Consider the following 52,160-nt stretch of genomic DNA (forward strand, 5'->3'; position numbering starts at 1 on the left):
CCCCCCCCCCCCCCCCCCCCCCCCCCCGCCGCCGCGCCCGGCGCCGGTTCCCGCCGGCCACGGCGCGGCCGTGCTGGTCGAGGCCCCGCGCCGCCTCTATGCCGACGCCGCCGAGGGCGTTGCGCCGCAGGGCGGCTGGCTGGTGCTGGCCGACATGCCGCCCGAGCTCGACGGCCGCCACGGCGAGCCCTTCGCGGGCGATGCCGGCCGGCTGCTCGACAACATGCTGCGCGCGCTCAAGCTGCACGAGGGCGGCGTGCCGGTGCACCTGATGCGCCTGCACCGCGGCGTGGCCTCGGGCCAGCCCGGCGGCCCGCGCCCGCTCGACGAAGCCTTCGCCGAACACGCCGCGGCGCTCGCGCCCCGGCTGGTGCTGGCCATGGGGCCGCTGGCCGCGCAGGGCCTGATGCAAAGCGGCGAGCCGCTGGGCAAGCTGCGCGGGCGGGTCGGCCAGGCGGCGCAGCTCGAGGGCGTGCCGGTGGTCGCCACCTACCACCCGGCCTACCTGCTGCGCAATCCGGTCGACAAGGGCCGCGCCTGGGCCGACCTGTGCCTGGCGGCCGCGCAGCAGCCCGAGGCGGGCTGAACCTGGGCGAGGCCGGGCCGGGGGCCGTCGGGGGCCCCCTTTAAAATCGCCCCCATGACTTTCCTCGACAAGCTTGCCGCCGCGCAGCAAACAAACGGTTCGTTGCTCTGCGTGGGGCTCGATCCGGAGCCGGCGAAGTTCCCGGGGCAGTTCAAGGGCGACGCGCGCCGCATCTACGACTTCTGCGCCCGCATCGTCGACGCCACGGCCGACCTCGCCATCGCCTTCAAGCCGCAGATCGCCTACTTCGCGGCCCATCGCGCCGAGGACCAGCTCGAGCAGCTCATGGAGCACATGCGCCGCAACGCGCCCCAGGTGCCGACCATCCTCGACGCCAAGCGCGGCGACATCGGCTCCACGGCCGAGCAGTACGCCATCGAGGCCTTCGAGCGCTACGGCGCCGACGCGGTCACGCTCTCGCCCTTCATGGGCTTCGACTCGGTCGAGCCCTACCTGCGCCACCACGGCAAGGGCGCCTTCCTGCTGTGCCGCACCAGCAACCCCGGCGGGTCCGACCTGCAGGGCCAGCGGCTGGCGAGCGTCGAGGGCCAGCCCTTCCTCTACGAGCACGTGGCGCGGCTGGCGCAGGGGCCGTGGAACCTCAACGGCCAGCTCGGCCTCGTGGTCGGTGCCACCTACCCGGCCGAGATCGAGCGCGTGCGCGCGCTGGCGCCGACCGTGCCGCTGCTGATCCCGGGCGTCGGCGCCCAGGGCGGCGACGCGGTCGCCACGGTGCGTGCCGGCTGGCGCGCCGACGCGCCGATCGTCGTGAACTCCTCGCGCGCGATCATCTATGCCTCGTCGGGCGACGATTTCGCCGAGGCCGCGCGCGCCGCGGCGCGGACCACGCGCGACACGCTCGAAGCCGCCAAGGCCTGACCCGGGCGGCCCGGGCTCAGGCCCGCCGCAGCCGCGTGAACAGCTCGAACTCCCAGTTGCGCATCCCCAGCAGCAGCGTGTAGCCCTCGCGGTCCTTGGGCGACAGCTTCTGGTCGGTCTGGTGCTGCTGCGCGAAGTCCTGCGCCACGCGCTGCAGGCGCTCGAGGAAGGCCGGCGCCAGCGAACGGCTGATCGAGCCGTGCACCAGCAGCAGGCCCTCGGCCGGGCCGTCGAAGCCGCCGCGGTAGTAGTCGAGCACCACGTTCTCGCGGAAGAACTCCATCACCGGCCCGTGCGGGCGCCAGCGGAAGGTCTTGGCGAGCTTCAGGCGATACCGGTTCAGCGGCCGCAGCTCGATGATCCCGATCCGGTCGAGCTGGGCCAGGAAGCCGATGCACTCGGCCTCGCTGATCCGGTAGGCCGTCACGATCTGCTCCAGCGTCCACTGGCTCAGCACGCTGATCGCCACCAGCAGCAGCTTCTTGTCCTTGACCACGGCCTTCTCCTGCTCGTGCGTCAGTTCCTTGAGCAGCGGCTGGGCGTCGGCCACGCGCCGCGCCAGCTCGGCGAAATCGATCTTCAGCGCGCGGCAGATGGCGTCCACGCGCGACAGCGGCATGTCGCTCTTGGCCAGCATCCGCTTGACGCTGGACTCGGCCATGTCGAGCGAACGCGCCAGGTCGGCGTAGGTCATGCGGGCGCTCTTGAGTTCGTTCTTGAGGGCTTGGACGAGATCGACGGTGGTGCTCATGAAGGTGGCAAGGTTCCGGTTGGGTATCGGTTGGAGATACCGGTGGGTGTGAAATAGTGCCTCGTATCGATTCTCGATGCCTGGGGAGAGGCTGGCAACTAAATTCCGCCCGCCAACCGATCGGCCATCCCGCCATCACCCAACTTCGAGAACAGACATGCTCCTCCACTCCCTGACACGCCGCGAACGTGGCCTGGCCTTCTTCCTGGGCCTGCTGCTCCTGATCGGCATCGTCGGCCCGGTGTTGCCGGCCGCCGAGGTCGCGATCGCCCTGGTCTTCGCCGACACCCGCGCCTGGCACGGCCTGCCCAACGCCATGGACGTGCTGAGCAACCTGCCCTTCCTGCTCATGGGCTGCTGGGGCCTGTACTGGCTCAACCGCATCGACCGCGCGCACCACGAGGCGCTGTCCGGCTTCCCGCTCGCGCCGCCGGCCAGCGATCCGCCCGACAACACGCTCGATTGCGCCTGGCTGTTCTTCGCCGGCCTGATCGCCACCGCCGCCGGCTCGGCCTTCTATCACCTGGCACCCGACGCGCCGCGGCTGGCCGCCGACCGCGCCGGCATGGCGGTCGCCTTCGCCGGCCTGATCGGGATGGCGGTCTGCGAGCGCGTGAGCCAGCGCGCCGGCTGGCCGGCCGCCTGGTTCGTGCTCACCACCGGGCTGCTGTCGGCCGAGATCGCGCAGGAGACCGGCAACGTGCTGCCCTGGGCGCTGGTGCAGTTCGGCGGCATGGCGCTGGTGCTCACGCTGGCGCTGTCGCGGCCGATCTCCGGCGCCGTCGGCCTGCGCCTGGGCTGGGTGATCGCGGCCTACGTGCTGGCCAAGGCCTTCGAGCTGGCCGACCAGCCGATCTACGAGGCCACGCAGGGCGTGATCTCGGGCCACACGCTCAAGCACCTGTGCGCCGCCCTGGCCGCGCTGCCGGTGCTCACCGCGCTCCAGCGGCTCGACCGCGGCTGGCGCGCCGCGGCCCTGCGGCACAATCCCGGCGCGGCCGCCCTGACGGCCTGACGACAGCCCCCGGCCCCGCGAGCGTTCCCCGCCGGGGGCCGCGCGGAGCCGCCAAGAGGAGAAGCTTCCGAATGACAACGCCCGCCGCTGCCGCGCCCTCGTCCCCCGCCGACTCGCACGAGGCGAACGCGCACGCCAACCAGTTCGCGCTGCTCGGCCAGCGGCGCTTCGCGCCCTTCTTCTGGACCCAGTTCGCGGGCGCGGCGAACGACAACCTGTTCAAGTTCGCCTTCACCGTGATGGTGACCTACCAGCTGCAGCTGAGCTGGATGCAGCCCTCGATGGCGGGGCTGATGATCGGCGCGCTGTTCATCCTGCCGTTCCTGCTGTTCTCGGCCACCGCGGGCCAGCTCACCGACAAGTTCGACAAGACGAAGATGATCCGCTTCGTCAAGAACCTCGAGATCGCGATCATGCTGATCGCGGCCTGGGGCTTCGTGCGCGCCGACGCGGTCATCCTGCTGGGCTGCGTGTTCCTCATGGGCCTGCACTCCACCCTGTTCGGCCCGGTCAAGTTCGCCTACCTGCCGCAGGTGCTCGACGCGCGCGAGCTCACGGGCGGCAACGGCATGGTCGAGATGGGCACCTTCGTCGCGATCCTGCTGGGCCAGGTGGCCGGCGGCCTGCTGGTGGCGGTGCCGCAGATCGGCCACCTGAGCGTGGCGATCGCCTGCGTGGCGGTGGCCCTGATCGGGCGCGCCGTGGCCCAGGCGATCCCGCCGGCGCCGGCCACCGACCCGAGCCTGGTCGTCAACTGGAACCCGGTCAGCGAGACCTGGCGCAACCTCAAGCTGGCGCACGAGAACATCGTGGTGTTCCGCTCGCTGCTCGGCATCTCGTGGATGTGGTTCTTCGGCGCCGTGTTCCTGAGCCAGTTCCCGAGCTTCGCCAAGGAGGTGCTGCACGGCAACGAGCAGGTCGCCTCGCTGCTGCTGGTGGTGTTCTCGATCGGCATCGGCGTCGGTTCGCTGCTGTGCGAGACGCTGAGCCGGCGCCAGGTCGAGATCGGGCTGGTGCCGCTGGGCGCCATCGGCATGAGCGTGTTCGCGATCGACCTGTACTTCGCCGCGCGCGGCCTGCCCGCGGTGCCCGAGATGGGGCTCGGCGCCTTCCTGCGCCAGAGCGCGCACTGGCGCGTGATGGCCGACCTGGCGCTGCTGTCGCTGTTCGCGGGCCTCTACAGCGTGCCGATGTACGCGCTGATCCAGCTGCGCAGCCAGCCCACGCACCGCGCGCGCATCATCGCGGCCAACAACATCCTCAACGCCCTCTTCATGATCGGCAGCTCGGTCATCGCCGGCGCGCTGCTGGGCGCGGGCTTCACCATCCCGCAGATCTTCCTGTTCACGGGCATCGCCAACGCGGTGGTGGCCTTCTACATCTTCATGCTGGTGCCCGAGTACCTGCTGCGCTTCGTGGCCTGGGTGCTGTCGCGCTTCGTCTACCGCTTCGACATCAAGGGCGACGAGCACATCCCCGTCGAGGGGCCGGCCGTGCTGGTGTGCAACCACGTGAGCTTCATCGACGCGGTGCTGCTGATGGCCGCGAGCCCGCGGCCGATCCGCTTCATCATGGACCACCGCATCTTCAAGGTGCCGGTGCTCGGCTGGCTGTTCAAGCTCGCCAAGGCGATCCCGATCGCGCCGCAGAAGGAGGACCCGGCGGCCTACGAGGCGGCCTTCGCCAAGGCGCTCGGCGTGCTGCGCGAGGGCGACCTGCTGGCGATCTTCCCCGAGGGCGCGATCACGCGCGACGGCGCGCTGCAGCCCTTCAAGGGCGGCGTGATGAAGATCGTGGACAGCGCGCGCGCCGAGGGCCTGGAGCCGCCCGTGATCCCGATGGCGCTGACCAACCTCTGGGGCTCGTTCTTCAGCCGCATCGAGCTGCGCGGCGGTGAACCGGTGGCGATGGTCAAGCCCTTCCGCCGCGGCTTCTTCAGCCGCGTGGGCCTCAACGTCGGCGCCGCGGTGGCGCCGGCCGAGGTGCGGCCCGAGCTGCTGCAGCAGCGCGTGGGCGGGCTGCTCCATCCCTGAGGCCGGGGCTGCACCCACGGACCAGGCCGCCTTCGGGCGGCCTTTTCTTTGGGGGGCGGGATCCCCCGAAAAGTATCCGTTAGAGATACCGCCGGAGCCGAAACGCTGAACCGGTCGAATCATTCGAGTCCCGTGGCGCGGGGGCGGACCATCATCCGCCCACCTTCACTACGCCGCGAGGCACTCATGCAAACTCATATAGCCAACACCATCACCAACGCTCCGGTCCAGCGCGACACGCGGGCCTGGCAGTTCCAGGTCTGGGCGTCCTTCGCGATCGCCGTCTTCCTCTGCGCGACCGGCCTGAGCTGGCTGCCGGGCGAGGCACTGGACCGGGCCTTCATGGTGATGGGCTATGTGTTCTGCCTGAGCACCGCCTTCGTGCTGTCGAAGTTCGTGCGCGACAACCAGCATGCCGCCGGCCGCGACCTGCCGATGTGGAAGCTGGTCGTCTGGGGCAGCTTCTTCGTCGCGATGCTGCTGACCGGCTGGGGCCTGCTGCGCATGGAGGTCAACGACACCTACAAGGCCTTCCTCGGCGTGAGCTGGCTGTTCCTGATCAGCTCGGCCTTCACGCTGGCCAAGACCCTGCGCGACCGCCACGAGGCCGACCTCGCCGAAGCCCGCCTGCAAGGCCGCCACGCCGCCCGCGTCGAAGCCGCCCAGACCCCGGCCGCCGCCGAATGACCGCCCGCACCCCCCACGCAAGGAGCCCGATCATGAACACCGCTTTCGCCCGCAAGTCCCTGGCCACCGTCCTCGTGGCCGCCTGCACCGCCTTCGCCGCGCTCGCGGCGCCCGTGGCCCGCGCCCAGAGCGATGCCTCCGTCGCGCTGTCGATGCTGCCCGTGGCCTCGGTGCTGGTCGGCGCCTCCGCGGTCGGTGCCGCCGGCGCCTCGGCCGCCAAGGCCAGCGAAGTGCCGGCCGCGCTCTCGGTCGGCGGCTCGATCCTGACCGTGGTCGCCGTCGAGGCCTCGGCCGACGGCACGGTCTACGTGCTCGAACGCGCCGCCGACGGCGCGCGCGCCAGCGTCAAGGTGGCGGGCCGCGTGGCGCAGGGCGCCTCGACCGCGGTCGGCACCGCCATCGTCGTCAGCGTGATCGGCACCGGCGTCGTGCTCTCGGCCGCGGGCGAGGTGCTGGCCTTCGTGCCCAACGCCATCGGCCGTGCACTGCTGGCCAACGAGAGGCTGTCGTGAAACGCGCCGCCCTCCTGGCGGCGGTCGCGTTCGCCGTGGCCGCCGCGACGACGCAGGCGCAGGCCGGCCGCTCGTGCGAGCAGGTCAAGCCCGGCGCCGCGCTGATCGCCAAGGGCATGGAACTGGCCGAGCGCACCTCGCAGCAGCTCGATGCCAGCGGCGCGCGCGTCGTCGTGCTGGCGCGCGCCGGCCAGGACCTCAGCAAGTACGGCCTGCGCTACTCGCACTTCGGCCTGGCCTACAAGACCGATGCCGGCCCATGGCGCGTGGTGCACAAGCTCAACCAGTGCGGCACCGCGGTGGCGGCCGTCTACCGCCAGGGGCTCGGCGAGTTCTTCCTCGACGACCTCTGGCGCTACGAGGCCGCCTGGGTCGTGCCCACGCCGCAGGTGCAGGCACAGCTGCTGGCCGCGCTCAAGGAGCCGACGCCGCGCCTGGTGCGGCTGCATGCCGCGCCGTACAGCATCGTCAGCTACGCCTGGGGCCAGAAGTACCAGCAGTCGAACCAGTGGGCGCTCGAGACGCTGGCCGCCGCGATGGAGCCCGCCACCATCGTCAACCGCTTGCAGGCGCAGGCCTGGCTGCAGTTCAAGGGCTACGAGCCCACCACCTTGAAGCTCGGCCCGCTGACCCGCCTGGGCGGGCGCATCGGCTCGGCCAACATCGCCTTCGACGACCATCCCAACGACAAGCGCTTCTCGGACCGCATCGAGACCGTGACCGTCGATTCGGTGTTCGAATGGCTGCAGCGCGCGGGCCTGGGCGCGGCGCCGGTGACGTTCAAGCTGTGAAGTCCATGCCGGCCCCGAAGAGAAGCCAGCCCGCCGAACGCGCGCTGCCTGGCGACGTCGGGATCTCGCGGCGCGGGCTGCTCGCCGGCGCGATGGCCGGGGCGGGCTTGCTGCTCGTCGCACCGGTTCGGATTCACGCCGCGGTGCCGCAGTTCGTCGAGAACGTGACGCGGCTCTACCCCGTGGAAGTGGGCCGCATCGTCGCGCCGCGTTCGCACGAAGAGGTGAGCCGTGCGGTGCGCGACTGGCCCGGGGCCATCGCGGTCGGCGGTGGGCGCTATTCGATGGGTGGACAGGTGGCGATCCCCCACGGATTGCACATCGACATGCGCCAGATGAACCGGCTGGTGTGGCTGCGCCCCGAGGCGAAGACGGTGCGCGTCGAGGCGGGCATGCGCTGGCGCGACCTGCAGGACCACATCGACGGCCACCAGCTTTCCGTGCGCACGATGCAGAGTTTCGCCAACTTCACCATCGGCGGTGCCGTGTCGGTCAATGCGCACGGGCGGTACGTGGGGCACGGGCCGGTCGGTCATTCGGTGCGCGCGCTGCAGATCGTGCTCGCCGATGGACGGGTGGTGGAAGCCAGTCCGCAGGAGCATCCCGCGCTCTTCCGCGCAGCCATCGGCGGCTATGGAGCCATTGGCGTGATCACCGAGGTGGAGCTCGACCTGGACGACAACCGGCGCCTCGAGAAACGCATGGCGAGGATGCCCTTGCAGGACTACCCCGCCTGGTTCGAGCGCGAGGTCCGGCCCGCGGAGAAGGCCTGCGTGCTTCACAACGCCGACCTGCTTCCGCCCGGTTTCGACGAGGCCTGGACCACCAACTGGTGCCTCTCCGATCAGCCACTGACGACACAAGAGCGCCTGATACCGCGCGACCGGGACTATCCACTCGAGCGCACCCTGCTGCTGGCGGTCAGCGAACTGCCGAACGGCGCCGAATTGCAGCGCAAGTACGTTCGGCCTGCGCTCTTCGGCCAGCCGGAGGTGACCTGGCGCAATCGCGAGGCAAGCCTGGACCTGCACATGCTGGAACCCGGCGATCGGAATGCGTCGACCTACGTGCTGCAGGAGTACTTCATACCGATCGCGCGCGGCCTCGCCTTCGCCGCGGAGATGGCACGGGTCATCCGCGCGCACGGCGCGAAGGTGCTCAACGTGTCGATCAGGCATTCGCCGCGCGACGAGGTCTCGATGCTGCCGTGGGCTCGGGAGGAGGTGTTTTCCTTCGTCGTGTACTACAAACAGGGCACGGATGCCGCCGCGATGGAGCGCGTGGGCCGCTGGACCCGGGACATGATCGACGCGGCGCTGGCGCAAGGCGGCACCTACTACCTGCCTTATCAGTTGCATGCCTCCGCGACGCAGTTCGCGCAGGCCTACCCGCAGGTGGAAAGCTTCCGTGCGGTGAAGCACATGGCCGACCCGCAGGGGCGCCTGGGCAACTCGCTCTGGCAGCGCTACCTTTGATTCCCCAGCCTGTCAGCGAACAATGGACATGAATTGGACACCCGAGGAAGAAACGACATGAGCAAATCCCTGCGCCTCTCCGAAAAATGGTTCCGCCGCGGCCTCTGGCTGGTGGCGCTGGTGTTCGCGGGCTTCCTGATCGGGCTGGGCAGCACCATCGTGGGCGACCTGCCGCAGGTCGAGCGCGTGCGCACCATCGAGGACTTCATCGACCACCGCGCGGCCGATCCGCTGCGCGCCACCGTCAAGGCCTCGGAGGCGGCCGAGCTGCAGGCCTCGCGCGACCTCGACCAGATCCGGCTGCAGCTGCAGGCCGCGCAGCAGGCCGGCGCCAATGCACGCGAGACCTTCGGCAACTGGATCGCCACGCGCCGCGCCACCGCGCAGCCCGACCAGGACCCCGAGCTGATCGCGCGCACCAAGGCGCTCGATGCCATCAAGCAGAAGGAGGAGGCGGTGCAGCGCCAGGTCAACGCGCAGCAGCAGGTCATGCTCGATGCGCGCCAGGCCGAGCAGCGCGCGCGCACCACGCTGGCCGAGCTGGAGCGCGACGCGCAGCTCAAGCTCGACGCCGAGTACCGCCGCATCGAGCTGCGCGTGTTCGCCTACCGGCTCGCGCTCACGCTGCCGCTGCTGGTGGTCGCGGGCTGGCTGTTCGTGAAGAAGCGCAAGAGCACCTGGTGGCCCTTCGTCTGGGGCTTCATCCTGTTCGCGCTGTTCGCCTTCTTCGTCGAGCTCGTGCCCTACCTGCCGAGCTACGGCGGCTACGTGCGCTACGTGGTGGGCATCGTGCTCACGGTGCTGGTGGGGCGCTACGCGATCGTCGCGCTCAACAACTACCTCGCGCGCCAGAAACTGGCCGAGCAGCAGCCCGACCAGGTGCGGCGCGAGGAGCTGAGCTACGACACCGCGCTGGCGCGGCTCGACAAGGGCGTGTGCCCCGGCTGCGAGCGGCCGGTGGACCTGAAGAACACGGCGATCGACTTCTGCCCGCACTGCGGCATCGGCCTGCACGACCACTGCGAGGTCTGCGAGACGCGCAAGAGTGCCTTCTCGCGCTTCTGCCATGCCTGCGGTGCCTCGGCCACATCGTCGGAGGCGGACGCGAAATCCTTCACGCCCCGGACCCCGCCGCAACCCGCGACCTGAGGAGGGCGGTCACGCGCTCGTGCTACAACCGCCCGCTGCGCCGCGTTCGCGGCCGCAGCCCCGGTCCGTTCCATGCCTCACCTCGAAGGAGTACGCGCAATGAGCATCTTCGGCAGCATCCTTTCCAAGATCTTCCCGTCCGCGCAGGCCGCGCAACCGCCGGCCGCGGCACCCGCTGCCCCCGCCGCGCCGGCGCCCGCGGGTGCACCGGCCGCCGCGGCACCGCCGCCGGCCATCACGGTGGTCGACGTCGAGGCCCTGCTCGACGGCATGCCGGGCGCGAAGCAGCTCAACTGGCGCACCTCCATCGTCGACCTGATGAAGCTGCTGGGCCTGGACAGCAGCCTCGACGCGCGCAAGCAGCTCGCGGCCGAACTGAGCTACGGCGCCGACACCAGCGACAGCGCCAAGATGAACATCTGGCTGCACCGCCAGGTCATGACCAAGCTGGCGGCCAACGGCGGCAAGGTGCCGGCCGAACTGCGCGACTGATCGCGCGGCCCGCGTCCAGCAAAAAAAAGCCCGGCAGTGCCGGGCTTTTTCTTTTGGCGGTGCGCGATGGCGCTCAGGTCCAGCCCGCGTCCACCACGTAGTCCTGCGCCGTGCACATGCGCGAATCGTCGGCGCCCAGGAACAGCGCCATCGCCGCGATGTCCTCGCCCATCACGCGGCCCGGCAGGCACTGGGCCGCGTCGATCTCCGCGCCCGACTCGGGCTTGACCCACAGCCGCAGCTGCCGCTCGGTCATCACCCAGCCCGGCACGATCGTGTTGACGCGGATGTTCTGCTTGCCCAGGTCGCGCGCCAGCGAGCGCGTGAGACCGCGCACGGCCGCCTTGCAGGCCTGGTAGACCGGGTAGCCGCGGCCCTTCATCATCCAGCTGACCGAGCCGAAGTTGACGATCGAGCCGCCGCCCAGTGCGCGCATGTCGGGCGCCACCGCCTGCGCGGCGAAGAACTGGTGCTTGAGGTTCACGGCCACGAGCCGGTCGAAGTCCTCGTCGGTGACGTCGGCCATCTCGTGGCGGCGGTCGTTGGCCGCGTTGTTGAGCAGCACGCCCACCGGCCCGAAGTGCGAGCGCACCGACTCGATGGTGGCGCCCAGCGCGGCCGTGTCGGTCACGTCGCAGGGCAGGAACAGCGCGGGATGCCCGCCGCGCAGCTGGCCCGCGAGCGCCTGGCCCGCGGCGGCGTCGAGGTCGCAGAAACCGACCTTCGCGCCCTGCGCATGGAAGGCCCGCACCAGCGACTCGCCGATGCCGCTCGCGCCGCCCGAGATGAAGACGGTGCGCTCGGCGAGCGAGGGATAGCGCGCGGTGTAGGGCGAGGGTGCGGTGCTCATGGGCGTGGAAGACGACAGCCTGGAAGCCCGCGAGGTTAGCGCGGAACGCCCGTCGCGTCTCAGACCCCGCGCGCGCGCTCGGACTTGAAGCGCGCCCGGAATGCCGTGAACGTGCCCGCGTCGAGCGCCTCGCGGATCTCGCGCATCAGGTTCAGGTAGTAGTGCAGGTTGTGGATGGTCGTGAGCATCGGCCCGAGCATCTCGCCGCAGCGGTCGAGGTGATGCAGGTAGGCGCGGCTGAAGCCCTCGCGCCCGCCGTCGTTCCAGCTCACACCCGAGCTGCCCGCGCAGGCATGGCAGGTGCAGCTCGGATCGATCGGCTGCGGGTCGCTCTTGTGGCGCGCGTTGCGCATCTTGAGGTCGCCGAAGCGCGTGAACAGCGTGCCGTTGCGCGCATTGCGCGTGGGCATCACGCAGTCGAACATGTCGACGCCGTCGGCCACGCCATGCACCAGGTCCTCGGGCGTGCCCACACCCATCAGGTAGCGCGGCTTGTTCGCGGGCAGCCGGTGCGGCGTGTGGCCCATGATGTGCAGCATCTCCTCCTTGGGCTCGCCCACGCTCACGCCGCCGATGGCGTAGCCGGGGAAGTCCAGCTCGACCAGCGCCGCCAGCGATTCCTCGCGCAGGTTCTCGAACATGCCGCCCTGCACGATGCCGAACAGCGCGTTCGGGTTCTGCAACCGCTCGAACTCGGCCTGGCAGCGCTTCGCCCAGCGCAGGCTCAGCTCCATCGAGATGCGCGCCTCGGCCTCGGTCGTGATGTGGCCCTTGGTGTCGTAGGGCGTGCACTCGTCGAACTGCATCACGATGTCGCTGTTGAGGATGGTCTGGATCTGCATCGAGACCTCGGGCGTGAGGAACAGCTTGTCGCCGTTGACCGGCGACGCGAACTTCACGCCTTCCTCGCTGATCTTGCGCATCGCGCCCAGCGACCAGACCTGGAAGCCGCCCGAGTCGGTGAGGATCGGCTTGTTCCACTTCTCGAAGGGGTGCAGCCCGCCGAAGCTCTGCATCACGTCCAGGCCCGGGCGCATCCACAGGTGGAAGGTGTTGCCCAGGATGATCTGCGCGCCCATCTCCTCGAGGCTGCGCGGCATCACGCCCTTGACGGTGCCGTAGGTGCCCACGGGCATGAAGATCGGCGTCTGCACCACGCCGTGGTTGAGCGTGAGCGTGGCGCGGCGCGCGTGGCTGTCGGGGTCGGTCTTGAGGAGTTCGAAGTTCAGCATGGGGGTCAGTCCTCTGTTCTCGGTTCGCGCGCGAGCAGCATCGCGTCGCCATAGCTGAAGAAGCGATAGCGCTGCGCGATGGCGTGCGCATACAGCGCCATCACGCGCTCGTAGCCCGCGAGGGCCGAGACCAGCATCATCAGCGTGCTCTTGGGCAGGTGGAAGTTGGTGACCAGCAGGTCGACATGCGCGAAGGCGAAGCCCGGCGTGATGAAGATGCGGGTGTCGCCCGCGGCCTCGCCGCTCTTGGCCCACGACTCGAGCGTGCGCACGGTGGTCGTGCCCACGGCCACGATGCGGCCGCCGCGCGCCTTGCAGTCGGCGATGGCACGCTGCGTGGCCTTGGGCACCTCGTAGCGCTCGGCGTGCATGGTGTGCTCGGCGATGTTCTCGGTCTTCACCGGCTGGAAGGTGCCGGCGCCCACGTGCAGCGTGACGCTGGCGCGCTGCACGCCGCGCGCCTCGAGCGCGGCCAGCAGGCCCTCGTCGAAGTGCAGCGCGGCCGTGGGCGCGGCCACGGCGCCGGGCACGCGCGCGAACACGGTCTGGTAGCGGCGCTCGTCCTCGGCCGAGTCGTCGTGCGTGATGTAGGGCGGCAGCGGCACGTGGCCGCAGCGCTCCATCAGCAGGTAGGGGTTCTCGCCGCTGTCGCTCTCGAAGGCGAAGCGGAACAGGGCGCCGTCCTCCTCGGGCCAGCGGCCGAGCAGGGTGGCGCGGAAGCCGCCGACCATTTGCAGCGTGGTGCCCACGGGCGGCTTCTTGCTGACCTTCATGTGGGCCACCACCTCCTGCCCCTGCAGAACGCGCTCGACCAGCAGCTCGAGCTTGCCGCCGGTCGGCTTCTCGCCGAACAGGCGCGCCTTGACGACGCGGGTGTCGTTGAAGACCAGCAGGTCGCCCTCGCGCAGCAGCGAGGGCAGGTCGCGGAAGATGCGGTCGGACGGTGCGGGGCCGGTGCCGTCGAGCAGGCGGGAGGCGGTGCGTTCGGTGGCCGGGTGTTGCGCCACCAGCTCGGGCGGCAGGGCGAAATCGAAATCGGAGAGCGTGAAGGCGCGCATGATGCTTGAGGGCCGGACGGGCCCGTTCCAAGAGGGGGGCCGCGAGGGGCCGTTCGGAGAGCGAGGCGGCGATTGTCCCATGGCGCGAAAACCGGGCGCCGCCGCGGGGTCGGGCGAGGGCCGGCGAGGCAGAATCGCCGCATGGTCGATACACATGCAGCGCGCGTTTCGCAGGAGGCCGGGTCCGCGCCCGGGCCCTCCGAGGGCGAGCTCTTCAAGAAGATCCTCGGCGCCGCCTGGCAGGGCCTGCATGCCGACATCCGCCGCCGCTTCGACAAGAACCCCTCGCCCGGCAAGGCGCTGCACTACAGCGGCCGGCTCAGCGAGCTGCGCTGCTCGCGCTTCGGCCGGCTGCTGGGCCATCTCACGCAGCCGCTGATCCAGGGCGCGCTGATCCCCTACAGCGACGCCGACTTCCCGGTCGAGATCCAGGTCTACGCGAAGCCCGGCGACCCCGCGATCTACAAGCAGCGCATCTACCGGCTGCACGGGCGCCGGCCGATCCAGTTCACCAGCTTCATGCGCGAGAGCGAGCGCGGCGAGGTGCTCGAGTACGTCGGCATGGGCCTGGGCATGAAGCTGGTGCTCAGCGTGGAGAACGGCAGCCTGCATTTCCGCAGCGATGGCTACTTCTGGGACCTGTTCGGCTGGCGCATCCCGCTGCCGGGCCTGCTCACGCCCGGCAAGACCTTCCTCTGGCACCACAACGAGACGCCCGAGCGCTTCAACATCCGCATCGAGATCCGCCACCCGCTGATGGGCACCACCTTCACCCAGGTCGGCGTGTTCGAGGAAGTGTCCGCCCCCGCATGATCGACACGCACCTGCTGGCGCTGCAGCTGATGGCGGCCCAGGGCGCGCTCGGCGCCTTCGACACGCTCTACCACCACGAGGGCACCGAGGCGCTGCCGCGGCGCGCCTCGGCCGGGCGCGAGCTCGCGATCCACGCCACGCGCTCGTCGATCTACTGCCTGCTGTTCATCGGCCTCTCGTCCTGGGCCTGGCATGGCGCCTGGGCCTGGGTGCTGCTCGCCGTGTTCGGCGTCGAGATCGTGCTCACGCTGTGGGACTTCGTGGTCGAGGACCGCAGCCGCCTGCTGCCGGCCACCGAGCGCGTCACGCACACGGTGCTGGCGATCAACGCGGGCGCCTTCATCGCGCTGCTGGCGCTGGCGGCCGTCGGCTGGGCCGCCGAGCCGACCGCGCTCGCCTGGCAGCCGCAGGGCTGGCTCGGCGCCTTCCTCGCGCTGTGCGGCGTGGGGGTGGGCGTGTCGGGGCTGCGCGATGCCTTCGCGGCGCGCGCGCTGCTGCGGCGCCGGCGCCAGGCGCGGGCGCGCGAGACCGAGGCGCCGGTGCGCTTCGGCGCGCGGCCGCGGCGCGTGCTGGTCACGGGCGGCACCGGCTTCATCGGCCAGATCCTCGTGCGCCACCTGCTGGCCGACGGCCATGCGGTCACGGTGTGGACGCGCGACGCGCGCGCGGCGGCCTGGAACTTCGGCGGCGCGGTGCGCTGCGTGCAGTCGCTGGCCGAGCTGCCCGCGGCCGAGGAGATCGAGGTGGTCGTCAACCTCGCGGGCGCGCGCATCCTCGGCGCGCGCTGGAGCGAGCGGCGCCAGCACCAGTTGCTGGCCAGCCGCGAGGGCCTGACGCGGCAGCTGGTCGAATGGATGGCCGCGCGCCCGCGCAAGCCCTGGCTGCTGCTGTCGGGCTCGGCCATCGGCTACTACGGCGTGCAGCCGCAGGGCGATGCCACCGAGCTCGACGAGGACGCACCACCGCAGGACATCTTCATGTCGCGCCTGTGCCAGCGCTGGGAACAGGCGGCGCAGGCCGCGGTCGCGCTGGGCGTGCAGGTGGCCTGCATGCGCTTCGGCTTCGTGCTGGGCCACCAGGGCTCGCTGCCGCAACTGCTGCTGCCGGTGCGGCTCGGTGTCGGCGGGCGGCTGGGCAGCGGGCGGCAGTGGCTGTCGTGGGTGCATGTGCACGACCTGGTGCGCGCGCTCGCGCATGCCTGGAGCCAGATCGAACGCGAAGGTGGCATGCCTGCCGCGCGCGCCTTCAACGTGACCGCGCCGCGGGCGCTGAGCCAGCACGACTTCACGCGCGTCGCGGCCAGCGTGCTGCATCGGCCCTGCTGGATGCCCACGCCCGCGGCGCCCGTGAAGCTGCTGCTCGGCGAGCAGGCCGACCTGCTGCTCGAAGGCCAGCGCGTGGTGCCCGCGCGGCTGCTGCGCGAAGGCTTCCAGTTCATGTTCCCCGATGCGCGCGGCGCCTTGACGGACCTTTGCCGTCCACGCTAGAAGACCTGTCCGTGCCCGCCAAGAAGAAAGCCTCCCCACCCGTCGCCGCGCCGAGCGCACCGGGCGCCGCCACGCCCGCACCCGCCGCTCCGGCCGGGCCACCGGGCAGCGGCCTCAGCGTCGTGCAGCGCGCGCTGCGCAAGCTCGGCCTGGTGCGCGACATCGACTTCGCGCTCTACCTGCCGATGCGCTACGAGGACGAGACCCGCGTGGTGCGGCTGGCCGACACGCGCGACGGCGACACCGCGCAGATCGAGGGCGTGGTGACCGAGGCCGAGGTGGCCTACCGGCCGCGGCGCCAGCTCATCGTCACCATCGACGACGGCGGCGAGACCTGCCAGCTGCGCTTCTTCAACTTCTATCCCTCGCAACAGAAGCAGCTCGCGGTGGGCGCGCGGGTGCGCGTGCGCGGCGAGGTGCGCGGCGGCTTCGTCGGGCGGCAGATGATGCATCCCACGGTCAAGGCCGCGGGCACCGCGCTGCCCGAGGCGCTCACGCCGGTCTACCCGACCGTGGCCGGCCTCGCGCAGCCGGTGCTGCGGCGCGAGGTGCGCTCGGGCCTCGCGCGCGCGGTGCTCGACGAGACCATCCCGGTGCAGATCGGCCTGCGCGGCGCCTGGGACCTGCGCGCCTCGCTGAGCTTCCTGCACTACCCCACGCCCGACGTGGCGATGGCCACGCTCGAGGACCACAGCCACCCGGCCTGGCAGCGCATCAAGGCCGAGGAGCTGCTGGCGCAGCAGCTGTCGCAGATGCAGGCGCGCATGGAGCGCGCGGCGCAGCGCGCGCCGATGCTCGACATGGCGGCCGCGCCCGTCGGCGGCAAGGGCTCGCTGCACGACGCGCTGCTGGCCGTGCTGCCCTTCGGCCTGACCGGCGCGCAGGCGCGCGTGGGCGAGGAGATCGCGCGCGACCTCGGGCGCGAGCTGCCGATGCACCGGCTGCTGCAGGGCGACGTGGGTTCGGGCAAGACGGTGGTGGCCGCGCTCGCGGCGGCGCGCTGCATCGACGCGGGCTTCCAGTGCGCGCTGATGGCGCCGACCGAGATCCTCGCGGCCCAGCATTTCGGCAAGCTGGTCGGCTGGCTCGATCCGCTCTTGGCCGAGCGCGGCCTGCGCGTGGCCTGGCTCACCGGCAGCCAGAAGAAGAAGGAGCGCGACGCCATGGGCGCGGCGGTCGAGAGCGGCGAGGCCGCGCTGGTGATCGGCACCCATGCCGTGATCTCCGAGAAGGTGCGCTTCCACAACCTCGCGCTGGCGATCATCGACGAGCAGCACCGCTTCGGCGTGGCGCAGCGGCTGGCGCTGCGCGGCAAGGCGCGCGACGAGCTAGAGCCGCACCTGCTGATGATGAGCGCCACGCCGATCCCGCGCACGCTCGCGATGAGCTACTACGCCGACCTCGACGTCTCCACGCTCGACGAACTGCCGCCGGGCCGCACGCCGATCGTCACCCGGCTGGTGGCCGAGCACCGGCGCGACGAGGTGATCGCGCGCATCCAGTCGCAGATCGAGCAGGGCCGGCAGGTCTACTGGGTCTGCCCGCTGATCGAGGAGAGCGAGGCGGTCGACCTGCGCAACGCCACCGCCACGCGCGACGAGCTGGCCGACCTGCTCGGGCCACAGGTCCATGTCGGCCTGCTGCATTCGCGCATGCCCACGGCCGAGAAGCAGGCGGTGATGGCGGCCTTCACCGCCAACCAGATGCACGTGCTGGTGAGCACCACGGTGATCGAGGTCGGCGTGGACGTGCCCAATGCCTCGCTGATGGTGATCGAGCATGCCGAGCGCTTCGGCCTGTCGCAGCTGCATCAGCTGCGCGGACGCGTGGGTCGCGGCGCGGCGGCCTCGGCCTGCGTGCTGCTCTATGCGCCCGGCGACAGCGGCCGCGTCGGCGAGGCGGCGCGCGCGCGGCTGCGCGCGATGGCAGAGACCAGCGACGGCTTCGAGATCGCGCGCCGCGACCTCGAGATCCGCGGGCCCGGCGAGTTCCTCGGCGCGCGCCAGTCGGGCGCGCCGCTGCTGCGCTTCGCCGACCTCACGACCGACACCTTGCTGCTCGACTGGGCACGCGAGCTCGCGCCGCGCATGCTCGAGCAGCATCCCGAGCTGGCACGGCGGCACATCGACCGCTGGCTCGGCACCAAGGCCGAGTACCTGAAGGCTTGAAGCTGGAAAAGAGGGCGGGCGTCGATCAGCTCGGCCGCCGCGTCAGCGCCAGCAGGCAGCCGAAGCCGATCATCATGCTGCCGCTCACGCGGTTGAACCAGCGCATCGCGCGGCTGCCGCCGGCCAGCCGGCGCATGCGCGCGCCGAGCAGCGCATAGAGCGCGATCGCCACCACCTCGAAGACCAGGAAGGTCAGGCCCAGCAGCAGGTAGCTCGAGGCATAGGCGCCCGGCACCACGAACTGCGGGAAGAAGGCGGTGAACACCAGGATCGCCTTCGGGTTGCCCGCGGCGACGGTGAACTCCTGCCGCACCAGCACGCGCATCGGCGGCGGGCCCGCGAGCTCGCGCGCCTGCTGCGCCAGTTCGGGCGCGGGCGCGCGCAGCAGCCGGATGCCGATCCACACGAGGTAGGCGGCGCCGATCCACTTGACGATGTCGAAGGCCAGTTCGGACGCGACCAGCACCGCGCCCATGCCCAGGCCGGCGATCGCGATCATCAGCGCGAAGGCGACCAGGCGGCCGGCCGCGGCGGTCACGGCCTGCGCGATGCCGTAGCGCGCGCCGTTGCTCACCGAGAGCAGGTTGTTGGGGCCGAACGCCATGTTGATGGCGAAGCAGGCCGGCAGGAACAGCAGGTAGGCGGACAGGGTCATGGCGTCTGCGGTGAGGGCGGGGAAGCGACCATTATCCGCAGCGCCGCGGACCGCCCGGCTTCAGCCGAGCGCCTGGCGCCGGAAATCGCTCGGGCTCAGGCCCGTGTGGGCGCGGAACACGCGGCTGAAGTGCGAGAGGTTCACGAAACCGGCCGCGAGCGCGATGGCGGTCACGGGCTCGGCCGCGCGCGCCGGGTCGCGCAGCGCGCGGATGCTGGCGGCCAGCCGCTGCTGCTGGATGTAGCCCGCGAGCGTGTCCTCGCCGTCGGCGAAGGCGCCGTGCAGCAGCCGCTTGCTGCAGCGCAGCGCCTGCGCGATGCCCTCGACCGACAGGGCCGGGTCGTGCAGGTTCTGCGCCACGTGGTGGCGGATGCGGTCGGCCAGCGCCTCGCGCTGGGTCTGCTGCGTGTGTTGGCCGGCCAGCTCCATCAGCGACAGCCGCACCAGCTGGATCAGCAGCTCGCCCGCGCCGCGCGCGGCCGCCTCGCTCATCGAGGGCAGCTCCTGGTAGGTGCTGCGCATGGTCTCGAGCGCCACGCGCGAGATGCCGTTGGTGCCGCCGACGCGCCGCGCCACCAGCTGCGCGAGCGGCAGCGAGGGCAGGGCCAGCTGTTCCTTGGGCAGCATCACGATCAGGTGGTCGCTGCGCTCGGGGTTGGCCACCGTGTAGTCGAGCGTGGTGTCGTAGAGCGTCCAGCCGCCCGAGCGCACCGCCGCCGCGCGGCCCTTCTGCACCACCTCGGCCGAGCCTTGCCAGGGCGCCACGATCTTCAGGTAGGCCGCGTCGCTCAGACGCGCCATTTGCGCGGTGCGCAGCACCCGGTGGCGGTTGGCCTCGAGCCGCGTGAGGATCACGTCGCCCGCGCGCGAGGCCGCCAGGTGGCCGTCGAACGGCACCTCGTCGCCGTAGAGGTCGGAGCCCAGGCCGCCGAAGTGGCGGTACACCCACTCGCACCACGCCGGGCCACGCTCGCGCGGCGGCACTTCGTCGGTCGACAGCAACTGCGATGCGGTCATGGCGCGGCGGGAGGCGTTGGGGGTGGATGGGGCGCCCATTGTGGGCCGCGCGGGCGCCGCCTCGCCTTGCGGGTTAACCACTAGCCGGCTGCACGCTGGGACAAGCGCTTTGTGCACCGCGGGCACAGCGTCCGCGCGGTGCCGTTCCTACGATGCCGGCAGGGCCCGCACCGGGCGCCGCATGACCCGAACATCGAAGGAGACCGCCGTGTTCCACACCCCTCGCCGCCGCTGGATCCAGGGCGCCGCCGCGCTCGGTGCCGCCGCCATGGCGCCGCGCCTGTTCGCCCAGCAGGGCGCGCCGGTGCGCATCGGCTATGCCATCGCCCGCACCGGTCCCTGGGCCGCGGGCGCGCAGGTGAGCCAGGAGCCCAACTACCTGCTGTGGGCCGAGCAGGTCAACGCGGCCGGCGGCCTCGCGGTGAAGGGCGGCGCGAAGCGTCCGATCGAGCTGATCGGCTACGACGACCGCAGCGAGACCGAGACCTGCGTGCGCACCTTCGAGAAGCTCATGGGCAGCGACAAGGTCGACCTGGTGCTGCCGCCCTGGGGCTCCGGCGCCAACTTCGCGGTCGCGCCGCTGGCCAACCGCCTCGGCTATCCGCTGCTCGCGCCCACCGCGCTGTCGCGCAAGCTCATCGACATGCGGCTGCCGTACTTCTTCTCGCTGCTGCAGCAGCCCGACAAGATGATGGGCGCGCTGGTCGACCTGCTGGTGGCCCAGGGCGCGAAGACCGTGGCCATCGTCTACATGGACGACCTGTTCGGCCTCGAGAACTTCGCGGCGCTCAACAACGCGCTCAAGAAGACGCAGATCCAGGTGGTGGAGCGCAAGAGCTATCCGCTCGGCGTGAAGGACCTGGCGCCGGTGCTGCGCGGCATCAAGGACCTGAATCCCGACGCCTTCATCGGCATCACCTATCCGCCCGACACCATCCTCGCGAGCCGCCAGGCGCGCGAGGTGGGCTTCAACCCGAAGTTCTTCTATGCCTCGGTCGGCACCGCCTTCCAGCTCTACAAGAACGTGATGGCCGCCAACACCGAGGGCGTGATCGGCATGGGCTCGTGGAACGGCAAGACCAGCCCCGGCGCCAAGGTCTACTTCGACGCCCACACGAAGAAGTTCGGCAAGGAGCCCGACCGCTGGGCCAGCGGCCATGCCTGGGCCGGCCTCGAGATCCTGCAGCAGGCCGTGGCCAGCGTGGGGCTGGACCGCAAGGCGCTGCGCGAGCACATCGCGAAGACCGAGTTCGGGACCATCCTCGGGCCGATCCGCTTCGAGGGCAGCGAGAACGCCTCGGTGCCCGGCACCGTCGCGCAATGGCAGGGCGGCGAGTTCGAGGTCGTGTGGCCGAAGGACCGCGCCACCGCGCAGCTGGCGCCCAAGCCGGCCTGGAAGTAGCCGCATGTCCTTCGGAGGATGGGCCGAGCTGCTGGCCGGCGGATTGATCTCGGGCGGCATCTACGCGCTGGTGGCCATCGGCCTGAACCTGCAGTACGGGCTGATGCGCATCATGAACATCTCGCACGGCGAGTTCCTGATGCTCGGCGCCTTCCTGACCTGGTGGGCCCACACCGCGCTGGGCATCTCGCCGCTCTTGTTCGTGCCGGTGGCCTTCGCGCTGCTGATGGCGCTGGGCATGGCGGTGCACTGGCTGTGCTTTCGCCAGGTGGCGGCGCGCGCGCCCAGCGTCGAGGTGTTCGAGGCGCGCAGCCTGATGGTGGGCTTCGGCCTGATGTTCCTGGTGCAGAACACCGCGCTGCTGGTGTGGGGCGGCGACCTGCGCGGCTACGACTACCTGGCCGAGCCGGTGCAGCTCGGGGAGATGCGCTTCACGGCCAACAAGCTGGTGCTGTTCGGCGTGGCGCTCGCGCTGAGCCTGGTGCTGGTGGCGCTGCTCAAGCGCACCCTGCTGGGCAAGGCGGTGCGCGCGCTGATGCAGTCGCCCACCGGCGCGCAACTGGTCGGCATCAACACCCGGCGGCTGCACCCGCTGATGTTCGGCATCGGCCTGGGCCTCTCGGGCGTGGCCGGCGCGCTGCTGTCGATGACCTACGAGATCTCGCCCTCGATGGGCGAGCCCTACACCGTGACCGCGCTGATCGTCATCACGCTCGGCGGCTTCGGCAGCATCGCCGGCAGCCTGGTCGGCGGCCTGCTGCTGGGCGTGGTCGAGGCGCTGGGCATGTACTTCACCAGCCCCTCGCTCAAGATGCTGCTGTCGTACGCCGTGTTCATCGGCGTGCTGATCTGGCGGCCCAACGGATTGTTCTCGCGATGAGTTCCCTGTCCTCTTCTTCCGCGCGGCCGTGGCTGCTGCTCGGCGCGGCCGCCACGCTCGCCGCCTGCGTACCCTGGATCGCCAGCGAGTTCCTGAGCTCGGTGGCGCTGGGCTGCCTGATGTACATCGCGCTGGCCACGAGCTGGTCGCTGTTCTGCGGCGCCACGCGCTACCTGTCGCTCGCCACCTCGGCCTTCTTCGGCCTCGGCGCCTATGCCAGCGCCGTGCTGCTCGACGTGCTGCCCTGGCCGCTGGTGATCCTCGGCGGCGCCGCCATCGCGAGCGCGGTCGCGCTGCTGATGGGCGCGGCCGTGCTGCACCTGCGCGGCACCTACTTCGCGGTGCTGACCTTCGGCATGACCGAGCTGATCCGGCATGCGCTGACCTTCGTCGAGAAGCAGGTCTCGGGCACCGTGGGCCGGGTGCTGACCGAGGTGCCGTCCAACGAAACCGTCTACCTCACGGTGCTCGCGATCGCCTTGCTCGCGATCGCCACCGCGATGGCCGTGAAGCGCAGCCGCTTCGGCCTCGCGCTCGCGGGCATCGGCGCCGACGAGCAGCGTGCCCAGACCCTGGGCGTGGACACCCGGCGCGTGAAGATCGCCGGCTTCGCGCTCACCGCGGCCTTCGCGGGCGCGGTCGGCGCGGCGATGGCGGTGCGCTGGACCTACATCGAGCCGGCCGCCGTCTTCAGCCCCTTCATCGGCTTCCAGACCGTGCTGATCGCGATGATCGGCGGCGCCGCCAGCATCGGCGGGCCGGTGCTCGCGGCCGTGGTGTTCAGCGTGCTGTCCGAGACCCTGCGGCTGCAGCTGCCCTACGGCTACATGATGGTGCTGGGGCTGCTGCTGATCCTGTGCGTGATGTACCTGCCCGAGGGGCTGGCGTCGCTGTGGCGGCGCAAGGCGAAGGGAGCGCGCCATGTCTGAGGCCGCGCGACCCCTGCTGCTCGAGGCGCGCGAGGTCAGCGTGCGCTTCGGCGGCCTCACCGCCGTCGACGCGGTCAGCGTCGCGCTGCATGCCGGCGAGCTGGTCGGCATCATCGGCCCCAACGGCGCGGGCAAGACCACCTTCTTCAACGCCATCTCGGGCGTGGTGATGCCCACCGGCGGCCAGCTGCTGGTGGAGGGCGGCATCGACCTCACGCGCCGCGGCCCGCACCGCTTCGCCGCGCACGGCATCGCGCGCACCTTCCAGACGCCGCGCGTGATGGCGGGCATGAGCCTCGAAGACAACGTGCGCTTCGGCATGCAGTTCGCGGGCCGCCACCGCGCGCCGCTGCCGGGCCTCGCGAGCGTGGGGGAGATCCTCGACATGCTGGGCCTGGGCGCGTTCGCCGACCGGCTCGCGGCCGAGGTCACGCCCTCGCAGCAGCGGCTGCTCGAGATCGGCATGGCGCTCGGCACGCGGCCGCGCGTGCTGCTGCTCGACGAGGTCGCGGCCGGGCTCACCGAGGCCGAGGTCGAGGCCATGGCGCAGCGCATCCGCCGGCTGCGCGACGCGCACGGCCTCACCGTGGTGTGGATCGAGCATGCGGTGACCACCCTGCTGAAGTACGTCGAGCGCGTGCTGGTGCTGCACCAGGGCCGCAAGATCGCCGACGGCACGCCCGCCGAGGTGGTGCGCAACGCGGAGGTGATCGAGGCCTACCTGGGCGACGAGATGGAGGCCACGGCATGAGCGTTGCATCGAACGACGGCAGCCGCCTTGCCGTGCGCGGCCTGCGCGCGGGCTACCACGGCTTCGAGGTGGTGCAGGGGCTCGATCTCGAGGCCCAGCCCGGCGTGACCGTGGTGCTGGGCCCCAACGGCGCCGGCAAGACCACGCTGCTGAAGGCGCTGGCCGGCCTGCTGCCGCGCCGCGGCGAGGCGCTGCTCGACGGCGTGGCGCTGCCCGCGGGCGACGCCACCGCCTGCGTGCGCCGCGGCATGGCGCTGGTGGCCGAGGGCCGCCAGCTGTTCGCGCAGATGACGGTGACCGAGAACCTCGAGCTCGGCGGCTGGCTGGTGCCGGCCGCGCTGCGCGCCGAGCGGCTGGCACGTGCCTTCGACGACTTCCCGCGGCTGCGCGAACGCGCGAAGCAGCTGGCCGGCACCATGAGCGGTGGCGAGCAGCAGATGGTGGCGGTGGCGCGCGCCATGATGAGCGGGCCGCGCCTGCTGATGCTCGACGAGCCCTCGCTGGGCCTCGCGCCGCGCATGGTCGACGAGTTGCTGGCCATCGTGCGCCGTATCGCCGACCAGGGCGTGACCGTGCTGATGGTCGAGCAGAACGTGCGCAAGGCGCTGCAGGCCGCCGATCGCGGCTACGTGCTCGAGCGCGGCCGCATCGTGGCCGCGGGCGAGGCCCGCGCACTGCTCGATTCCGACGCGGTGCGCCAGGCCTACCTCGGCGTCGCCTGAACCTTCTTTCTTCCAGCCAAGGACTTCCCCATGACCGACATCCTCATGCGCATCGGCGGCGAACGCCGTCCGGCCGAAGGCGGCGCCGTCTTCGAGCGCCGCAACCCGCTCGATGGCGCCGTCGCCACGCGCGCCCCCGCCGCCACCGCGCGCGATGCCGTCGCCGCGGTCGAGGCCGCGCAACGAGCGTTCGGCGCCTGGTCGCAGACCGGCCCCGGCGAGCGCCGCGCGCTGCTGCTGAAGGCCGCGCAGGCGATCGAGGCGCGCCACGACGACTTCGTGCGGGCGATGGCGCGCGAGACCGGCGCCTCGGCGCTGTGGGCCGGCTTCAACGTTCACCTCGCGGCCGGGCTGCTGACCGAGGCGGCCGCGCTCACCACCCAGATCGGCGGCGAGGTGATTCCCTCCGACGTGCCCGGCAGCCTCGCGCTGGGCGTGCGCCAGGCGGCCGGCGTGGTGCTCGGCATCGCGCCGTGGAACGCGCCCGTGATCCTCGGCCTGCGCGCGCTCGCCACGCCGCTGGCCTGCGGCAACACCGTGGTGTTCAAGGGCTCGGAGCTGTGCCCGCAGACCCATGCGCTGATCGTCGATGCGCTGCACGACGCCGGCCTGCCGCCGGGCACGGTGAACTTCGTGACCAACGCGCCGGCCGACGCGGCCGAGGTGGTCGAGGCGATCGTCGCGCACCCGGCGGTGCGGCGCGTCAACTTCACCGGCTCCACGCGCGTGGGCCGGCTGATCGCGCAGACCTGCGCGCGCCACCTCAAGCCCGCCGTGCTCGAGCTCGGCGGCAAGGCGCCCTTCGTGGTGCTCGACGATGCCGACATCGACGCCGCGGTCGATGCCGCCGTGTTCGGCGCCTTCGCCAACTCGGGCCAGATCTGCATGTCGACCGAGCGCATCGTGCTCGACGCGCGCATCGCCGACGAGTTCGTTTCCAGGTTCGCGGCGCGCGCGAAGAGCCTGCCGCTGGGCGACCCGCGCGAGGGCCCGGTGGTGCTGGGCTCGGTGGTCGACATGGCGACCGTGGAGCGCTGCAACGCGCTGATCGACGATGCGCTGGCCCAGGGCGCGGTGCTGGTGTGCGGCGGCCGCGCCGAAAACACGCTGATGCCGGCCACCGTGCTCGACCGCGTGACGCCCGCGATGCGCGTCTACGGCGAGGAGACCTTCGGTCCGCTCAAGGCCATCGTGCGCGTGGCCGATACCGAGGCCGCGATCGCCACCGCCAACGACAACGCCTTCGGCCTCTCGTCGGCCGTGTTCGGCCGCGACATCGCGCGCGCCTGGAACGTGGCGCGCCGCATCGAGGCCGGCATCTGCCACGTCAACGGGCCCACGGTGCACGACGAGGCGCAGATGCCCTTCGGCGGCGTGAAGGCCTCGGGCTACGGCCGCTTCGGCGGCAAGGCCGGCGTGGAGGCCTTCACCGAGCTGCGCTGGCTCACGGTGCAGACCACGCCGCGGCACTACCCGTTCTGAAGCACCGCGCCGGCTTCAGCCGAAAGTGAAGGCATAGGCCTGCGCGCCGGGGTCGAGGAACTCGATCTCGAACAGCCGCTCGCGCGCGCCCTGCTGCTGGCGCACCAGCTGGTAGAGCCGCTGCGCGTCGACCGTGCCCTGTCCTCGCGCGTCGGTGTCGAAGCCGTGGTCGGCCAGGGGCGGCTGGCCGTCGATGCGCACGCGGAAGCGCACCGGCTTGCCGTCGGCCGCGGGGCCGAGCACCAGGTGAAGGTCGCGCGCCTGGAAGCGATAGGCGATGCGCCCGCCCGGGCGCGCGAGCACCGCGCGCTCGGCATCGACCGCCCAGTCGCCCGCCAGCGCCCACTGGTTGATGCGCAGCGCGGCCGGCACCTGGTAGGCATGGGTGCGGCCCGCGACCAGCCCGCCCGGCGAGGCGAAGCCCTCGGCGCGTTCCTGGCCGATGTAGGTCTCGCCCGAGCGCACGGGCTCGGGGCCGGGCGCGGCCTGCGTGCCCAGGCCCTGTGGCGCGACCAGCCCCGCGGCCACGCGCGACGGCCCGGCCTCGGCCAGCAGTTGCTGGATCACCTGCTCGGACTTCGCGTACTGGCCCTCGCCGAACAGCTGGTGGCGGATGCGCCCCTGCGCGTCGACGAAGTAGAAGGCCGGCCAGGCCTGGTTGCCGAAGGCGCGCCAGATCGCGTAGTCGCTGTCGACCGCGACCGGGAAGCCGATCTCGAGGTCCTTCACCGCGCGGCGCACGTTGGCCGGGCGCTTCTCGAAGGCGAATTCGGGCGTGTGCACGCCCACCACCACGAGGCCGGCGTCCTTGTACTTCTCGGCCCAGGCGCGCAGGTAGGGCAGGGTGCGCAGGCAGTTGATGCAGGAGTAGGTCCAGAAGTCGACCAGCACCACCTTGCCGCGCAGCGCCTCGGGCGTGAGCGGCGGCGAGTTGATCCATTCGGTGGCGCCGGCCAGCGCGGGGAACGGGCCCTGGTCGCGCAGGGCGCGCGGCGTGAAGGCGGGTGCGGGTGCTTCGGCGCTGACCCGCATCAGGCCGCCGCGGTCCTCGCGCGCGGACTGCGGCACGGCGGGCTTCGGCGGGCCGAGGCGGTCGAGCAGCGCTTGTTCGAGCGCGTTGGTGCCGCCGCCCGAGAGCCGGCTCAGCAGGCCGGTGTCCAGCCCGAGCGCGATCGCGCCCACGCCCGCGAGCACCGCGGCGCCGGCCGCGCGGCGCAGCCATTCGCCGGTGCGCAGCGAGGCCTTCATGCGTGCGAACACGCGGTTGCCGAACAGCAGCGCGCCGGCCAGCGAGGTGCAGGCGCCGGCCGCGTAGGCCAGCAGCAGCAGCGAGGTGCCGGCGCTGGCGCCATTGAGCGCGGCGCCGGTCAGGATCAGGCCCAGGATCGGGCCCGCGCAGGGCGCCCACAACAGGCCCGTGCCCACGCCCAGCAGCAGCGGCGTGAACACCGAGCCGCCGGTGGGCGCATCGGCCAGCCGCAGCCCGAGCGCCACCAGCGGCCGGCTCAGCCGGTCGGCCAGCGCGGGCAGCAGCAGCGTGAGGCCGAACAGCGCGAGCAGCGCGATCGCCGCGTAGCGCCCCCACTCGTTGAGCGCCACCACCCAGCCGCCGCCCACGGCCGCGAGGGTGGCGACGGCCGCGAAGGCCAGCGCCATGCCCGCGAGCATCGGCAGGCCGTGCGAGCGGAACGGGCGGTCGGCGCGCGCGAACACGAAGGGCAGCACCGGCAGGATGCAGGGGCTCAGGATGGTGAGCACCCCGCCGAGGTAGGCAACGATGAGAACGAGCATGGTGGCGCTCCTGGTTGGGTCGTGGATGAATCGATGGGAAGGGGCGTGCGCATCCCGCGCGGCCTCGCGTCGCGGGGCCGCCGTCGGGTGTCGCTGGGGTGGTTCGTGTGCGCTCAGTCGCCCGGCGCGGGGCGCGTGCCCAGCAGCAGGCTGGCCTCGAGCCCGCCCTCGGGCCGGTTGGCCAGCCGCAGCTGCGCGCCCATCGCGGTCGCGAGCTGCTGCGCGATCGCGAGGCCCAGGCCGGTGCCGCCGGTGTCGCGGTTGCGCGAGCTCTCGACGCGGTAGAAGGGCTTGAGCACCGCGTCGAGTTCGTCGGCCGGGATGCCCGGGCCGTTGTCGACCACCGCGATGCGCAGCTGGCCGCCGGCGGCCTCAGGCTGCACGCGCACGCTGACCTCGGTGCCGAACTTGAGCGCGTTGTCGATCAGGTTGGCGAGGATGCGGCGCAATGCGTTGGGCCGGGTCACGATCGGCGTGCCGGCGCGGCCCTCGAGCCGCACCGGCTGGCCGGCGTCCTCGTAGTCGGCCAGCATGCTCTGCACCAGCGCATCGGCATCCACGCGCAGCGGCGGCTCGGTCGCGCCGTGCAGCGTGCGCGCATAGGTCACGCCCTCGCGCACCAGCGACTTCATCGCGTCGAGGTCCTGGCGGAACTTGTCGCGGTCGGGCGTGGCGTCCATCAGCTCGGTGCGCAGCCGCATGCGCGTGATCGGCGTCTGCAGGTCGTGCGAGATCGCGGCCAGGATCTCGACGCGCTCCGACATGTAGCCCGAGATGCGCTGCTGCATCGCATTGAAGGCGCGCGCGGCATGGGCCACCTCGCTCGGGCCGTGCTCGTCGAGCGGCCGGCCCTTGAGGTCGGGACCGAGCTCGTCGGCCGCGCTCGCCAGCTGCGCCAGCGGCCGCGTGACCAGCCGCACCGCGGCCCAGGCGCACAGCGCCAGCACCAGCAGCTGGATCGCCATGCCCCACATCAGCCAGGGCGACATCGGCATGTCGACCCGGCGCGCATGCACGATCAGCGCCGAGCCGTCGTGCAGCCGCACCTGGATCTCCAGGCCGCCGGCGGGGTTGCCGACCTCGCCGATCTTCACGATCTCGAACGGGCGCATGGCCTCCATGATGGCCTCGCCGAACTGGCGCAGCGAGGCCGAGGCCGGCGTGCCGCCGCCGGCCTCGCCGCCGAGCGTGAAGTGGTAGTTGCGCCGCTCCAGCCGCGCGAGCCAGTCCGCGCGCTCGCCGGCCGGCAGGCGGTCGAGCAGTGCCACCGAGCTCGCGATGTCGCGCTCGATGCCGATCATCATCAGCTCGCGCATCGCGAGGCCGCGCTCGTAGTCGATCGCGCCGAAGGTCAGGGCCTGCGCGATCGCGAGGCCGACCACGATGATCAGCGTGACGCGCGCGAACAGCGAGCGCGGGACCAGCCGGCGCAGCCCGCGGCGGACGGGGGCGGCCTGGCTGGCGGCGGGGCTGGCGGGGGTGGACATGGACGCCTTTATAGACGGGTGGAGGAAGGCGCCGGCGTCGACCGGCGCGCCGCGGCTCAGACCAGGCGCAGCGTCACGTCGATGTTGCCGCGCGTGGCCTTCGAGTACGGGCAGGTCTGGTGCGCCGCGTCGACCAGGCCCTGGGCCACCTCGCGGTCCAGGCCCGGGATGCTCACGTCGAGCCGGGCCTGCAGGAAGTAGCCGCCCGTGCCGCTGCCGAGATCGACCTCGGCGTTCACGCTCAGGTCGGCCGGCAGCGCGATCTTCTGCTTCGCGGCGGCCAGGCCCATCGCGCCGATGAAGCAGGCCGACCAGCCGGCCGCGAACAGCTGCTCGGGATTGGTGCCCTGGCCGGCGGAGCCGGGCGAGGACAGCTGGATGTCGAGCCGGCCGTCGCTGCTGCGCGCGCTGCCGTCGCGGCCGCCGGAGGTGGTGTGGGTCTTGCCGGTGTAGAGGACCTTGTCGATCTGGCTCATGGTGGTTCCTTGGATGGATGAAGAAGGGGTTGTTCGTCGAACGGAACGGATTCTTGGGCCGCGGCCACCCCCGCGGCGCGCCTTGCGTATGCCTGTGTATCCGCGCGAAAAACGCACACAGTACGTTTCACGTCCCCGGGCGCAGCCAGCCCCGAATGCAACGGCATGTGGCGCCGCGCCGCGCCCGATACTTGGACATACAAAAGCCGCTGGCGCGCGCCGGCCGGCGGCTACATTGCGCTGCACGACAACCCAGAGACCGCGCCATGAACACCAGGCCCTCCGACCACATCCTCATCGTCGACGACGACCGGGAGATCCGCGAACTGCTGAGCACCTACCTGGTGAAGAACGGCCTGCGCGTGGTGGCGGTGCCGACCGGGCGCCACATGCGCGCGGCGCTCGAGGACTCGGGGCCCTTCGACCTGATCATCCTCGACCTGATGCTGCCGGGCGAGGACGGCCTGACCCTGTGCCGCGACCTGCGCACCGGCAAGTACAAGGCCACGCCGATCCTGATGCTGACCGCGCGCAGCGAGGAGGCCGACCGCATCCTGGGCCTGGAGATGGGCGCCGACGACTACCTGGCCAAGCCCTTCTCGGCGCGCGAGCTGCTCGCGCGCATCCGCTCGGTGATGCGCCGCACCCGCATGCTGCCGCCCAACATGGGCGCGACCGAGGCCGCGCGCAAGCTGGTGTTCGGCGAATGGCAGGTCGATACCGTCGAGCGCCACCTGCTCGACGAGAGCGGCACCATGGTCGCGCTCAGCGGCGCCGAGTACCGGCTGCTGCGCGTGTTCCTCGACCATCCGCAGAAGGTGCTGAGCCGGGACCAGCTGCTGAGCCTGACCCAGGGCCGCGAGGCCGAGCTGTTCGAGCGCTCGATCGACCTGCTGGTGAGCCGGCTGCGCCAGCGCCTGCGCGACGATGCGCGCGAGCCGCGCTACCTGAAGACGGTGCGCAGCGAGGGCTATGTGCTGGCCGCGGCGGTCGAGGCGCGCGACTAGGCGTTTTTTCGCTTCGAAGGACCCGCCGCCGAGCGGGTCGAGATGCATTGGCAGTTCGTCGGCTGGCGGACTTCGTGCGCGAAGCCGCCCGCGAGGAACAGCAGGGCGAACCAGAGCTTCTTCATGTCAGGACGCCGGTGCGGGTTCGGCCAGCAGTGCCTGGATCTTCTTCTCGGTCGTGCCGTAGCTGCCCTCGCCGAAGTGCGAATAGACGATGCGGCCCTGCTTGTCGATCAGGTAGACGGCCGGCCAGTACTGGTTGCGGAAGGCCTTCCAGGTGCCATAGCTGTTGTCCTGCGCGACCGCGTGGCGGATCTGCAGGCGCTGGATCGCGTCCTTCACGTTCTGCGTCGACTTCTCGTAGGCGAACTCGGGCGTGTGCACGCCGACCACGACCAGCCCCTGGTCCTTGTACTTCGCGTCCCAGTCCTTGACGTAGGGCAGGTGGTTGAGGCAGTTGATGCAGGTGTAGGTCCAGAAGTCGACCAGCACCACCTTGCCGCGCAGCGCCGCCATGTCCAGCGGCGGCGAGTTGAGCCAGGTGTCGATGTGGGTGAAGGCCGGCGCGGGCGCGGCCTGCGCGGCGGGGATGTCGCCGCCGCCGGGCGGCGCGGCGAGGGTGACGAAAGCCACCGAGGCGGCGATGGCGGCGGCGATGGCGAGCGGTGCGGCGGGGATGCGCATGGCGGTTCCTTCGGGTGAGAAAGAGGCGGTAGAAGAATCGATGCGACGATTCTTCGATGCCCGCCACCGCTGCCGCGCGCGCTGCGTATGCCTGTGTATCCGTGGGGCGCAAGCCGCACAGTACGTTGCACGCTGCTAGCTGTTGAGCGTGAACCCCGTCTGCTTCACCACCGCCTGCCAGCGCGCGATCTCGTCGTTCAGGTGCTTCGCGAAGGCCTGGCTGCCGCGCGGCATCGGGTCGATGAAGGCATCGGCCAGCCGGGCCTTGACCTCGGGCAGGTCGAGCACCTTGGCGAGCGCGGCGTTCAGGCGCTGCTGCACGTCGGCGGGCGTCTTCGCGGGCACCATGAGGCCGTACCAGACGCTGCCGACGATGCCGGGCGCGCTCTCGGAGAAGGTCTGCACCTGCGGCAGCTTGGGATCGCGCGCCGTGCTCGCGATGGCGAGCACCTTGAGCCGCTTGGCCTCGATGTGCGGCATGCAGGCCGGCACCGAGTTGATCACCATCGGCACCTGGCCGCCGATGGCATCGGTCAGCGCGAGCGCGCCGCCCTTGTAGGGCACGTGCACCAGCTCCATCCCGGTCTTGAGCTTGAGCAGCTCGTAGAGCAGGTGCGGCGCCGAGCCCTGGCCCGGCGTGCCGACGCCGTACTGGCGCACCTGCTCGCGCGGCAGCGCCAGCAGCTCCTTGAGCGAGTTGGCGGGGAACGACGGATGCGCCACCAGCAGCTGGGGCGAGGAGCCGATCAGCGTGAGCGGCGCGAAGTCCTTGATCGAATCGAAGGGCAGCCGCGGCTGCACCGCCGCGTTGGTGGCGTGCGCGGCATCGGCGATCAGCAACGTGTAGCCGTCGGCCGCGCTCTTGGCCACGGCGTCGGTGCCGATCATGGCGGAGGCGCCGGCCTTGTTGTCGACGATGACGTTCCAGCCGCTGGACTCGGTGAGCTTCTGCGCGACCAGGCGCCCGACCACGTCGGAGCCGCCACCGGGCGCATAGGGCACGACCAAGCGGATCGGGCGGCTCGGGTAGTCATTGGCGAAGGCGGGGCGGCCGAGCGACAGGGCCGCGGCCGAGAGGGTGGTGGCGACGAAATCGCGGCGGGACAGGGTGGGCATGGTGGATCTCCTGGAAGGGGGCGGCTCAGCGGAGCAGGGTGTCGGCGGCGCGGCGGAAGCCGGCGATGGCGGCGTCGACGGCGGCGGTGTCGATGTGGCGGTGCGTCACGAGGCGCAGCCGGTGGCTGCCCCAGGCGCGCACCAGCACGCCGTGCTCGCGCAGTGCGCGGGTCCAGGCCTCGCTGTCGGGGCCGTGCGCGGGCAGGTCGGCGAGCACGATGTTGGTGGCGGGCGTGTTGGTGCGCAGCGCGCCGGGCCGGACGGCGCCCAGGCCCTCGGCCAGCCGGCGCGCCTGGCGGTGGTCGTCGGCGAGCCGGCCCGCCATGGTCTCGATGGCCTCGAGCCCGGCCGCCGCGACCACGCCGACCTGGCGCTGCGTGCCGCCGAGCATCTTGCGCAGCCGGCGCGCGCGTTCGATCGTCGCCGCGGTGCCGACCAGCACCGCGCCGGCCGGTGCGCTCAGGCCCTTCGAGAGGCAGACGGCCACGCTGTCGGCGCAGCCCGCGATGGCGGCGGGCGCCACGTCGAGCGCGACCGCCGCGTTAAACAGCCGCGCGCCGTCGAGGTGCACGCGCGCGCCCGCGCCCCGCGCGGCCTCCATCACCGCGCGCATGTGCTCGAGCGGTGGCACGGCGCCGCCCGCGTTCGCGTGCGAGGTCTCCATGCCGACGAGCTCGGTGCGCAGGCCGCCGGGGCGGCGCAGCGTGCGTTCCAGCTCGTCGAGGTCCATCGCGCCGGCCGTGCCCGCGATGCCGAGGTAGGCCAGGCCCGCGAGCGTGGCGCCGCCGCGCTCGGTCAGGAACATGTGGGCCGTGGCCTCGAGCAGCACCTGGCCCTGGCGCTCGGTCTGCGCGAGCACGGCCAGCAGGTTGCCCATGGTGGCCGTGGGCACGTAGAGGCCGGCCTCCTTGTCGAGCGTGCGCGCCACCAGCGCCTCGAGTTCGCGCGCGGTCGGGTCGCCGTCGAGGCCATCGTCGCCCAGTGGCGCGCTGCGCATGCGCTCGTACATCGCGGGCGTGGGCCGCGTCACGGTGTCGCTGCGCAGGTCCACGCCGGGAGGATCGGAGGGTGCGTTCGCGTCGGTGCCAGTCATGGCGGCGAGTATTCGCGCGCCGCGCGGATACGCAAAATTCCTTGTAGAGGGTGCGTCATACAATTTTGATATGACGACCCGCCGCATGACGCTCAAGCACATCGAGGCCTTCCGCATCGTCATGCAGACGGGCTCGATGACCGAGGCCGCGCGCCGGCTCCACACCTCGCAGCCCCAGGTCAGCCGGCTGGTGTCGCAGCTCGAGGCCATCGTCGGCTTCCTGCTGTTCGAGCGCCGCGGCACGCGCCTCCTGCCCTCGCTCGACGGCAAGCGTTTCTTCCAGGACGTGGAGAAGGCCTTCGTCGGGCTCGAGGGCCTGGAGGGCGCGGCCTCGAACATCCGCTCCTTCGGCGGCGACCGGCTCGCGGTGGCCGCCATGCCGCGGATCGCGGGCGGGCTGCTGAGCAAGGCCGTCGCGCAGTTCAAGGCCGAGCATCCCGAGACCCTGCTCACCATCCACTCGGGCGCCGCCGCCACCGTCAACACCTGGGTCAGCTCGGGCCTGTGCGAGCTCGGGCTGGCGATCCTCTACGGCGACGACGTGCCGGGCATGCAGGTCCAGACCCTGCTGACCATGGACTGCGTGGCCGTGCTGCCGATCGGGCACCGGCTCGCGAAGCGCAAGCAGGTCGCGGCGGCCGACCTCGAGGGCGAGGCCTTCGTCTCGTTCCCGCTCGGCAGCGCGCCGCGCGAACGCATCGACCGCGTGCTGGCGGCCGCCGGCGCCCGCACGCGCACGGTGCTGGAGTCGGACCTCGGTGCCTCGGTCTGCGCACTGGTCGCCGCGGGCCTGGGCGTCAGCGTGCTCAATCCGCTGGCGGCGCTCGAGGAGCGGCGCAACCTCGAGCTCGCGGTGCGCGCCTTCGTGCCCGCGATCCCGGTGCGGCTCGCGCTGCTGCTGCCACCCGATGCGCCGGATTCCCGGCTGGTGAGCGCCTTCGCGGACCAGGTGCGCGCGGTGATCGCGTCGGACCTCGAGGTGATCCGACCGTACCGGCGCTGAGGCGGCCGGCTACACCAGCTCGGCGTTGGCCGAGATGCGCTGGATCGCCTGCGGCGGCTGCCCGAAGGCGCGCAGGAACGCCTGCCGCATGCGCTCGCGGTCGCCGAACCCGGTTTCGCGAGCGATCACCTCGATCGGGTGGCGGCTGGTTTCCATCATCAGCCGCGCGGCCTCCACGCGCAGCCGCTCGATCGCCTTGGCCGGCGGCTGCCCGGTCTCCTCGCGGAACACGCGGCTGAACTGGCGCGGGCTCAGGTGCGCCGCGTTGGCCAGCACCTCCACCGACAGGTCGGCGGCGAGGTTCTCCCTGGCATAGGCCAGGGCCGTCTGCACGCGATCGGACTTGGCATCGAGCTCGAGCAGGGTCGAGAACTGCGACTGGCCGCCGCCCCGGCGCTGGTAGATGACCAGCTTGCGCGCGATCGTCAGCGCCAGCTTGCGGCCGAGGTCCTTCTCGATCACCGCGAGCGCGAGATCGAGGCCCGCGCTCATGCCGGCCGAGGTCCACACCGGCCCGTCGATGACGAAAATCCGGTCCTCCTCCATCTGCACGCGCGGGTAGCGCTCCCTGAAGGCGCGCGCATGCAGCCAATGGGTGGTCGCCTTCCGGCCGTCGAGCAGCCCGGCCTCGGCCAGCACGAAGGCGCCGGTGCAGATCGAGGCCATGCGGCGCGAGCGCGCGGCCGAGGCCCGGACCCGCTCGATCAGGCTGCGCGGCGGCAGGCGGCATTCGTTGTCGCCCGCCACGATCAGGGTGTCGAACACGCGTTCGCCCCAGGGCTCGGTCTGCACCGCGAAGCCCTGCGACGAGGCCACCGCGCCGCCGGGTTCGGACACCACGGCGAAGTCATAGGCGGCCGAGCCGTGCATCAGGTTGGCGTATTCGAAGGCCGTGGCCACGGCCAGGGCCAGGGACTGGAAGCCGGGGTAGACGAGCAATCCGACGCTGTGCATTTCGCGCTCCTCGAGTGACCTGAAACCTTGCATGTCGTGCAAGCGCGCCATTCTGCGGCGCTTTGCGCGGTGCTGCCGGGCCGTGTCCGAAAACCTTGCATCTACGACATTGAGGAAATGCGGTGTCATTTCTACGATGACCCTCAGGCGCCGGCAGCCCGTCGGCCCGCTCTCTTCCAAGGTGAATTCCATGACTGCTTCCACGATCTCCCCAGGCACCGCGCTGATCACGGGCGCTTCCACCGGCATCGGCGCCGTCTACGCCGACCGCCTGGCCCGGCGCGGCCACGACCTGATCCTGGTGGCCCGCAACGGCGAGCGGTTGCGCGCGCTGGCGGACGAACTGCGCGCCGCCACCGGCCGCCGGATCACGACCCTCGTCGCCGACCTGACCGACCCGGCGGCGCGCTCGCGCGTCGAGGAGGTGCTGCGCACCGACGAGGACATCACGATGCTCGTCAACAACGCGGGCATCGGCTCGGTCGCATCCATCCTCGCGGACGATGCCGACACCATGGAACACATGATCGCGCTCAACGTCACGGCGCTCACGCGCCTGAGCTACGCCGTGGCGCCCGCCTTCGTGCGGCGCAAGGCCGGCACGATCGTCAACATCGCCTCGGTGGTCGGCGTCGCGGTCGAGATGCTCAACGGCGTCTACGGCGCGTCGAAGTCCTATGTGATCGGCTTCGGCCACACGCTGCAGCGCGACCTGGGCGACAAGGGCGTGCGCATCCAGACCGTGATGCCGGGCGCCACGGCCACCGAGTTCTGGGACGTCGCGGGCTATGCGCCGCAGAAGGAATCGGCCAGCACCATGTCGGCCGCGGACCTGGTGGACGCCGCGCTGGCGGGCCTCGACGCCGGCGAGCGCGTGACCATCCCGGGCCTGCACGAGGGCGAGCGGTGGACGCAGTGGGAGGCCGATCGCCGCGCGCTGGCGCCGAAGTTCGCCAACGCCGTCCCGGCGGCGCGCTATGGTCTGGCGCGCTGAGTCCTCTTCCTCTTCTCTTCTTCTTTTCAGGAGCCCCGCATGCCGTACCTGCAACTGGACGTCAACGACCACTATCCGAGCGAGCTCAAGCAGCGCCTGGCCGAACGCATGAGCCGCACCTACGCCGAGATGATGTCGGTGGACATCCGCCGCATCAGTGTCGCGGTGCGCGAGCTCGGCGAGGGCGGGCTCTGGCGCATTCCCGACCCGGAGGGCCCGCCGGTGCCGGTCTCGCTGATGATGCTGGACATCCGCCAGGGCCGCCCGCCCGAGCTGCGCATGGCGCTCGCCAAGGCGCTGTGCGCCCACTGCATCGAGCTGCTGGGCCTGCGCGAGGACCGGCTCAACGTCGAGTTCACGCAGCACACGGGCGACGAGATGTACCACCCCACGCTCGGCGGCTACAGCCCGGACTGGACGCCCGGGGAGTCCTGACGCGTGCCGCTCCGGCGGCGCCCGACCCCTGACCGCGAGCGGTCACGGTGCCTTGCGCATAATTGACGCAAGCTATGACCCTCACCGAACTCAAATACATCGTTGCCGTGGCCAGGGAGCGCCACTTCGGCAAGGCGGCCGAAGCCTGCTACGTGTCCCAGCCCACGCTCTCGGTGGCCATCAAGAAGCTCGAGGACGAACTCGAAGTCAAGCTCTTCGAGCGCAGCGCCGGCGAAGTCACGGTCACGCCGCTCGGCGAGCAGATCGTGCAGCAGGCCCAGAGCGTGCTCGACCAGGCGGCCAGCATCAAGGAGATCGCCAAGCGCGGCAAGGATCCGCTGGCCGGGCCGCTGAACCTCGGCGTGATCTACACCATCGGGCCCTACCTGCTGCCCGACCTCGTGCGCCAGGTGATCTCGCGCACGCCGCAGATGCCGCTGGTGCTGCAGGAGAACTTCACCGTCAAGCTGCTCGAGATGCTGCGCGCCGGCGAGATCGACTGCGCGATCATGGCCGAGCCCTTTCCCGACACCGGCCTCGCGATGGCGCCGCTGTACGACGAGCCCTTCGTGGCGGCACTGCCGGTCAAGCACAAGTTCGCCGACCGCGAGTCGATCACCTCGGAAGAGCTGCAGAGCGAGACCATGCTGCTGCTGGGCACGGGCCACTGCTTTCGCGACCACGTGCTCGAGGTCTGCCCGGAGTTCGCGCGCTTCTCGAGCAATGCCGAGGGCATCCGCAAGAGCTTCGAGGGCTCGTCGCTCGAGACCATCAAGCACATGGTGGCCTCGGGCATGGGCGTGACGCTGGTGCCGCGGCTGTCGGTGCCGGCCGAGGCGCTCAAGCCCAGGGGCAAGGGCCGCAAGGAGTCGGAGCAGATGGTGCGCTACCTGCCGGTGCGCGATGCGCAGGACCGCGATCCGCCCACGCGCCGCGTGGTGCTCGCATGGCGGCGCACCTTCACGCGCTACGAGGCGATCGCGGCGCTGCGCAACGCGATCTATGCCTGCGAACTGCCGGGCGTGAAGCGGCTGTCCTGAGCCAGGGCGGGCGAATTCGCGACCTCGGCCTACGCCGCCGCAAGCCTGGAATATCGAACGCTGCGATAGAGTGACGCTGTTGCGAAGCCGCGCGCCGGCTTCGAGAATTCCGGTGTCACACCCAACTTGAAGAAAGACCTTTTGCCATGGCCAAAGCTCCCAAGAAAACCAAGCCCTCTCCCGCTTCCTCCGCCGGCAAGGTGCCCAAGAAGGGCGGCGCGGTGGTCGCGCAGGAGTCCGGCAGCCGCAATGCGCCGATCATCAACATCGGCATCGAGCGCCAGGACCGCGCGGCCATCGCCGAAGGCCTGAGCCGCGTGCTCGCCGACACCTACACGCTCTACCTCACCACCCACAACTTCCACTGGAACGTGACGGGCCCGCACTTCAACTCGCTGCACGCGATGTTCATGGCGCAATACACCGAGCTGTGGAACTCGACCGACGTGATCGCCGAGCGCATCCGCGCGCTGGGCCACTACGCACCGGGTTCGTACGCCGAGTTCAGCAAGATCGCCACCGTGCCGGACGTGCCGCAGGACCCGCCCAAGGCGATGGAGATGGTGCGCATCCTCGTGAAGGGCCACGAGACCGTGTCGCGCATCGCGCGCGAATTCATCCCCGTGGCCGAGGAAGCCGGCGACGATCCGACGGCCGACATGCTGACCGCGCGCTGCACGGTGCACGACCAGACCGCCTGGATGCTGCGTTCGCTGCTCGAGGATTGAACACCCATCCCGCCCCTCACGGCCTCACGCCCGCGCCACGCCGCGGGCGTTTTGCCGTGTACCTCGACCTGATCCGCTGGAACCGTCCCGCGGGCTGGCTGCTGCTGCTGTGGCCCAGCCTCGGCGCGCTCTGGTTCGCGGCCGACGGCTGGCCGGGCTGGCACCTGATCGCGGTGTTCGTGCTCGGCACGATCCTGATGCGCAGCGCGGGCTGCTGCGTCAACGACGTGGCCGACCGCGACTTCGACCGCCACGTGAAGCGCACCGCGCAGCGGCCCGTGACCAGCGGCGAGATCTCGGTGCGCGAGGCGCTGCTGTTCGGCGCGGTGCTCGCGCTGGTGGCCTTCGGCCTGGTGCTCACGACCAACCGGGTCACTGTGTACTGGTCGTTCGCCGCGCTCGCGGTCACGCTGGTCTATCCCTATGCGAAGCGCTTCGTCTCGATCCCGCAGGCGGTGCTCGGCATCGCGTTCAGCTTCGGCATTCCGATGGCCTTCGCGGCCGTGCAGGCGACCGTGCCGGCCTTCGCGTGGTGGCTGCTGGCGGGCAACCTGTTCTGGGTGCTGGCCTACGACACCGAGTACGCGATGGTCGACCGCGACGACGACCTCAAGATCGGCATGAAGACCTCGGCCATCACCTTCGGCCGCTACGACGTGGCGGCGGTGATGGCGAGCTATGCGGTCTTTCTCGCCGTGTGGACCTGGGCCGGCGCGAGCCGCGGGCTCGGCGCCGTGTTCTACCTCGCGATCGCGATCGCGGCGGGACAGGCGGCCTGGCACTGGCGGCTGATCCGCGATCGCACGCGCGAAGGCTGCTTCAAGGCCTTCCGGCTCAACCACTGGCTGGGCTTCGCGGTCTTCGCCGGCGTGGTGGCCGGCTACGGCCTGCGCTGACCCACGGCCGGCAACGCAAACGAGACCGCATGCAGCTAACGCCCGACGCCGAGGCCACGTTGGCGCAACTGCGCGCCCGGATCGGCCGGGAGGCCCATTCGGAATGGCACCGCATCACGCAGGACATGGTGGCGCGCTATGCCGAGCTGTCGGGCGACGGCGAGGGCGAATGGATCCATCTCGACCCGCAGCGCGCCGCGCGCGAGGCCGGCTACGGCGGCGCCATCGTCCAGGGCTTCTTCCAGGTCTCGCACCTGATCAAGCTCAGCGGCGAGGCGATGCGCAGCCTGCTGCCCTTCGACACCAATCATGCGCTGAACTACGGCTTCGACCGCCTGCGCTTCGTGCGGCCGATGCCGGTGGGCGCGCGCTTCCGGGCGCGCGTGCGCATCGCGGAGGTCACGCCCAAGCCCGGCGACAGCTTCCTGCTGAAGGAAGCGCTGCAGCTCGAGCTGGAGGACGGCGCCATCACGCTGGCGGCCGACTGGCTGTTCTTCCTCGGCCCGCGCGCGCTGGCGGGCACCTTCGACGCGCCGCCGGCCTGAGGGCCCTCAGCCGCGGCCGAATTCCTCGCCGAGCTCGGCCGCGCGCTTCTGCGCCGCGCGGATCGCGGTCTTGAACTGCCCCTTGACGTCGGCCTGCTGCAGCGCGCTGATCGCCGCGTAGGTGGTGCCGCCCTTGGAGGTCACGCGCTCGCGCAGCACCGCGGGCGGCTCGTGCGCGCTGTCGGCCAGCGCCGAGGCGCCGGTGAAGGTGCCGATCGCCAGGCGCTGCGCCTGGTCGGGCGTGAGGCCCATCTCGATGCCGGCCTCGGTCATGGCCTCGATGAAATAGAACACGTAGGCCGGGCCCGAGCCCGACATCGCGGTCACCGCGTCGAGCGCGGGTTCTTCGTCGACCCAGATCAGCTCACCCGTGGGCGTCAGCAACTGGCCGACCAGCGCGCGGTCGGCGCCGTCGGCACCGGCGCGCGCGAACAGGCCCGTCATGCCCTGGCCGACCAGCGCCGGCGTGTTCGGCATGGCCCGCACCACGCGCTCGGTGGCCAGCCAGCGGGCGATGCTGTCGGACGGGATGCCCGCGGCCACGCTCAGGTGCAGGGCGTTTTCGGCGAAGGGGCGCACCGGGCGCGTGGCCTCGGCGAAGGTCTGGGGCTTGACCGCCCAGACCACCACCGCGCAGCGCGACAGTGCCGCGCCGGCCTCCGGCTGGGCCGCGATGCCGAAGGTGTTGGCCAGCCTGGCGCGCGCCTCCTCGAAGGGCTCGACCACCTCGAAGGAGGTGGCCGGCGTGCCTTGCTGGATCAGCCCGCCGATGATGGCGCTGGCCATGTTGCCGCCGCCGATGAAGGCGATGGGCGGCAGCGGCGCGGGGGCGTTGCGGGGCAGGAAGGTGGCGGCGATGGTCATGGTCGGTCGAGGAATTCGAAGGCGGCGAACTGCGTGATCTGCAGCGGGTTGAAATTGTCGTCGCTGACGATCATCAGCGTCCGCCCGCCACCGGGCAGCGGCGGGCCCCAGCACATGCCCTCGCTGTTGTCGAGGCGCGAGAGGCCGTTGTCGGCCCCGAGCCGGGAGAAATCGGCGACCAGGGTCTTGGCGACCGGCCGGTGGTTGCCAGGGGCCAGCGCCTCCAGGCCCAGCACGTCGCTGCCGCCGCGGGTGTCTATTTCATAGAGGCGCAGCGAATTCCCGGTGCCGGCGGCGTAGGCACGCTCGAGCACCAGCATGCGGTGCGCGTCGATCATCAGCACCTCGCTCACGCCGTTGTCGGCATAGGTGCCCGGCAGCAGCGGACGCAGGGGGATGGCATCGGGCACATAGGCGAGCTGGCCGGTCGCCCGGCCGCTGGCCAGGTCGATGCGCGTGAAGCGGCAGGGGCCGCCGGCGGCGTCGACCGTGGGCACGGGGCCGTCCTGGATCAGCGCGTTCTCCATCGCCAGCCAGGCCGTGCGGCCATCGGGCGTCAGCGCGAGGCCCTCGAAGGCGAGGTTGTCGCGCGCGCCGCGGCGCTGGGCCGGGTCGGGCTGGAACAGGGCGGGCAGCGCGAATTCGCGCAGGAAACGCCCATCGCGCGCCGATTCGTAGAGCGCGGGGCCGAAGCCGCGCGCGAGGTCGCCCTCGCTGCTCCACAGCAGGGTGCCGGTGTCGGGGCGCAGGCGCAGCGATTCGGGGTCGGGCACCGGCAGGCCGGCGATGGCCTGGCGGCGCGAAGGCCAGGGGCCGCCGCCCGGGCGTTGCAGTTCGACGACACCGGTGGCTTCGGGCGCGGCGCTCCAGGGCGCGGGCCAGCGCGCCATATAGAAGCGCACGGGCGCCAGGTCCGACCGGTCGTCGCTCAGGAGCAGGTACTCACCTGCGCGGGCGTCGAAGTCGATGCCCGAGAGCCCGCCCGCCGGCGTGCCGCCGATGGAGAGCCGGTGCGGCCAGCGGGCTTCCGCGAGGCGGCGCAGCCGGACGGGCGCCGGGGCATCGGGCGCGGCCGCCGGGGCGCCGCAGCCGGCGACGCCCAGCGCCAGGGCGCCGGCGGCCCCCGCAAGGCCGCCCAGCACGAGGCGGCGGGTGGTCGAGAACGAGGGGGTGGGGGCAGGAGGGCGCACGGGGCCAGAGTCTAGTGTCTTGGCGGGCGGCGCAAAGAAGGCAGTTGACATCGAAGCAGGCGGGTGCCACAATCGCGGGCTTCGCTTCAAAAAGGCGAAGATTTCAGCCCAAACGGGAAGCGCTTCGAGTGGTTCGAGGCGCGGACGGCGGGCCCAAGACTGACCGATGCGAGACACGCGAATCCCTCCGGGCCGCGCATTGGTACAAGTTGGGAATATCAAGAAATGATCCAAACTGAATCCCGGCTCGAAGTGGCCGACAACACAGGCGCGAAGTCCGTCCTGTGTATCAAGGTGCTCGGTGGCTCCAAGCGGCGTTATGCCAGCGTGGGCGACGTCATCAAGGTCAGCATCAAGGAAGCCGCTCCGCGTGGTCGCGTCAAGAAGGGCGAGATCTACAGCGCAGTGGTCGTGCGCACCGCCAAGGGCATCCGTCGCAGCGACGGTTCGCTCGTCAAGTTCGACGGCAATGCCGCCGTGCTGCTCAACGCCAAGCTGGAGCCGATCGGCACCCGCATCTTCGGACCGGTGACGCGCGAACTGCGCACCGAGAAGTTCATGAAGATCGTGTCGCTGGCACCCGAAGTTCTCTAAGGACAACAACGCCATGAACAAGATTCGCAAAGGCGACCAGGTCATCGTGTTGGCCGGCCGCGACAAGGGCAAGCGCGGCGTCGTGACGCTGCGCAAGGACGACTCGCACGTGCTCGTCGAAGGCATCAACCTCGTCAAGAAGCACACCAAGCCGAACCCGCTCAAGGGCACGACCGGTGGCATCGTCGAGAAGGCCATGCCGATTCACCAATCCAACGTGGCGATCTTCAATGCCGCGACCGGCAAGGCCGATCGCGTGGGCATCAAGGTGAGCCAGGATGCCGAAGGCAAGCGCGTCGCAGTGCGTGTCTTCAAGTCCAGCGGCGAAGAAATCAAGATCGCCTAAGAGGTACTCAGATGGCACGTCTCCAACAACACTATCGCGAAAAGATCGCCAAGGACCTGACCGAGAAGTTCGGTTATGTCTCGCCGATGCAGGTTCCGCGCCTCACCAAGATCACGCTCAACATGGGCGTGGGTGAAGCTGTCGCCGACAAGAAGGTCCTCGACAACGCCGTCGCCGACCTGACCAAGATCGCCGGCCAGAAGCCCGTGGTCACCAAGTCGAAGAAGGCCATCGCCGGTTTCAAGATCCGCGAGAACCAACCCATCGGCTGCATGGTCACGCTGCGCGGCGTCCAGATGTACGAATTCCTGGACCGCTTCGTGACGGTGGCTCTGCCCCGCGTTCGCGACTTCCGCGGTATCTCGGGTCGTGCCTTCGACGGTCGCGGCAACTACAACATCGGTGTGAAAGAGCAGATCATTTTCCCCGAGATCGAGTACGACAAGGTCGACGCCCTGCGTGGTCTGAACATCAGCATCACGACGACGGCCAAGACCGATGAAGAAGCCAAGGCGCTGCTCGCCGGCTTCCGTTTCCCGTTCAAGAACTGAGGTGATTCGTGGCTAAAGCATCTTTGATCCAGCGCGAACTCAAGCGCGACAAGCTGGTTGCCAAGTTCGCCGCCAAGCACGCCGAACTGAAGGCCGCCTCGAACGACCTCAAGAAGACCGAAGAAGAGCGCGCAGCCGCCCGCCTGGCACTGCAAAAGCTCCCGCGCAACGCGAACCCCACGCGTCAACGCAACCGTTGCGAAATCACCGGTCGTCCGCGCGGCACCTTCCGTCAATTCGGTCTGGCCCGCGCCAAGATCCGCGAACTGGCCTTCAACGGTGACATCCCCGGTGTCATCAAGGCCAGCTGGTAAGCCAGGCAGGAGCAAACAACATGAGCATGAGTGATCCCATTGCCGACCTGCTGACGCGTATCCGCAACGCGCAGATGGTGGCGAAGCCCACTGTGTCGGTCCCGTCTTCCAAGGTGAAGATCGCGATCGCGCAGGTCCTGAAGGACGAGGGCTACATCGACGGCTTCCAGGTCAAGACCGAAGCCGGCAAGAGCGAACTCGAAATTTCGCTGAAGTACTACGCTGGTCGCCCGGTCATCGAGCGCATCGAGCGCGTGAGCCGCCCCGGCCTGCGCGTCTACAAGTCCAGCACTGCCATTCCGCAAGTCCAGAACGGCCTCGGCGTTGCGATCGTCACGACCCCCCAGGGCGTGATGACCGACCGCAAGGCACGCGCCTCCGGTGTCGGTGGCGAAGTGCTGTGCTACGTCGCCTGACCGAGACATCGAGGAGAACACTGAAATGTCCCGAGTAGGAAAATCGCCGGTCGCCATCCCCCAAGGCGTGGATGTGTCGATCAAGGAAGACCAGATCAGCGTCAAGGGCACGGGCGGTTCGCTCAGCCTCGCGCGCAACGCACTGGTCAACGTCGTCAGCAAGGACGGCAAGCTGAGCTTCGAGCCGGCCAACGATTCGCGTGAAGCCAACGCGATGAGCGGCACGATTCGTCAGCTCGTGAACAACATGGTGGTCGGCGTGACCAAGGGCTTCGAGAAGAAGCTCAACCTGGTTGGCGTGGGCTACAAGGCCGCCGCCCAAGGTTCCAAGTTGAACCTGCAAGTCGGTTACTCGCACCCGGTCAACATCGACATGCCGCAAGGCATCACGGTGGCCACCGCGACCCCGACCGAAATCGTGATCAAGGGTGCCGACCGCCAGCGCGTCGGCCAAGTGGCCGCTGAGATCCGTGCCGTTCGTCCGCCCGAGCCCTACAAGGGCAAGGGTATCCGTTATGCGGACGAGAAGATCGTGATCAAAGAGACCAAGAAGAAGTAAGGGGCAGCAAAATGATGTTGACCAAAAAAGCACAGCGTCTCCGCCGTTCGCGCCAGACCCGCATCCGCATCGCGACGCAGGGTGTGGCTCGCCTCACGGTGAACCGTACCAACCTGCACATCTACGCGACCGTCATCTCTGGCGACGGCTCGAAGGTGCTGGCCACGGCCTCCACCGCCGAAGCCGAAGTGCGCACCGCGCTCGGCGGCTCGGGCAAGGGTGGCAACACCGCTGCAGCCACCGCCATCGGCAAGCGCATCGCCGAAAAGGCGAAGGCCGCCGGCGTCGAGAAGGTTGCCTTCGACCGCGCAGGTTTTGCGTACCACGGCCGCGTCAAGGCGCTGGCCGATGCCGCCCGCGAAGCCGGCCTGCAGTTCTAACCGGACACGAGATTCAAAATGGCAAAGATTCAGGCAAGAACGCAGAACGAAGGCCCCGAGGACGGTCTGCGCGAGAAGATGATCGCGATCAACCGCGTCACCAAGGTGGTGAAGGGTGGTCGTATCCTCGGTTTCGCAGCACTCACCGTGGTCGGTGACGGCGATGGCCGCGTCGGCATGGGCAAGGGCAAGTCGAAGGAAGTGCCCGCTGCCGTGCAGAAGGCGATGGAAGAAGCCCGTCGCAATCTGTTCAAGGCTCCGATCAAGAACGGCACGCTGCACCACCAGGTGCAGGGCCACCACGGCGCCTCCACGGTCGTGATGTACCCGGCCCCCAAGGGTACCGGCATCATCGCCGGCGGCCCGATGCGCGCCGTGTTCGAAGTCTTGGGCATCACCGACATCGTGGCCAAGAGCCATGGTTCGTCGAATCCCTACAACATGGTTCGCGCCACGCTCGACGGGTTGAAGAATTCGACGACCGCGTCCGCAGTGGCTGCCAAGCGCGGCCTGACCGTCGAAGAAATCTTCGCCTGAGCGCGAGCTCTTGCAAGGCTGAAGGAAGCATTCAAATGACGACGCAACAACAAACCCTGAAGGTGCAATTGGTCAAGAGCCCGATCGGCACCAAGGAATCGCACCGTGCCACCGTTCGTGGCCTGGGCCTGCGCAAGCTCAACAGCGTGAGCGAACTGCAGGACACCCCCGCGGTGCGCGGCATGATCAACAAGATCAGTTATCTGGTCAAAGTTCTGTAAGAGAGACTGATATGGAACTCAATGGCATCAAGCCGGCGGATGGCGCCAAGCACGCCAAGCGCCGCGTTGGCCGCGGTATCGGCTCCGGCATCGGCAAGACCGCGGGTCGCGGTCACAAGGGCCAGAAGTCGCGCGCAGGCGGTTTCCACAAGGTCGGCTTCGAAGGCGGTCAAATGCCGCTGCAGCGTCGCCTGCCGAAGCGTGGCTTCAAGTCGCAGACGCTCAAGTTCAACGCCGAAGTCACGCTGGCTGCTCTCGAGCAGCTCGGCCTGGCCGAAGTCGATGTGCTCGCCCTGAAGCAAGCCGGCCTTGTGGGCCAGCTCGCCAAGGTGGTGAAGATCATCAAGACCGGCGAACTCACCAAGGCCGTCAAGCTGACGGGCGTCGGTGCCACCGCTGGTGCCAAGGCCGCGATCGAAGCGGCCGGCGGCAGCGTCGCCTGATCGACAGACCTTCGGACTGAAAGAAGCTCCTCGTGGCAACTAACGCGGCAACGATCGCAAAGACGGGCAAGTTCGGTGACCTGCGTCGCCGGCTGGTCTTCTTGCTGCTCGCGCTCGTGGTCTACCGGATCGGCGCGCACATTCCCGTGCCCGGCATCAACCCCGACCAGCTCGCGGCGTTGTTCCAGGGGCAGCAGGGCGGCATCCTGAGCCTGTTCAACATGTTCTCGGGTGGCGCGCTGTCGCGTTTCACGGTGTTTGCGCTGGGGATCATGCCGTACATCTCGGCGTCGATCATCATGCAGCTGATGACCTACGTGCTTCCGAGCTTCGAGCAATTGAAGAAGGAAGGCGAGGCCGGTCGCCGCAAGATCACGCAGTACACCCGTTACGGTGCACTGGGTCTGGCGCTGTTCCAGTCGTTCAGCATCGCAGTGGCGCTCGAGTCGTCGGCTGGCCTGGTGATCTCGCCCGGCTTCGGCTTCCGGATCACCGCCATGGTGAGCCTGACGGCAGGTTCGATGTTCCTGATGTGGCTCGGCGAGCAGATCACCGAACGTGGCCTGGGCAACGGCATCTCGATCCTGATCTTCGCGGGTATCGCCGCCGGTCTGCCGAACGCCATCGGCGGTCTGCTGGAGCTGGTTCGTACCGGCGCCATGAACGTGATCATCGCGCTGTTCATCGTCGCGGTGGTGGTGCTGGTCACCTACTTCGTGGTGTTCGTCGAACGCGGCCAGCGCAAGATCCTCGTGAACTATGCGCGGCGCCAGGTCGGCAACAAGGTGTATGGCGGTCAGTCGTCGCACCTGCCGCTGAAGCTGAACATGGCCGGTGTGATTCCGCCGATCTTCGCGTCCTCGATCATTCTGCTGCCGGCGACGGTGGTGGGCTGGTTCAGCACCGGCGAAGGCGGGTTCCGCTGGATCAAGGATGTGGCCAGCGCGCTGCGCCCGGGCGAGCCGATCTACGTGCTGCTGTATGCCGCCGCGATCGTGTTCTTCTGCTTCTTCTATACGGCCCTCGTGTTCAACAGCCGCGAGACCGCCGACAACCTGAAGAAGAGCGGTGCGTTCATTCCGGGCATCCGCCCGGGTGACCAGACGGCGCGCTACATCGACAAGATTCTGGTTCGCCTGACGTTGGCCGGCGCGGTGTACATCACCTTCGTCTGCCTGCTGCCCGAGTTCCTGATCCTGAAATACAACGTTCCGTTCTATTTCGGCGGTACCTCCCTGTTGATCATCGTGGTCGTCACGATGGACTTCATGGCCCAGGTCCAAAACTACATGATGTCCCAGCAGTACGAGTCGCTGCTGAAGAAGGCCAATTTCAAGACTTCGTAAGGCACAGGGCACTGGCCCGCCGGGTTGAACAGAGTTTTAGGAGAATGAAATGAGAGTTTCGGCTTCGGTCAAAACCATCTGCCGTAATTGCAAGATCATCCGCCGCAAGGGTGTGGTGCGCGTGATCTGTACCGACCCGCGCCACAAGCAGCGCCAGGGTTGATCAAAGAGTATTAGAGGACGCACATGGCACGTATTGCTGGCATCAACATTCCGCCGCACAAGCACGCTGAGATCGGCCTGACCGCCATCTTCGGTATCGGTCGCACCCGCGCCCGTCAAATCTGCGAAGCGAGCGGCATCGAATATTCGAAGAAGATCAAGGATCTGACGGACGCCGATCTCGAAAAGATCCGCGACCAGATCGCCTTGTTCACGATCGAAGGCGACCTGCGCCGCGAGACGACGATGAACATCAAGCGCTTGATGGACATCGGCTGCTACCGCGGCTTCCGTCATCGTCGCGGCCTGCCGATGCGCGGCCAGCGCACGCGCACCAATGCCCGCACCCGCAAGGGTCCGCGCAAGGCTGCGCAGTCCCTGAAGAAGTAAGGATTGAAACAGCATGGCTAAAGCTCCTGCCAACAACGCCGCACAGCGCGTTCGCAAGAAGGTTCGCAAGAACGTTGCGGACGGCATCGCTCACGTGCACGCCTCGTTCAACAACACCATCATCACGATCACCGATCGCCAGGGCAACGCCCTGTCGTGGGCTTCGTCGGGGGGCCAGGGCTTCAAGGGCTCGCGCAAGTCGACCCCGTTCGCTGCGCAGGTCGCTTCCGAAGTGGCCGGCCGTGCTGCTGTCGAACAAGGCATCAAGAACCTCGACGTCGAGATCAAGGGCCCCGGCCCCGGTCGCGAATCGTCGGTGCGCGCACTGGCTGCGCTCGGCATCCGGATCAATTCCATTGCCGACGTGACGCCCGTTCCGCACAACGGCTGCCGTCCCCAGAAGCGTCGTCGCATCTGAGCGTCAGCCCCCTCAGGCGCAGCCGTTTCAAAGCGGCTGCGCATTTGTTTTTTAACTAAGCCCACCGCCATCGGCACTCTGTTGTCGATGGCTCCCGCAGGCGACTGCGGCAGCAAACAAAGGAAAAGACGTGGCACGCTACCTCGGCCCCAAGGCCAAACTTTCCCGCCGCGAAGGCACCGACCTGTTCCTGAAGAGCGCCCGCCGCTCGATCCAGGACAAGGCCAAGTTCGACTCCAAGCCCGGCCAGCACGGCCGTACCTCGGGTCAGCGCACCTCGGACTACGGTCTGCAGCTGCGTGAGAAGCAGAAGGTCAAGCGCATGTACGGCGTGCTCGAGAAGCAGTTCCGCCGCTACTTCGAAGAAGCCGATCGCCGCCGTGGCAACACCGGCGCCAACCTGCTGTTCCTGCTCGAGTCGCGCCTGGACAACGTCGTCTACCGCATGGGCTTCGGCTCGACCCGCGCCGAAGCGCGCCAGCTCGTGTCGCACAAGGCGATCACGGTGAACGGCCAGTCGGTCAACATCCCGTCGTACCTGGTGAAGACCGGCGACGTGATCGCCGTGCGCGAGAAGTCGAAGAAGCAGAACCGCGTCGTCGAAGCACTGCAACTCGCCCAGCAAGTCGGTATCCCCGGCTGGGTCGACGTCAATGCCGACAAGGCCGAAGGCACCTTCAAGAAGGTCCCGGACCGCGACGAGTTCGCTGCGGACATCAACGAATCGCTGATCGTCGAACTGTATTCGCGTTGATTTCCACTCCCGCACCGCGCAAGCGGCGGCGGGAGTCCTGTTTTTGTTGTTCACGTTCCTGGTTCGTGCCGCACTCGCGCTGCGGGCCAGGCGCTTCACCAGCCTTACCGGTGTAACGAGCCGGGGGTATTGAGAGGAAGTCTGCATGCAAACCACCCTGCTGAAACCCAAGACCATCCAGGTCGAGCAACTCGCGGCCAACAAGGCCAAGGTGACGCTCGAGCCTTTCGAGCGCGGCTACGGCCACACGCTCGGCAACGCGCTGCGTCGCGTGCTGCTGTCGTCCATGGTCGGTTATTCGGCCACCGAAGTCACGATCGCCGGCGTTCTGCACGAGTACTCGTCGATCGATGGCGTGCAGGAAGACGTCGTCAACATCCTGCTGAACCTCAAGGGCGTGGTGTTCAAGCTCCACAACCGCGATGAAGTCACGCTGAGCCTGCGCAAGGACGGCGAAGGCCCGGTCCTGGCCTCGGACATCCAGACCCCGCACGACGTCGAGATCATCAATCCCGACCACGTGATCGCTCACCTGTCGCAAGGTGGCAAGCTCGACATGCAGATCAAGGTCGAGAAGGGCCGCGGCTACGTGCCCGGCACGATGCGCCGCTATGCCGACGAGCCGACCAAGTCGATCGGCCGCATCGTTCTCGATGCTTCGTTCTCGCCCGTGAAGCGCGTGAGCTACACCGTCGAAAGCGCCCGCGTCGAGCAGCGCACCGACCTCGACAAGCTGCTGGTCGAAATCGAGACCAACGGCGCGATCACCGCCGAAGACGCCGTGCGCGCCTCGGCCAAGATCCTGGTCGAGCAGCTCGCTGTGTTCGCGCAACTCGAAGGCGGCGAACTGGCCGCGTTCGATGCCCCGGCACCGCGCAGCGCACAGCAGTTCGACCCGATCCTGCTGCGCCCGGTCGACGAGCTCGAGCTCACCGTGCGTTCGGCCAACTGCCTGAAGGCCGAAAACATCTACTACATCGGCGACCTGATCCAGCGTACCGAGAACGAGCTGCTCAAGACCCCCAACCTGGGTCGCAAGTCGCTCAACGAAATCAAGGAAGTGCTCGCCTCGCGCGGCCTGACCCTGGGTATGAAGCTCGAAAGCTGGCCGCCGGCCGGCCTCGACAAGCGTTGATTTTTTTAACGGCCCTCTGAAAAGGGCCAGTGCACCGGGCAGTACCTGACACGGCTGCCCGTTCTTCAAAAAGCAAAGGAAAGCACCATGCGTCACGGACACGGACTCCGCAAACTCAACCGCACCAGCTCGCACCGCCTCGCGATGCTGCAGAACATGATGAACTCGCTCATCGAGCACGAAGTCATCAAGACCACGGTCCCCAAGGCCAAGGAACTGCGCCGCGTCATCGAGCCGATGATCACGCTCGCCAAGAAGCCCACCGTCGCCAACAAGCGCCTGGCCTTCGACCGCCTGCGCAGCCGCGACTCCGTCGTCAAGCTGTTCGGCGAACTGGGCCCGCGCTTCGCCGCGCGTCCCGGTGGCTACACCCGCATCCTCAAGATGGGTTTCCGCGTGGGCGACAACGCGCCGATGGCGCTGGTCGAACTCGTCGATCGCCCTGAAGTGAGCGAAGTTTCTGCCGCCGACCAGAACGCCGCCGAATAAGTGCTATAATTTATCTCTTGCCGCGCGATGGAGCAGCCTGGTAGCTCGTTGGGCTCATAACCCAAAGGTCGCAAGTTCAAATCTTGCTCGCGCAACCATCATTAGAGACGTCCCGCCAGCAGCTGCTACAAGCAGTTGCTCGGCGGGATTTTTCATTCTGGCCCAGCTCTCGCCGGTGTCAGCGTCGCGCAGCAGCGTGACTGAGCCGAGCAGGCCCGCGATGACGGGCCGAGCCTGCGACACCGTGCTCGCATCGCCGCTCAGCGTTTCCTTCAAGTTCATGACCAGCTGGCGGTAGCGCGCCGCTATCTCGCCGGCGCTGGCCAGCGGCGCTGGCGCCTGTTCTAGCGTGGCCTGCAGAGTCTTCCGCTCCAGTTCTGCATCGCGAAGGCGCGCGGCCAGGGCCTCGCTCGCGCCGACGGCGACGATCGCATCGACGATGCGCTGTATCTCGCGATCGAGCTCAACGCCGCGCCGGCGCGCAGCCGCCTGCGCACGCTCTTGCCCGCCATCCAGCTCGGCCAGCAGGCGCTTGACGGTGGTCTGCACCTCGGCCAGTGCTTCCGGGCTGAGCAGGTCCTCGCGCAGCTCGGCCAGCAGGCGCTGGTCGACGTCGGTCCGTCGCCACGTCGCCGAGCTTGTGCATGCGGTCGGCCCCTTGTCCTTGTGCGCGCTGCAGCCGTACCGACTCCCGTTGATGGCTGTGATGGGGCCGCCGCAGGCGTCGCAGCGCAGCAGGCCGCCGAACAGCGTGCCATGGGGGCGGCCTCGCGTCGGATTGCCGCGCTTGAGTTCGTTCGGGCGCGTCTGATCCCAGAGCGCCTGGTCGATGATGCGCAGCTCCGGGGACTCGCGCACGAGCCATTCCTCGCGAGGCCTCGCCACCGGAAGGCGCTTGCCCGTGTCCGGGTCCTTGAGCCACTGCCGGCGATTCCAGACGAGGCGGCCGATGTAGATCTCGTTATTGAGCAGGCCGTCACCCATCT

Annotated in this window: 61 protein-coding genes and 1 tRNA gene (1 of these 62 running past the window's edge); 45 read left to right on the forward strand and 17 right to left on the reverse strand. The window is 69.8% G+C overall.

From position 1 onward, the window contains the following. Nucleotides 1-70 precede the first annotated feature (70 nt). Both AC07RM_RS32840 and pyrF read left to right on the forward strand, forming a co-directional pair. Nucleotides 71-586: a uracil-DNA glycosylase family protein gene (locus tag AC07RM_RS32840; protein WP_495337137.1), complete on the forward strand. Its 516-nt coding sequence runs from the start codon at nucleotides 71-73 to the stop codon at nucleotides 584-586. Between the two features lie 54 nt (nucleotides 587-640). Next, nucleotides 641-1,465 (forward strand): orotidine-5'-phosphate decarboxylase, encoded by an 825-nt coding sequence (pyrF, locus tag AC07RM_RS32845; RefSeq protein WP_093351223.1) that lies wholly within the window; start codon nucleotides 641-643, stop codon nucleotides 1,463-1,465. Between the two features lie 16 nt (nucleotides 1,466-1,481). On the opposite strand, the gene AC07RM_RS32850 is transcribed toward pyrF, so the two are convergent. Continuing rightward, nucleotides 1,482-2,216: a helix-turn-helix domain-containing protein gene (locus tag AC07RM_RS32850; RefSeq protein ID WP_057596203.1), complete on the reverse strand. Its 735-nt coding sequence runs from the start codon at nucleotides 2,214-2,216 to the stop codon at nucleotides 1,482-1,484. A 157-nt stretch (nucleotides 2,217-2,373) separates the two neighbouring features. Between AC07RM_RS32850 and AC07RM_RS32855 the strand changes: the two genes are divergently transcribed. The 8 genes from AC07RM_RS32855 (at nucleotide 2,374) to AC07RM_RS32890 (ending at nucleotide 10,370) form a co-directional block, all read left to right on the forward strand. Next, a complete protein-coding gene (locus AC07RM_RS32855) occupies nucleotides 2,374-3,231 on the forward strand; it encodes a hypothetical protein (protein WP_093351221.1) in 858 nt (285 codons plus the stop codon). A gap of 71 nt (nucleotides 3,232-3,302) precedes the next feature. Beyond that, a complete protein-coding gene (locus tag AC07RM_RS32860; protein ID WP_495337138.1) occupies nucleotides 3,303-5,264 on the forward strand; it encodes an MFS transporter in 1,962 nt (653 codons plus the stop codon). 186 nt (nucleotides 5,265-5,450) lie between these two features. Beyond that, nucleotides 5,451-5,951, forward strand: a complete 501-nt coding sequence (locus tag AC07RM_RS32865; protein ID WP_495337139.1) for a YiaA/YiaB family inner membrane protein — start codon at nucleotides 5,451-5,453, stop codon at nucleotides 5,949-5,951. 32 nt (nucleotides 5,952-5,983) lie between these two features. Further along, nucleotides 5,984-6,463 carry a hypothetical protein gene (locus tag AC07RM_RS32870; RefSeq protein ID WP_431510747.1) on the forward strand — a complete coding sequence of 160 codons (480 nt, stop codon included), beginning with the start codon at nucleotides 5,984-5,986 and terminating at the stop codon, nucleotides 6,461-6,463. Then, nucleotides 6,460-7,254 (forward strand): DUF2145 domain-containing protein, encoded by a 795-nt coding sequence (locus AC07RM_RS32875; protein ID WP_495337140.1) that lies wholly within the window; start codon nucleotides 6,460-6,462, stop codon nucleotides 7,252-7,254. The genes AC07RM_RS32870 and AC07RM_RS32875 overlap by 4 nt, the downstream gene beginning before the upstream one ends. A gap of 5 nt (nucleotides 7,255-7,259) precedes the next feature. After that, nucleotides 7,260-8,729 carry an FAD-binding oxidoreductase gene (locus tag AC07RM_RS32880; protein WP_495337141.1) on the forward strand — a complete coding sequence of 490 codons (1,470 nt, stop codon included), beginning with the start codon at nucleotides 7,260-7,262 and terminating at the stop codon, nucleotides 8,727-8,729. A gap of 57 nt (nucleotides 8,730-8,786) precedes the next feature. Next, nucleotides 8,787-9,878 (forward strand): serine endopeptidase, encoded by a 1,092-nt coding sequence (locus AC07RM_RS32885; protein WP_495337142.1) that lies wholly within the window; start codon nucleotides 8,787-8,789, stop codon nucleotides 9,876-9,878. 99 nt (nucleotides 9,879-9,977) lie between these two features. After that, the gene (locus AC07RM_RS32890; RefSeq protein ID WP_093351205.1) at nucleotides 9,978-10,370 is read left to right on the forward strand and encodes a DUF3597 domain-containing protein; all 393 of its coding nucleotides are present in this window, start codon (nucleotides 9,978-9,980) and stop codon (nucleotides 10,368-10,370) included. A 73-nt stretch (nucleotides 10,371-10,443) separates the two neighbouring features. On the opposite strand, the gene AC07RM_RS32895 is transcribed toward AC07RM_RS32890, so the two are convergent. The 3 genes from AC07RM_RS32895 to queA are packed head-to-tail and all read right to left on the reverse strand — an operon-like array spanning nucleotide 10,444 to nucleotide 13,510. Then, nucleotides 10,444-11,220 (reverse strand): SDR family NAD(P)-dependent oxidoreductase, encoded by a 777-nt coding sequence (locus tag AC07RM_RS32895; RefSeq protein WP_495337143.1) that lies wholly within the window; start codon nucleotides 11,218-11,220, stop codon nucleotides 10,444-10,446. A gap of 59 nt (nucleotides 11,221-11,279) precedes the next feature. After that, nucleotides 11,280-12,452, reverse strand: coding sequence for a tRNA guanosine(34) transglycosylase Tgt (gene tgt, locus AC07RM_RS32900; RefSeq protein ID WP_495337144.1), 1,173 nt, complete (start codon nucleotides 12,450-12,452; stop codon nucleotides 11,280-11,282). 5 nt (nucleotides 12,453-12,457) lie between these two features. Continuing rightward, entirely contained in the window at nucleotides 12,458-13,510 is a 1,053-nt protein-coding gene (gene queA, locus AC07RM_RS32905; protein ID WP_495337145.1) for a tRNA preQ1(34) S-adenosylmethionine ribosyltransferase-isomerase QueA, read from the reverse strand. Nucleotides 13,511-13,651: 141 nt separating this feature from the next. On the opposite strand from queA, the gene AC07RM_RS32910 reads away from it, so the two are divergent. Genes AC07RM_RS32910 through recG form a run of 3 tightly spaced genes read left to right on the forward strand, consistent with a single transcriptional unit; the run spans nucleotide 13,652 to nucleotide 17,978 of the window. Next, entirely contained in the window at nucleotides 13,652-14,323 is a 672-nt protein-coding gene (locus AC07RM_RS32910) for a DUF4166 domain-containing protein (protein ID WP_495322960.1), read from the forward strand. Further along, nucleotides 14,320-15,810, forward strand: a complete 1,491-nt coding sequence (locus AC07RM_RS32915) for a TIGR01777 family oxidoreductase (RefSeq protein ID WP_495337146.1) — start codon at nucleotides 14,320-14,322, stop codon at nucleotides 15,808-15,810. The genes AC07RM_RS32910 and AC07RM_RS32915 overlap by 4 nt, the downstream gene beginning before the upstream one ends. Before the next feature lie 11 nt (nucleotides 15,811-15,821). Beyond that, nucleotides 15,822-17,978: an ATP-dependent DNA helicase RecG gene (gene recG, locus AC07RM_RS32920; RefSeq protein WP_495337147.1), complete on the forward strand. Its 2,157-nt coding sequence runs from the start codon at nucleotides 15,822-15,824 to the stop codon at nucleotides 17,976-17,978. Nucleotides 17,979-18,003: 25 nt separating this feature from the next. Here the strand turns inward: recG and AC07RM_RS32925 are convergent, their stop codons facing one another. Further along, nucleotides 18,004-18,633: a LysE family translocator gene (locus tag AC07RM_RS32925; protein WP_208509744.1), complete on the reverse strand. Its 630-nt coding sequence runs from the start codon at nucleotides 18,631-18,633 to the stop codon at nucleotides 18,004-18,006. Nucleotides 18,634-18,693: 60 nt separating this feature from the next. Beyond that, complete coding sequence (locus AC07RM_RS32930) at nucleotides 18,694-19,650, reverse strand: AraC-like ligand-binding domain-containing protein (RefSeq protein ID WP_495337148.1); 957 nt, start codon at nucleotides 19,648-19,650, stop codon at nucleotides 18,694-18,696. Nucleotides 19,651-19,918: 268 nt separating this feature from the next. Here AC07RM_RS32930 and AC07RM_RS32935 point away from each other — a divergent pair, with 268 nt between their 5' ends. The 6 genes from AC07RM_RS32935 to AC07RM_RS32960 are packed head-to-tail and all read left to right on the forward strand — an operon-like array spanning nucleotide 19,919 to nucleotide 25,816. Further along, complete coding sequence (locus AC07RM_RS32935) at nucleotides 19,919-21,052, forward strand: amino acid ABC transporter substrate-binding protein (protein ID WP_495337254.1); 1,134 nt, start codon at nucleotides 19,919-19,921, stop codon at nucleotides 21,050-21,052. Between the two features lie 4 nt (nucleotides 21,053-21,056). After that, entirely contained in the window at nucleotides 21,057-21,932 is an 876-nt protein-coding gene (locus AC07RM_RS32940; protein WP_208509742.1) for a branched-chain amino acid ABC transporter permease, read from the forward strand. Then, nucleotides 21,929-22,861, forward strand: a complete 933-nt coding sequence (locus tag AC07RM_RS32945) for a branched-chain amino acid ABC transporter permease (RefSeq protein ID WP_495337149.1) — start codon at nucleotides 21,929-21,931, stop codon at nucleotides 22,859-22,861. Before AC07RM_RS32940 ends, AC07RM_RS32945 begins: the two co-directional genes overlap by 4 nt. Then, a complete protein-coding gene (locus AC07RM_RS32950; RefSeq protein WP_495337150.1) occupies nucleotides 22,854-23,612 on the forward strand; it encodes an ABC transporter ATP-binding protein in 759 nt (252 codons plus the stop codon). Before AC07RM_RS32945 ends, AC07RM_RS32950 begins: the two co-directional genes overlap by 8 nt. Next, a complete protein-coding gene (locus AC07RM_RS32955; RefSeq protein ID WP_495337151.1) occupies nucleotides 23,609-24,334 on the forward strand; it encodes an ABC transporter ATP-binding protein in 726 nt (241 codons plus the stop codon). The genes AC07RM_RS32950 and AC07RM_RS32955 overlap by 4 nt, the downstream gene beginning before the upstream one ends. Nucleotides 24,335-24,364: 30 nt before the next feature. Next, nucleotides 24,365-25,816 carry an aldehyde dehydrogenase gene (locus AC07RM_RS32960; protein WP_495337152.1) on the forward strand — a complete coding sequence of 484 codons (1,452 nt, stop codon included), beginning with the start codon at nucleotides 24,365-24,367 and terminating at the stop codon, nucleotides 25,814-25,816. Between the two features lie 15 nt (nucleotides 25,817-25,831). On the opposite strand, the gene AC07RM_RS32965 is transcribed toward AC07RM_RS32960, so the two are convergent. From AC07RM_RS32965 to AC07RM_RS32975, 3 genes are all read right to left on the reverse strand, one after another. Next, nucleotides 25,832-27,607 carry a cytochrome c biogenesis protein DipZ gene (locus AC07RM_RS32965; RefSeq protein ID WP_495337153.1) on the reverse strand — a complete coding sequence of 592 codons (1,776 nt, stop codon included), beginning with the start codon at nucleotides 27,605-27,607 and terminating at the stop codon, nucleotides 25,832-25,834. Nucleotides 27,608-27,720: 113 nt separating this feature from the next. Then, nucleotides 27,721-29,094 (reverse strand): ATP-binding protein, encoded by a 1,374-nt coding sequence (locus AC07RM_RS32970; RefSeq protein ID WP_495337154.1) that lies wholly within the window; start codon nucleotides 29,092-29,094, stop codon nucleotides 27,721-27,723. A 56-nt stretch (nucleotides 29,095-29,150) separates the two neighbouring features. After that, nucleotides 29,151-29,570 (reverse strand): organic hydroperoxide resistance protein, encoded by a 420-nt coding sequence (locus AC07RM_RS32975; protein WP_261212908.1) that lies wholly within the window; start codon nucleotides 29,568-29,570, stop codon nucleotides 29,151-29,153. A 266-nt stretch (nucleotides 29,571-29,836) separates the two neighbouring features. Between AC07RM_RS32975 and AC07RM_RS32980 the strand changes: the two genes are divergently transcribed. Then, complete coding sequence (locus AC07RM_RS32980; protein WP_495337155.1) at nucleotides 29,837-30,577, forward strand: response regulator; 741 nt, start codon at nucleotides 29,837-29,839, stop codon at nucleotides 30,575-30,577. Here AC07RM_RS32980 and AC07RM_RS32985 read toward each other — a convergent pair. The 4 genes from AC07RM_RS32985 to AC07RM_RS33000 form a co-directional block, all read right to left on the reverse strand. Beyond that, the gene (locus tag AC07RM_RS32985) at nucleotides 30,574-30,702 is read right to left on the reverse strand and encodes a hypothetical protein (protein WP_495337156.1); all 129 of its coding nucleotides are present in this window, start codon (nucleotides 30,700-30,702) and stop codon (nucleotides 30,574-30,576) included. The genes AC07RM_RS32980 and AC07RM_RS32985 overlap by 4 nt on opposite strands. A gap of 1 nt (nucleotide 30,703) precedes the next feature. Further along, nucleotides 30,704-31,261 (reverse strand): thioredoxin family protein, encoded by a 558-nt coding sequence (locus AC07RM_RS32990; RefSeq protein WP_493210615.1) that lies wholly within the window; start codon nucleotides 31,259-31,261, stop codon nucleotides 30,704-30,706. A 135-nt stretch (nucleotides 31,262-31,396) separates the two neighbouring features. Next, a complete protein-coding gene (locus AC07RM_RS32995) occupies nucleotides 31,397-32,377 on the reverse strand; it encodes a tripartite tricarboxylate transporter substrate binding protein (RefSeq protein WP_495337157.1) in 981 nt (326 codons plus the stop codon). Between the two features lie 25 nt (nucleotides 32,378-32,402). Beyond that, nucleotides 32,403-33,470 (reverse strand): GntG family PLP-dependent aldolase, encoded by a 1,068-nt coding sequence (locus AC07RM_RS33000; protein ID WP_495337158.1) that lies wholly within the window; start codon nucleotides 33,468-33,470, stop codon nucleotides 32,403-32,405. Nucleotides 33,471-33,540: 70 nt separating this feature from the next. Between AC07RM_RS33000 and AC07RM_RS33005 the strand changes: the two genes are divergently transcribed. Beyond that, on the forward strand, nucleotides 33,541-34,473 hold the full coding sequence (locus tag AC07RM_RS33005; RefSeq protein ID WP_261212917.1) for a LysR substrate-binding domain-containing protein: 933 nt from the start codon (nucleotides 33,541-33,543) through the stop codon (nucleotides 34,471-34,473). Nucleotides 34,474-34,482: 9 nt separating this feature from the next. Here the strand turns inward: AC07RM_RS33005 and AC07RM_RS33010 are convergent, their stop codons facing one another. Continuing rightward, nucleotides 34,483-35,427 (reverse strand): GlxA family transcriptional regulator, encoded by a 945-nt coding sequence (locus AC07RM_RS33010; protein ID WP_495337159.1) that lies wholly within the window; start codon nucleotides 35,425-35,427, stop codon nucleotides 34,483-34,485. 190 nt (nucleotides 35,428-35,617) lie between these two features. Here AC07RM_RS33010 and AC07RM_RS33015 point away from each other — a divergent pair, with 190 nt between their 5' ends. The 6 genes from AC07RM_RS33015 to AC07RM_RS33040 all read left to right on the forward strand — a co-directional run bounded on the left by AC07RM_RS33015 (nucleotide 35,618) and on the right by AC07RM_RS33040 (nucleotide 40,065). After that, nucleotides 35,618-36,421: an SDR family NAD(P)-dependent oxidoreductase gene (locus AC07RM_RS33015; protein WP_495337160.1), complete on the forward strand. Its 804-nt coding sequence runs from the start codon at nucleotides 35,618-35,620 to the stop codon at nucleotides 36,419-36,421. A gap of 39 nt (nucleotides 36,422-36,460) precedes the next feature. Next, nucleotides 36,461-36,856: a tautomerase family protein gene (locus AC07RM_RS33020; protein WP_057593136.1), complete on the forward strand. Its 396-nt coding sequence runs from the start codon at nucleotides 36,461-36,463 to the stop codon at nucleotides 36,854-36,856. Between the two features lie 74 nt (nucleotides 36,857-36,930). Beyond that, nucleotides 36,931-37,896, forward strand: coding sequence for a LysR substrate-binding domain-containing protein (locus tag AC07RM_RS33025; protein WP_057593137.1), 966 nt, complete (start codon nucleotides 36,931-36,933; stop codon nucleotides 37,894-37,896). 146 nt (nucleotides 37,897-38,042) lie between these two features. Further along, nucleotides 38,043-38,624, forward strand: a complete 582-nt coding sequence (locus AC07RM_RS33030) for a Dps family protein (RefSeq protein WP_057593138.1) — start codon at nucleotides 38,043-38,045, stop codon at nucleotides 38,622-38,624. Continuing rightward, nucleotides 38,621-39,520 (forward strand): 4-hydroxybenzoate octaprenyltransferase, encoded by a 900-nt coding sequence (gene ubiA / locus AC07RM_RS33035; protein ID WP_495337161.1) that lies wholly within the window; start codon nucleotides 38,621-38,623, stop codon nucleotides 39,518-39,520. The genes AC07RM_RS33030 and ubiA overlap by 4 nt, the downstream gene beginning before the upstream one ends. Before the next feature lie 29 nt (nucleotides 39,521-39,549). Further along, nucleotides 39,550-40,065, forward strand: coding sequence for a MaoC/PaaZ C-terminal domain-containing protein (locus AC07RM_RS33040; protein ID WP_495337162.1), 516 nt, complete (start codon nucleotides 39,550-39,552; stop codon nucleotides 40,063-40,065). A 6-nt stretch (nucleotides 40,066-40,071) separates the two neighbouring features. On the opposite strand, the gene proC is transcribed toward AC07RM_RS33040, so the two are convergent. Together proC and AC07RM_RS33050 are read right to left on the reverse strand one after the other, a co-directional pair. Beyond that, nucleotides 40,072-40,929, reverse strand: a complete 858-nt coding sequence (proC, locus tag AC07RM_RS33045) for a pyrroline-5-carboxylate reductase (RefSeq protein WP_208507706.1) — start codon at nucleotides 40,927-40,929, stop codon at nucleotides 40,072-40,074. Then, the gene (locus tag AC07RM_RS33050) at nucleotides 40,926-42,119 is read right to left on the reverse strand and encodes an esterase-like activity of phytase family protein (protein ID WP_495337163.1); all 1,194 of its coding nucleotides are present in this window, start codon (nucleotides 42,117-42,119) and stop codon (nucleotides 40,926-40,928) included. Before AC07RM_RS33050 ends, proC begins: the two co-directional genes overlap by 4 nt. Before the next feature lie 225 nt (nucleotides 42,120-42,344). Between AC07RM_RS33050 and rplN the strand changes: the two genes are divergently transcribed. The 18 genes from rplN to AC07RM_RS33140 all read left to right on the forward strand — a co-directional run bounded on the left by rplN (nucleotide 42,345) and on the right by AC07RM_RS33140 (nucleotide 51,272). Beyond that, nucleotides 42,345-42,713 (forward strand): 50S ribosomal protein L14, encoded by a 369-nt coding sequence (rplN, locus tag AC07RM_RS33055; protein WP_093351140.1) that lies wholly within the window; start codon nucleotides 42,345-42,347, stop codon nucleotides 42,711-42,713. 13 nt (nucleotides 42,714-42,726) lie between these two features. Next, nucleotides 42,727-43,059 carry a 50S ribosomal protein L24 gene (rplX, locus tag AC07RM_RS33060; protein ID WP_057593144.1) on the forward strand — a complete coding sequence of 111 codons (333 nt, stop codon included), beginning with the start codon at nucleotides 42,727-42,729 and terminating at the stop codon, nucleotides 43,057-43,059. Between the two features lie 11 nt (nucleotides 43,060-43,070). Then, nucleotides 43,071-43,610 carry a 50S ribosomal protein L5 gene (gene rplE / locus AC07RM_RS33065; RefSeq protein WP_093351137.1) on the forward strand — a complete coding sequence of 180 codons (540 nt, stop codon included), beginning with the start codon at nucleotides 43,071-43,073 and terminating at the stop codon, nucleotides 43,608-43,610. 8 nt (nucleotides 43,611-43,618) lie between these two features. Then, complete coding sequence (gene rpsN, locus AC07RM_RS33070; protein WP_057593146.1) at nucleotides 43,619-43,924, forward strand: 30S ribosomal protein S14; 306 nt, start codon at nucleotides 43,619-43,621, stop codon at nucleotides 43,922-43,924. A gap of 20 nt (nucleotides 43,925-43,944) precedes the next feature. Beyond that, complete coding sequence (gene rpsH, locus AC07RM_RS33075) at nucleotides 43,945-44,340, forward strand: 30S ribosomal protein S8 (RefSeq protein ID WP_093351135.1); 396 nt, start codon at nucleotides 43,945-43,947, stop codon at nucleotides 44,338-44,340. A 25-nt stretch (nucleotides 44,341-44,365) separates the two neighbouring features. Beyond that, nucleotides 44,366-44,899: a 50S ribosomal protein L6 gene (gene rplF / locus AC07RM_RS33080; protein WP_093351132.1), complete on the forward strand. Its 534-nt coding sequence runs from the start codon at nucleotides 44,366-44,368 to the stop codon at nucleotides 44,897-44,899. 14 nt (nucleotides 44,900-44,913) lie between these two features. Continuing rightward, nucleotides 44,914-45,279, forward strand: a complete 366-nt coding sequence (rplR, locus tag AC07RM_RS33085) for a 50S ribosomal protein L18 (protein WP_057593190.1) — start codon at nucleotides 44,914-44,916, stop codon at nucleotides 45,277-45,279. An 18-nt stretch (nucleotides 45,280-45,297) separates the two neighbouring features. Continuing rightward, entirely contained in the window at nucleotides 45,298-45,816 is a 519-nt protein-coding gene (gene rpsE, locus AC07RM_RS33090; RefSeq protein WP_093351130.1) for a 30S ribosomal protein S5, read from the forward strand. A 35-nt stretch (nucleotides 45,817-45,851) separates the two neighbouring features. Beyond that, nucleotides 45,852-46,037: a 50S ribosomal protein L30 gene (gene rpmD / locus AC07RM_RS33095; protein ID WP_009124818.1), complete on the forward strand. Its 186-nt coding sequence runs from the start codon at nucleotides 45,852-45,854 to the stop codon at nucleotides 46,035-46,037. An 11-nt stretch (nucleotides 46,038-46,048) separates the two neighbouring features. Continuing rightward, nucleotides 46,049-46,480 carry a 50S ribosomal protein L15 gene (gene rplO / locus AC07RM_RS33100; protein ID WP_093351127.1) on the forward strand — a complete coding sequence of 144 codons (432 nt, stop codon included), beginning with the start codon at nucleotides 46,049-46,051 and terminating at the stop codon, nucleotides 46,478-46,480. 32 nt (nucleotides 46,481-46,512) lie between these two features. After that, nucleotides 46,513-47,826, forward strand: coding sequence for a preprotein translocase subunit SecY (gene secY / locus AC07RM_RS33105; RefSeq protein WP_057593152.1), 1,314 nt, complete (start codon nucleotides 46,513-46,515; stop codon nucleotides 47,824-47,826). A gap of 49 nt (nucleotides 47,827-47,875) precedes the next feature. Continuing rightward, entirely contained in the window at nucleotides 47,876-47,989 is a 114-nt protein-coding gene (rpmJ, locus tag AC07RM_RS33110) for a 50S ribosomal protein L36 (protein WP_038201958.1), read from the forward strand. Between the two features lie 23 nt (nucleotides 47,990-48,012). Then, entirely contained in the window at nucleotides 48,013-48,378 is a 366-nt protein-coding gene (gene rpsM, locus AC07RM_RS33115) for a 30S ribosomal protein S13 (protein WP_013544105.1), read from the forward strand. A gap of 13 nt (nucleotides 48,379-48,391) precedes the next feature. Further along, on the forward strand, nucleotides 48,392-48,796 hold the full coding sequence (gene rpsK, locus AC07RM_RS33120; protein ID WP_009124825.1) for a 30S ribosomal protein S11: 405 nt from the start codon (nucleotides 48,392-48,394) through the stop codon (nucleotides 48,794-48,796). Nucleotides 48,797-48,926: 130 nt separating this feature from the next. Continuing rightward, the gene (gene rpsD / locus AC07RM_RS33125; protein WP_057593153.1) at nucleotides 48,927-49,550 is read left to right on the forward strand and encodes a 30S ribosomal protein S4; all 624 of its coding nucleotides are present in this window, start codon (nucleotides 48,927-48,929) and stop codon (nucleotides 49,548-49,550) included. Between the two features lie 145 nt (nucleotides 49,551-49,695). After that, complete coding sequence (locus tag AC07RM_RS33130; RefSeq protein ID WP_009124827.1) at nucleotides 49,696-50,685, forward strand: DNA-directed RNA polymerase subunit alpha; 990 nt, start codon at nucleotides 49,696-49,698, stop codon at nucleotides 50,683-50,685. 87 nt (nucleotides 50,686-50,772) lie between these two features. Further along, nucleotides 50,773-51,174 carry a 50S ribosomal protein L17 gene (rplQ, locus tag AC07RM_RS33135; RefSeq protein ID WP_093351125.1) on the forward strand — a complete coding sequence of 134 codons (402 nt, stop codon included), beginning with the start codon at nucleotides 50,773-50,775 and terminating at the stop codon, nucleotides 51,172-51,174. Between the two features lie 21 nt (nucleotides 51,175-51,195). Continuing rightward, nucleotides 51,196-51,272 (forward strand) — tRNA-Met (locus AC07RM_RS33140). Here AC07RM_RS33140 and AC07RM_RS33145 read toward each other — a convergent pair. Continuing rightward, nucleotides 51,229-52,160 carry the 3' portion of a recombinase family protein gene (locus AC07RM_RS33145; protein ID WP_495337255.1) on the reverse strand. The gene runs 667 nt beyond the window's last position, so the window shows 932 of its 1,599 coding nt (coding positions 668-1,599); its start codon lies off the right edge, out of view; its stop codon occupies nucleotides 51,229-51,231. The genes AC07RM_RS33140 and AC07RM_RS33145 overlap by 44 nt on opposite strands.

It is taken from the genome of Variovorax sp. GW821-FHT09B05 (assembly GCF_059418265.1).

Bases quoted from the DNA above. Each gene is read 5' to 3' on its own strand.
- rpsH (WP_093351135.1), top strand. From the start codon at position 43,945: ATGAGCATGAGTGATCCCATTGCCGACCTGCTGACGCGTATCCGCAAC.
- AC07RM_RS32995 (WP_495337157.1), bottom strand. From the start codon at position 32,377: ATGCCCACCCTGTCCCGCCGCGATTTCGTCGCCACCACCCTCTCGGCC.
- AC07RM_RS32945 (WP_495337149.1), top strand. From the start codon at position 21,929: ATGAGTTCCCTGTCCTCTTCTTCCGCGCGGCCGTGGCTGCTGCTCGGC.
- AC07RM_RS33015 (WP_495337160.1), top strand. From the start codon at position 35,618: ATGACTGCTTCCACGATCTCCCCAGGCACCGCGCTGATCACGGGCGCT.
- rplX (WP_057593144.1), top strand. From the start codon at position 42,727: ATGAACAAGATTCGCAAAGGCGACCAGGTCATCGTGTTGGCCGGCCGC.
- AC07RM_RS32915 (WP_495337146.1), top strand. From the start codon at position 14,320: ATGATCGACACGCACCTGCTGGCGCTGCAGCTGATGGCGGCCCAGGGC.
- AC07RM_RS33020 (WP_057593136.1), top strand. From the start codon at position 36,461: ATGCCGTACCTGCAACTGGACGTCAACGACCACTATCCGAGCGAGCTC.
- AC07RM_RS33025 (WP_057593137.1), top strand. From the start codon at position 36,931: ATGACCCTCACCGAACTCAAATACATCGTTGCCGTGGCCAGGGAGCGC.
- tgt (WP_495337144.1), bottom strand. From the start codon at position 12,452: ATGCTGAACTTCGAACTCCTCAAGACCGACCCCGACAGCCACGCGCGC.
- AC07RM_RS32870 (WP_431510747.1), top strand. From the start codon at position 5,984: ATGAACACCGCTTTCGCCCGCAAGTCCCTGGCCACCGTCCTCGTGGCC.
- queA (WP_495337145.1), bottom strand. From the start codon at position 13,510: ATGCGCGCCTTCACGCTCTCCGATTTCGATTTCGCCCTGCCGCCCGAG.
- AC07RM_RS32960 (WP_495337152.1), top strand. From the start codon at position 24,365: ATGACCGACATCCTCATGCGCATCGGCGGCGAACGCCGTCCGGCCGAA.
- AC07RM_RS32940 (WP_208509742.1), top strand. From the start codon at position 21,057: ATGTCCTTCGGAGGATGGGCCGAGCTGCTGGCCGGCGGATTGATCTCG.
- AC07RM_RS32865 (WP_495337139.1), top strand. From the start codon at position 5,451: ATGCAAACTCATATAGCCAACACCATCACCAACGCTCCGGTCCAGCGC.
- AC07RM_RS32890 (WP_093351205.1), top strand. From the start codon at position 9,978: ATGAGCATCTTCGGCAGCATCCTTTCCAAGATCTTCCCGTCCGCGCAG.
- AC07RM_RS32990 (WP_493210615.1), bottom strand. From the start codon at position 31,261: ATGCGCATCCCCGCCGCACCGCTCGCCATCGCCGCCGCCATCGCCGCC.
- rpsE (WP_093351130.1), top strand. From the start codon at position 45,298: ATGGCAAAGATTCAGGCAAGAACGCAGAACGAAGGCCCCGAGGACGGT.
- rplE (WP_093351137.1), top strand. From the start codon at position 43,071: ATGGCACGTCTCCAACAACACTATCGCGAAAAGATCGCCAAGGACCTG.
- AC07RM_RS32910 (WP_495322960.1), top strand. From the start codon at position 13,652: ATGGTCGATACACATGCAGCGCGCGTTTCGCAGGAGGCCGGGTCCGCG.
- AC07RM_RS33040 (WP_495337162.1), top strand. From the start codon at position 39,550: ATGCAGCTAACGCCCGACGCCGAGGCCACGTTGGCGCAACTGCGCGCC.
- rplR (WP_057593190.1), top strand. From the start codon at position 44,914: ATGTTGACCAAAAAAGCACAGCGTCTCCGCCGTTCGCGCCAGACCCGC.
- AC07RM_RS33000 (WP_495337158.1), bottom strand. From the start codon at position 33,470: ATGACTGGCACCGACGCGAACGCACCCTCCGATCCTCCCGGCGTGGAC.
- AC07RM_RS32855 (WP_093351221.1), top strand. From the start codon at position 2,374: ATGCTCCTCCACTCCCTGACACGCCGCGAACGTGGCCTGGCCTTCTTC.
- AC07RM_RS32950 (WP_495337150.1), top strand. From the start codon at position 22,854: ATGTCTGAGGCCGCGCGACCCCTGCTGCTCGAGGCGCGCGAGGTCAGC.
- AC07RM_RS32970 (WP_495337154.1), bottom strand. From the start codon at position 29,094: ATGTCCACCCCCGCCAGCCCCGCCGCCAGCCAGGCCGCCCCCGTCCGC.
- rplO (WP_093351127.1), top strand. From the start codon at position 46,049: ATGGAACTCAATGGCATCAAGCCGGCGGATGGCGCCAAGCACGCCAAG.
- rpsK (WP_009124825.1), top strand. From the start codon at position 48,392: ATGGCTAAAGCTCCTGCCAACAACGCCGCACAGCGCGTTCGCAAGAAG.
- AC07RM_RS32885 (WP_495337142.1), top strand. From the start codon at position 8,787: ATGAGCAAATCCCTGCGCCTCTCCGAAAAATGGTTCCGCCGCGGCCTC.
- AC07RM_RS32985 (WP_495337156.1), bottom strand. From the start codon at position 30,702: ATGAAGAAGCTCTGGTTCGCCCTGCTGTTCCTCGCGGGCGGCTTCGCG.
- AC07RM_RS32925 (WP_208509744.1), bottom strand. From the start codon at position 18,633: ATGACCCTGTCCGCCTACCTGCTGTTCCTGCCGGCCTGCTTCGCCATC.
- AC07RM_RS32930 (WP_495337148.1), bottom strand. From the start codon at position 19,650: ATGACCGCATCGCAGTTGCTGTCGACCGACGAAGTGCCGCCGCGCGAG.
- AC07RM_RS32935 (WP_495337254.1), top strand. From the start codon at position 19,919: ATGGCGCCGCGCCTGTTCGCCCAGCAGGGCGCGCCGGTGCGCATCGGC.
- AC07RM_RS32895 (WP_495337143.1), bottom strand. From the start codon at position 11,220: ATGAGCACCGCACCCTCGCCCTACACCGCGCGCTATCCCTCGCTCGCC.
- AC07RM_RS33130 (WP_009124827.1), top strand. From the start codon at position 49,696: ATGCAAACCACCCTGCTGAAACCCAAGACCATCCAGGTCGAGCAACTC.
- AC07RM_RS32850 (WP_057596203.1), bottom strand. From the start codon at position 2,216: ATGAGCACCACCGTCGATCTCGTCCAAGCCCTCAAGAACGAACTCAAG.
- rplN (WP_093351140.1), top strand. From the start codon at position 42,345: ATGATCCAAACTGAATCCCGGCTCGAAGTGGCCGACAACACAGGCGCG.
- AC07RM_RS33005 (WP_261212917.1), top strand. From the start codon at position 33,541: ATGACGACCCGCCGCATGACGCTCAAGCACATCGAGGCCTTCCGCATC.
- AC07RM_RS32965 (WP_495337153.1), bottom strand. From the start codon at position 27,607: ATGCTCGTTCTCATCGTTGCCTACCTCGGCGGGGTGCTCACCATCCTG.
- proC (WP_208507706.1), bottom strand. From the start codon at position 40,929: ATGACCATCGCCGCCACCTTCCTGCCCCGCAACGCCCCCGCGCCGCTG.
- pyrF (WP_093351223.1), top strand. From the start codon at position 641: ATGACTTTCCTCGACAAGCTTGCCGCCGCGCAGCAAACAAACGGTTCG.
- rpsM (WP_013544105.1), top strand. From the start codon at position 48,013: ATGGCACGTATTGCTGGCATCAACATTCCGCCGCACAAGCACGCTGAG.
- AC07RM_RS32975 (WP_261212908.1), bottom strand. From the start codon at position 29,570: ATGAGCCAGATCGACAAGGTCCTCTACACCGGCAAGACCCACACCACC.
- rplF (WP_093351132.1), top strand. From the start codon at position 44,366: ATGTCCCGAGTAGGAAAATCGCCGGTCGCCATCCCCCAAGGCGTGGAT.
- AC07RM_RS33030 (WP_057593138.1), top strand. From the start codon at position 38,043: ATGGCCAAAGCTCCCAAGAAAACCAAGCCCTCTCCCGCTTCCTCCGCC.
- AC07RM_RS33010 (WP_495337159.1), bottom strand. From the start codon at position 35,427: ATGCACAGCGTCGGATTGCTCGTCTACCCCGGCTTCCAGTCCCTGGCC.
- AC07RM_RS32860 (WP_495337138.1), top strand. From the start codon at position 3,303: ATGACAACGCCCGCCGCTGCCGCGCCCTCGTCCCCCGCCGACTCGCAC.
- rplQ (WP_093351125.1), top strand. From the start codon at position 50,773: ATGCGTCACGGACACGGACTCCGCAAACTCAACCGCACCAGCTCGCAC.
- AC07RM_RS32880 (WP_495337141.1), top strand. From the start codon at position 7,260: ATGCCGGCCCCGAAGAGAAGCCAGCCCGCCGAACGCGCGCTGCCTGGC.
- AC07RM_RS32980 (WP_495337155.1), top strand. From the start codon at position 29,837: ATGAACACCAGGCCCTCCGACCACATCCTCATCGTCGACGACGACCGG.
- rpmJ (WP_038201958.1), top strand. From the start codon at position 47,876: ATGAGAGTTTCGGCTTCGGTCAAAACCATCTGCCGTAATTGCAAGATC.
- AC07RM_RS32955 (WP_495337151.1), top strand. From the start codon at position 23,609: ATGAGCGTTGCATCGAACGACGGCAGCCGCCTTGCCGTGCGCGGCCTG.
- rpmD (WP_009124818.1), top strand. From the start codon at position 45,852: ATGACGACGCAACAACAAACCCTGAAGGTGCAATTGGTCAAGAGCCCG.